This is a genomic window from Pusillimonas sp. SM2304, assembly GCF_031628915.1.
Classification (GTDB): Bacteria; Pseudomonadota; Gammaproteobacteria; order Burkholderiales; family Burkholderiaceae_B; genus Pusillimonas_C.
Genome location: NZ_JAVLUJ010000001.1, coordinates 1,550,407 through 1,607,193, shown reverse-complemented (window position 1 = coordinate 1,607,193; position 56,787 = coordinate 1,550,407). Strand labels below are relative to the sequence as shown.

Below are 56,787 nucleotides of genomic sequence, written 5' to 3'. Positions count from 1 at the left end.
GCAGATGGGTAATGCGCACCGCGGAGTCGGTCTTGTTGATGTGCTGGCCGCCCGCGCCACTGGCACGGAAGGTGTCGATGCGTAAATCCGACGAGTTGATCACAATGTCGCTTTGCTCGTCCGCCTCGGGCAGCACCGCCACCGTGCAGGCCGACGTATGAATGCGGCCCTGCGTTTCAGTCTCGGGCACACGCTGCACGCGGTGCGCACCCGACTCGAACTTCATCTGGCCATAGACCCCATCGCCATCCACGCGCGCAATCACTTCCTTGTAGCCGCCGATCTCGGACTCATTGGCCGACATCAGCTCGACGCGCCAGCCTTTGTTTTCGGCATAGCGGCTGTACATGCGCAGCAGATCACCGGCAAACAAGGCGCTTTCGTCGCCCCCCGTGCCTGCGCGGATTTCCAGGAAAACACTGCGACTGTCATCGGGGTCGCGCGGCAGCAGCAGCACCTGCAGCTCGGCTTCCAGCGCCTCTATCCTGCTTTTGCCCAGCTTCAGCTCTTCCTCGGCCATCGCCCGCATATCGGGATCAGACATCATTTCCTGCGCCGCTTCGATATCGCCTTCGGTCGCCAGAAAACTGTTGAAGACCGTCACCACAGGCTCGAGCTCGGCACGCTCGCGCGTTATTTTCCGGTACCGGTCCATATCGCCGGCAATTTCGGGTTCAGCCAACAGGGCATCGACTTCGATCAATCGGTGAGCCAATTGCTCCAACCGATCGCGCATGGAAGATTTCATAAGTAAAAAGGAGTTTAAGCAGTTGAAGAACGCGGGCGCGGCCTGGCGGGTACAGCCACAGCGTCGCTAACGGCGGCGTTCTGTCGTGGGAAGCAGGCGCGGCAGCAGCGCAAGCAATTGTTGGCGTTCTTCGCTTTCACTGCGGTTCAGCGCGGCCAAGGGGCCGTGCATATACTTTTGAGTCAGGCCGTGGGCCAGTTGCTCCAGCACCAGCTCGGGCGATTCGCCTCGGGCCAGCAGGCGGCGGGCGCGTTCCAGTTCGTTCTGGCGAACCTGTTCGGCCGCCTGTTGGAAGTCAATGATGGCGGGCACGATTTCGCGCGATTGCAGCCAATGCATGAAATGCTGCACCCGCGTTTCGATGATGGCCTCCGCCTGCACCACCGCCGCGCGGCGCGCGTCAGTGCCGCTTTGCACCATGCGGCCCAGATCGTCGACCGTGTACAGGTAGACGTCGGCCAGGCGCCCGACTTCGGTTTCGATATCGCGCGGCACGGCCAGATCGACCATGACCATGGGACGATGGCGCCGGGAGCGGGTAGCCCGTTCGACCATCCCTAGGCCAAGGATGGGCAAGGTGCTTGCCGTACAGGACACGATGACATCGAAATCGGACAACTTGTCGGGGATATCGGACAGCTTCATGGTTTTTGCCACGAAGCGGGACGCCAACAAATCGGCGCGTTCCAGCGTGCGGTTGGCCACCACCATGTGCTTGGGCTGCAGGGCCGCGAAGTGGGTGGCGCAAAGCTCGATCATTTCGCCCGCGCCAATGAACAGGACGCTGGCCTGCGACAAATCGCCAAATACGCGTTCGGCCAAACGCACCGCCGCGGCGGCCATCGATACCGAGTGCGCCCCAATGGCGGTTTGCGAGCGCACTTCCTTGGCAACCGAGAACGTGCGCTGGAACAGTTGATGCAGCAAGGTGCCCAGGGCGCCGGCCTGTTCGGCCGCGCGCACCGCGTCTTTCATCTGGCCCAGTATCTGCGGCTCGCCCAGCACCATGGAGTCCAGGCCGCTGGCTACCCGGAACGCGTGGCGAACCGCCGCATTCTGTTGATATTGATACAGGTGCGGCTGCAGGCTGCCTGCTTCAAGGCGGTTGAAATCGGCCAGCCAGGCCGGCATATGTTCTTGCACCTGCGGCTCGGCCGCACAGTAGATTTCCGTGCGATTACAGGTGGAAAGAATGGCGGCTTCTTTGACCAACGAGCCAAACGTGGCGCGCAGGCCATCGAGCGCAGGCTTGAGGACGTCAAGCGGAAACGACACGCGCTCGCGCACCGAAACCGGAGCGGAGACGTGATTGAGACCGAAAGTTAAGACATCGACAGACATGGCCGTTTAAAAAAGTCGCAAGTACTTGAAACAAGTTGGATTATAGTCGCCTTACGGGTTTTTACTGAAATATCCGTTTGCGATGGCGCAAGCTTTAGGTAAGATGGCCGGTTTCGCGTGGCGCAAAGCACACATTTTTATTTTCGTGTATTATTTCGCCTTTCGATGGCCTGGTAGCTCAGTCGGTAGAGCAGAGGATTGAAAATCCTTGTGTCGGTGGTTCGATTCCGCCCCAGGCCACCAGAATGCTCAAGCCCTTGATTCTTATGGAGTCAGGGGCTTTTTCTTTGCGTGACTGCCCGCGCACCCCGCGTTGCCCTTCAGCTCGCTCCTTGCTTTGCTGGTGAAGGACCGATTTGTTTGTCGCTCTTAAACAGAGCAGGATTAAATCCTATAACATCTTGAAGGAGTGCCGATCATGCGCACGACCCAACAATTCAGCATCACCTTGCCGAACGAAATGGCGGATGTAGTCAAGGCCAAGGTTGCCACCGGCGAGTAGCCACTGAAAGCGAAGTTATCCGAGACGGCCTGCGCACGCTTCTGGCCCGCGACCGCGCCGTGGAAACATGACTGCGTGAGCAAGTCGTTCCGGCCGCACAGGCGCTGAAGGCCGCGCCCGAAAATGCGCTGTCAGCAGATCAGGTGCGTGAACACTTGGCGAAGAAGCGCCGCAGCCGCACGGGTACGGACGGGGCGTGAGCTACACCGTTCAGTTTGCGCCACAAGCCTTGGCGCAACTCGATGCCATTGAGGACTACATCGTGCATGCGGGTTCGCCACGCACGGCGGCGCACTATGTCGATGCCATCGTCTCCTACTGCGAGAGTCTGGCGACATTTCCGCATCGTGGCATACAGCGCGACGATCTGCTGCTGTCATCCTGATTATTTGCAAGCAGCAGCGCATCTCAATGGTAGTCCGACTCGCGCTGATGACGCACGGCCAGTATTGTCACGATGTCGTCGGGCTCGATCTCGAAAAGCGCCACATATCCAGCGGCGCCAAACGAGATCACCAGCTCGCGCAGATAAGGGGCGTGGGCCGATGCCTTGCGGCATGTAAACGGGAACTGCTTCAATAAATCGATCGCCTGGACAATACGCGCCAAGGCCCGCTCAGCTAACTCCGTGCTGTGCGGGTCTTGCTCTAATGAGAATTCGTACAGCCTCACTAAGTCCGCCTCGGCTTCCTCCGTAAAACGAACGGTATAGCTCATGAGCGACTGGTACGCGCCTTGGCCGCATCCAGCTTGGCGTGCAATTTGCCCAATACCACATCGGCGTCGACATAGTGACCAGTCTGCCGGGCCCGGTCGCGCGAGGCCAAGCCACGCGCCAGGAAGGCTTCATTGGCTTTGCGTAGCTCAACCTGACTGCGTACGGCCTGTTCGATGAACTGCGACAGACTTTCTCCTTCACGCAAGACGCTTTCAGTGTCTTGGCGCAACTGCGGGTCAACCCTGAGCGGTGGAAATGTGGCGGTTTTCATACTACCCTCGGATACTTGCATAGCAATTGCGATACATTATAGGTCATTGCCAATCACATCGCCGAGCCGGCCACACCCAACCCGGCCAACCGTGGTACTCATCATGGTTGCACCTTATAGTGACGCGGATTAAATATAGAAATCCGTATTGAGAGGATCAATCCATGAAAACCACTCTCGACCTGAACGACACCTTACTCGCTGAAGCAAAAGTCGCCGCTGCGCGACAGCGCACGAACTTAACCCGTCTGATCGAGGAAGGGCAGCAGCTGCGCCTACAGAAGCAGCGGATGCCGGCCAAGCCCGTGCGCCTGCCTGTCTATCGTGGAAAGGGCGGCCTGATGCCTGGCCTTGATGGCCTAAGCAACAAAGCCTTGCTGGACGCTGCCGACCATGACGCCTGACGTCAATATTCTTGTCGCTGCTCCCCGCGGCACCCCAGCCGAAGTCTTCGGCGCTTTCCTCAAGCTGGGGCTAACGTCCTTCGGCGGCCCGATCGCGCACCTGGGCTATTTCCGCTCTGAATTCGTCGAGCGCCGCCGATGGCTGAGCGACCGCAGCTATTCGGATCTGGTGGCCTTATGCCAGTTCCTGCCTGGGCCGGCCAGCAGCCAGGTCGGCATGGCGCTGGGGCTAGGCCGCGCTGGCTGGCCGGGCCTGTTGGCCGCCTGGGCAGGCTTCACCCTGCCATCGGCAATCGCGTTGATTCTATTTGCCCTGGGAATCGCACAATATGAGGGCATGGCTGAATCCGGCTGGGTGCATGGGCTCAAAGTGGCGGCCGTGGCCATCGTGGCGCAAGCTGTGTGGGGGATGGCCAAGTCATTGTGCCCCGATCGCCCGCGCGCCGCGCTGGCCATCCTGGCGGCATTGCTGACTTTGGCCTTGCCATCGGCAACCGGGCAAATCGCCGCCATCATCGCTGCCGGGTTGATCGGCCGTTGGTGGCTGAAGCCTTCACAAGCGGCCTCAAGTCCGCCCGACAACTACTTCATATCACGCAAGCTGGGAATCTTGGCATTGCTGCTGTTCGCCACGCTGCTTATCGGGCTGCCACTGTGGGCGGCGGCCACGGGCTCATCCATGGCAGCGCTGCTGGAAGGGGTCTACCGCTCCGGCGCGCTCGTCTTTGGCGGCGGGCATGTTGTGCTGCCGCTGCTGCAAGCAACCGTGGTACCCAGCGGCGCAGTCAGCAATGCCGACTTTCTTGCGGGATACGGTGCTGCACAGGCCGTGCCAGGGCCGCTATTCACCTTTGCCGCTTATCTCGGCGCCATAGCCGAAGGGGCATTGAATGGCTGGACGGGCGGCCTGGCATTGCTGGGCATGATCTTTCTGCCCGGATTACTCGTGCTGATCGCTGCCTTGCCTTTCTGGGAAACCCTTCGCCACCGACCCGGCATCCAGACCGCAATGGCCGGTATCAATGCCGGCGTAGTGGGCATCCTCCTGTCAGCCCTTTATCATCCGGTGTGGACCAGCGCCATCCATAGCAAGGGTGATTTTGGATTGGCGCTGGCGGCATTCGGCCTATTGACCGCAGGACGCGCACCCCCGGCCATTGTTGTGGCGCTGGCCGGGTTGGCTGGATGGACCATGGCTGCCTGACGAAGTAACGCACCCGCGAAACAACCGCACCCGCAGCAGCTTGACCACAGTGACGGTGCTGGTCAGCCGCTTGCATCAAAGTCCACTGTGATTAGGTGCCGTCAGAACGGAGAAATCATGATCCATTACACAATGCTCGGAACGAACAACTTGGCGCGTTCCATTCGGTTTTACGACCCCTTGTTCCAGGAAATGGGAATGACCGTCCGCTGGCGCGATGAACAAATCACCTCATGGGGCTTGCCTGGCGACGCATCACAGCCTCTTTTCTTTGTCGGCTACCCGCGCGACAAGAAAGCGGCCTCTGTGGGCAACGGCTCGATGATTGCCTTTCGGGTAGAAGACCCGGCAAAGATCGACCGCCTGTATGCCCTCGCCCTGGAGCTCGGCGGAGCCGATGAAGGTCCAGCAGGCCCTCGGCCGGAGTATGGGGAAGCCCAGTATGCGGCGTACGTGCGCGACCCTGACGGGAACAAAATAGCGTTCGTCAATTATCGATTTTGATCATTCGGAACGCTCACCCTGATCGGCGCTCCACAAGATGGCCACGCCGACAAGCGAAGAAATAATGGAGCCGATGAAGATCGCCGCCTTGGCGGCGTCAAAATCGGCGGCGGCGGGGAATGCCTGGCCGGCAATGAACAGCGACATCGTGAAGCCTATGCCGGCAAGCGCCCCCGCGCCAGCGAGCTGGCGCCATGAATAGTCCGAGGGCTTCTTGGCCAGCCCCAGCCTGACCGCTACCCACGATGCGGCGAATAGTCCCAGCGGCTTGCCGACAACCAGTCCGGCGATGATGGCCAGGGCCAGCGAGCCATGCCCATCCATGATGCCCGGGGCAATCGCGACGCCCGCATTGGCCAACGCGAACAAAGGCAAGACGACGTAGCTGGAGCGGCTCCCAAGTATGCGCAATACACGGGCGGCGGGCGACTCCAATCGATCGTGCAGGGCGTCGAACGCCTTCAAGGCCGGCAAGGAAGGGCCGCTTTGCAAAACTTCCTCGCTGCGGCGGGCCTCCGCATTCAGGATGGCATCGGCCTGGGCGGTCAGCGCCACCATGTTCACGGGCGGCCGGGTGGGGATGAACAGGGCAAGCAGCACCCCAGCCAAGGTCGCGTGCAGTCCGCTTGCATGGACGCAGGCCCACAGCAAGATACCCACTGCGGCATAGGGGGCAACCCGGTAAATATGTGCGCGGTTCAGCAGGGCCAGGGCGCCGACAAGCAATACAGCAGCGCCCAGGTATTCCATGTGCAGCGTGTCCGAATAGAACAGCGCCACCACCACAATAGAACCAATGTCATCCACGATCGCGGCGGCGGTCAGGAAAACGCGCAGCGAAGTGGGAACCCGGTCTCCCATCATGACGATCAGCGCCACGGCGAATGCGGTATCCGTGGCCATGGGCACGCCCCAGCCATGTGACCATAGCTCGTTGGATACGATCAGCGCGTAGACCAGTGCGGGCACGACCATGCCGCCCAGCGCGGCGGCAACAGGCAAGGCGGCGGCACGCAGGTCGGCAAGGTGCCCTATCGTAAACTCGCGCTTGATCTCCAGCCCAACGACCAGAAAGAAAAATGTCAGAAGCCCGTCGTTGACCCAGTGCAGCAGCGACATGCTGAATGCCGCATCTCCGAACGAGACGCCCAGCGGGCTCTGCCAAAATTGCGTGAACATAGATTCGGCAGCGGAATTGACAAGCAGCACCGCAAGCACCGCCGCGAGCAGCAATAAAACACCCGCGGCAGGCGCCCAGCCGGCAAAATCTTCGGCGGCGCTGCGGAGGCGGTGCCCCGGCGTGCGCAGCATGGCGTCGGTGAATGAGCTCTCATCCCAGGGGCCGTCATAGCGTCGGCCGTTGACAAAGAAGGTCGGTGTAATCGCAACCCTGTTCGCACGAGCGCTGCGGACATCTTCGTCAAGATGGGTTTGGGCCCGGGCAGCGGCTGCGGCCGCGCGCTGTGGATCGTGACCGGGCACGCCGAGATCGAGTGCCACTTGAGCAAGGTCATCGTCGGTCAATGCGTGCGAGCGCGTCATCAAGGTGACGTGCGCATTCCAGAAGCGCTCGTCATCTTCGGCATGCTCGACCAATTGGGCGGCGCGCAGCGCGATATCGCTGCCAGGCAAAGGATAATGGCGGAAGACGTAACGCAAGCGGTCGCCGAACTCATGCCTGAGCTTGACGATATGGTCGTTTACCGCGCGGCAATACGGGCAAGCATAGCTGCCATATTCAAGCACGGTGATCTGGGCGTCCTGCGGGCCTAGAACGTGATCACGTTCATCGTCGACAGGCTGCTCGAGCTTGGCAGCCAAGGCTTGTTGAGACATCTACAGCCTCCCTAGGGGTTATGCAACGCTGCGGCGCCACAGTATGTGCGGTGCTTCGTCATATTAACCTTCACGCGCTTAGGCCAAGGCGGCAGTTCACCCGGCTTAAAGCTTGACGCCGATGGGGCAGTCGCCGCACAGCTTGTTGCCCGGCTCCAGTTTGTAGTAAAGACAACAGACCTTGCGCCTGCGCGGGCCCTCGTGGCCCGCCGGCATCATCCACCATGGCTCAAACAATGGATTGGGCTGGCCGCCTGGCCAGAAACGGGCGCCGAACAGCGCCCAGGCATCGCACTTGGGTGACATGCCGCGGCTATTCATCTCTGCCACAATCTGCTGGACGAACCAATCAAACTGAATGGCTGTATTGCCCCAGAGCAGGCTGGCGGAAGTCCGGCCATGGCGCGCCAATGCGGCGATGAAGGGGTCCAGGTGCTGCCAGACCAGCTCATCGAAACGGCTGAAAGGATCATCCGTCGCAAACACGGCGCCCGTGTCGGAGACCTGAATCGCCTGCGGATACGCTGTTTCGCCGGTGAAGACCACGCCGCATGCATCGAGCCTGGCGGGAAAGCGCCTGTCGATCACCAGGGCGGGGATCAGCACGGCCGCCAACAGGCGCGCGGCGTGCCAGCGCAGCCATAAGGCCACCAAGGACTGACGCGTCGCGTCGGGCAGACCGGAGGAGAAGCATTGCAGCCTGTCCGCAATGACATCCGGCAAGATGAGCTGCCCGCCCGGCATGGCGCGGCCGCTATCATTGCCGATTGCCAAGCTGCTGGCCAGGGGGCTCAATCGTCCAATGAAGGCGGACTGAAGCGGCGCCATGTGCTCGGGCGAGGGGGCGGAGCGGCGGCGGAACATGCAAAGGTGTCGAAGACAGGAACAGGAATCGTTTCATTATCGTTCAAGTTTCCAGGCCGAGGCAAACCCTTACGCGCCGGGCTGTCGCCAAAAGACGCTATATTACCGACAAAGAAACCTATGTCTCATGCACGGCGACACAGCCGTGGCGACGTCACCCCTGCGCCATCCAGCCCATGCCCATTGCTTCATCACGCCTGCCCACGGCCCGTTGGCCCGACATGACCCCGCCCGCAGCGCCACGCGAAGAGCTGGAGATCCGGCAGCTTGGGCGCACGCGCATTGATGCCTATGCCTGGATGAGGTTCATTCCGCCAGCCGGCTCGCGTACGCTGGATGTGTTGCCTGCGCGCTTGCGCGAGCATCTGGAAGCGGAGATGGCATACGCCCAGGGCATGCTGCATCCCCTGGCCGCTGATGCCGAATACTTCTACGAACGCATGACCACAAGGGCGTCCGGGTTCAGTGAGCCCTTGCCTGCCTCGTCCCAAGGCTGGCATTACGACTTCACACTGCCGGCCGGCCACGCGCACCGGATTTTTTTCCGCGTATCGCCTGATGGCGCCACGCAGGAACTGTTCGACGAGGCCGAGCGCGCCGGCGGCCATGCCTATTACCGCGCCACCGGCCATCAGCCCAGCCCCGACGGCCGCTACTTTGCCTGGGCAGAGGACGTGCGGGGGGATGATCGCCACCGTATTTGCATTCTCGATATGGACAGCGGCGTGATTCGTACGGTGGCGCAGGCCGACGCCTTTGGCTATGGCGGCTTTACGTTCTCTCCCTCGTCGCGTTACCTGTTCTGGATCTGGCGCGATGCATGCAGCCGACCGACCCGCCTGTACCGCTCGCCGGCCGAGGGGGGCGAGCCGGTGCTGGTCTATGAGGAGCACGACCCTGCCCTCTTCATGCAGGTTGCCCGCACGGCCGCCGATGGCTTCATTGCGCTGACGCTCGCCGGCCCCGACGTGAGCGAGGTTCACTTGATAGCAGCCGGAGCCGAGACCGCCCCGCCGCAGCGCGTGCGGCCGCGCCGGCGCGGCGTCCGCTATGAACTCAACGAGTGGAACAATGCGCTCCTGATGCTGACGGATGAAGACGGCGCCATGGATGGCAAGCTGCTGGAGATCGACCCTACGAACTTTGCCCTGCGGCGAGAGTGGGTGCCGCATCGCACCAACACCCCCATCATTGCCGTCCTGCCTTTTGCCGATGCGCTCGTACGGCTCGAGCGCGTGGAGGGCTTGCATCGCCTTGTGCTGCTGTATGGCGACGGCACGGAAACATCCATCGATTTCGATGAACCGGCGTACGCTATTGAGCTCGCGCCTGCCCAGTCGTACCACGCCCGGCAGGTGCGCATTGTGCACCAGACGCCGGCCAGCCCGCCACGCTGGATGGACGTCAGTTTCTCCGACGGACAGTGCCGTGTGGTGGCGCAGAAGCACCTGAACAGTTTTGACCCTGCGGATTATCGCGTCGAGCGCCTGCACGCGCAGGCAGACGATGGGGAAATCATTCCCATCACCGTGCTCTCCCCCGCCCATGCCCCCGCGGACACCCCATTGCCTTTGCTGCTGACGGGATACGGCGCTTATGGCATCTCCTGCGAGCCCAGCTTTTCCTTGCCTGCAACCGTGCTGACGGATGGCGGATTCCGCTATGCCATCGCGCATGTCCGCGGCGGATCGGAAAAAGGCCGAAACTGGTATCAGGAAGGGTGCCGAGAGAAAAAACGCAACTCGATGACGGATTTCATCGCTTGTGCGCGGCACCTGCTGGACATCGGCTATACGGCGCCGGGCAAGATCGTGGCCCATGGCGTTTCGGCCGGCGGGCTGCTGGTGTGCGGCGCCATGAACCTGGAACCGCACATGTGGGCCGGCGTGATCGCGCAAGTCCCTTTTGTCGATATGCTCAATACCATGAGCGATGCCGGCCACCCCCTGGTGCCCCTGTTGCGCCCGGATTGGGGCGATCCGCTTTCGGACCCCGGCGCTTACGATCATATTGCGGGCATCTCACCCTACGAAAATGTACAACAAGCCGCCTACCCCGCCATACTGTGCACGGCCGGCCTGAAAGATGACCGCGTGCCTTATTGGGAGCCGGCCAAGCTGCTGGCCAACATTCGCCACCATTCCACTGGCGGCAATCCGGCAGTGCTGCTTTTGAACCCGGACAGCGGGCACCAGGAAAGCGATGATCAGCACGCCGAGTTCACGCAAGCCGCGCTGTTCTGGGCCTTTGCCCGGCACTGCGTGGCGGCGGCAAGCTGATGGGCTCAGGCGTGCTGACCGGCCGCCATGGTCTGTTCCTTGCCTGTCAGCAAGAAGGACTGCATGGCGCAAAACGCGGAGATCATCAGCGCCGGGATAGCGGTCAAGGCGATCGCATTCACCAGATGCCCGTCGAACACGGCGCCTGACAGCGTTCCCGCCAGCAAAGGGCCGGCCGCGCCGAATACCGAGACGACAAAACTCCATATTGCGAAGCTGCGCGCTCTGAACGTAGCGGGGATGATGTCTTGCAGCATCGTAGGGACCAGTGCATTGGCCGTGCTCATCATGAACAGGGTGACGCCGACGACGATAAAGGCGCGGTCCAGCGTGTCTATGGTGGTCAGCAGCACCGCCACGAAGATCGCGATCAGTGCGCAGCCACCCATGACCAATGGACGCGCTGCCTGGCCCAGGCGCCGCGTCAGCATGCGATCCAGCAACCACGCAACGGGCAAGCATCCCACGGTGATCGTCAGGACGATAATCCCCATGGCATGGCCGATCTGGCCTGGAGGAGCCTCGAATCTGCGCTCCAGGGCCAGTGAAACCAACTGGTTGAACGCCTGTACGGCCAGCGCAAGACAGCCTGCCGTACCCGCGAAATAGCCGATGGCTTTCCTGCGCCGGCGCAAGAACAGCTTCAGCGAGCCGCCAGCCTGGAAGTCTGCCGCGCCCATGCGCCGGGGTGGATCCGCCGTCAGGGTAGCAAGCAGCAGCAATGGCAGCCCGGCGCAGGCAAGCAGCAGGAAGGCGCTGCGCCAGGGTTCGATGTCCATGGGGATCAGGTCGGGGGCGGTGGAAAGCAGCGGGCCCGCAAAGTAGAACCCGCTACTGGCGCCCACCGCCATCAAAGCGGCGAAACTGAGATTCGCCATCACACGATGCCGCTCGGGAGCAAGGTCGGGAATCATCGAATACACCAGCGGCACCATCGCGAACTCGGTGATGCCGGCGGCCGAGCGGCCGATGAAAAACAGCGGAAAATTGGGCGCCAGCGCGCTCAATACCATCATCGCGGTCGATGCCAGGATCAGGCATAACAGCACCCACCTGCGCGAGAACTGATCCGCGAAACGCGCGAGCGGCACGGCCAACGCGCTACCCACCAGAACGCCGGCAAGTCCCTGCAGCGCACCCAGGGTGGCGTCGCTGACGTCGAAGGTTTTCTGGATGGCGGAAAGCGATATGGCCTGGAGGCCCATATCGCTCATCTGCACGCCAGCGGTCATGCCCAGGAAAGCGACCGTGAAGACCCCTTGCGGGGTCCACTTCACGGATGCAGCGTCGCCCTCGCCCGCCTTATGCGATATCGTCATTGGCCAGGGCGGCGGCTACCATTGATACTGAAGCTGCAGGTCGACCGTCCTGCCGCCGCCGTAGTAGCAATAGAAGTCGCAAGAGGCCACGTAATTCTTGTTGGTGAGGTTGCGGGCGTTCAGTTGCAGCGCCCACTCGGGGTTGATCTGATAGCGCGCCATCATGTCCAGCAAGGTGTAGCTGGGAACCTTTTCGCCAGGGTAATAGCGCTCATCTTCCGTCGAGCCGTTGTAGCGCGCCCCGGCTGCCACGGTCAGCTTGCCGCTGTTGGGCAGCGTGAAGCGGTGGCTGACCCACAGGCTGGCCTGATGCTTGGGAATCAGCGGCGTGCGGACGGTCTGCTCTGGCGTGATCTTCTGGCGCGAATGGTTGTGGGTGTAAGAGACCTTCACCGCCGTATCGTCCGTTATGTTGAAATCGCCTTCGATTTCGACACCCTTGTTGGTACGCTTGCCGCTTTGCGACTGGATGTTGGATGCATCCGCGATCAGCGCGTTCTTTTCCTCGATATCAAAGTAGGCAATGGTCACCGTGCCGTCGAACCACGTGGGCTCCAGCTTGATGCCGACTTCCGCCTGCTTGGCTTCGTAGGGCTGATAGGTATTGCCATAGCCGTCCACGCCGGGTATCGGTTTGAACGACTCCGAATAGCTGGCATAGGGCGAAACGCCATAGTCGCTGATGTACATGGCCCCGACGTTCACGCTGTTATGGCTTGCTTTGTAGCCGGCATCGCCCCCGTTGATATTGCCTGAGCCTTTGGCTTTGTCGTGGCGTATGCCGGCATTGAAGTTCCAGCGCTCGCCCACGCGCAACTGGGTGGAGGCATACAGGCCCAACTGCCTGGTATCCAGTTCGTAGGGCGTAGCGTTCACGGCGAACGGCGTACCGTACACGGGCGCAAACATATCCAGGTTCGGCGCCAGGCCAAAGCCGTTGTTCTGGCCGGAGGTGTCTGACTTAAGGTAATCGAACCCGACCACGGGCCGCAGCTCGACATTGTCGCCCAGCTTGACCTTGCCGCTTATGCGGTTGTCGATGTAGTGGTTGCGGGTGCTGCCGTCGGTATAGGTGTAGCCGCGCAAGAGCTCACGGTTGCCGTCCGAGCCATAGGCAAACACGTTTTGCTGATCGACATCCAATTTGGAGAACTTGTAGTTCTGCTTGAAGGCCCAGTCATCGTTGAACTCGTGGCTGAACAGCCAGCCCGCACTGAGCTGCGTGCGCTTGAGCTGGTCAAAACCCGGCTCGCCGGGATTCATGCGCCGGTCGATCTTCCCATAAGGCGTACCGATGATGGTGCCATAGGCTGGCAGGAAACCGTTGGTCGGTGTGCCATCTTCGCGCTGGATGCTGGTCAGCAAGGTCAGCGATGTGCGCGGACTGAACTCGAAGGTCGCGCTGGGAGCCAGGTAATAGCTCTTCATATCCGTATCCCGCTGCATGCCGTCTTCGCGGCGCGCTTGCGCCACGATGCGGTAATAGGCGGTGCCTGCCTCGTTCGCGATTCCGTTGTAATCAAAACCCAGCCCCAGGCGGCCGCGGTGGCCGCCCTCTGCCTGCAGCAGCAAGGCCTCTTCCTTGTGCGGCCGTTTCGTCACCAGATTGACCACACCGCCGGCTTCGGAAGCGCCAAACTCCAAAGAACTGGGCCCCTTGAGCACTTCAACGGTTTCGACGCCAAACAGCTCGGGCTTCCAGACAAAGTAGCCGTTCGGGGTGGTGGGCGAGCCATCCAGGGACGTGGACGCGTCGAAACCGCGAATCTTGAACCACTCCACCTTGTTGTCCGCACCGAAGGGCTCGCTAAGGATCCCGGCCTGGTACTGCAGAGCCTGATCCAGCTTGCGGGCGCCCTGTTCGTCGATATCGCTGCGGTTCAGCACCGCGCTGGAGTTCGGCGCGTAGAAATCCAGGCTTTGCAAATCGCCTACCGTGCCGACGACGGTCACCGCGCCCAGGGTTTCGACAGACTCGGGGGATGCCGCATCGGACGCTTGCGCGTGGCTCGGTGTGGCCAGAACCATACTGCTGATCATCGCCAGAACCGCCCAAGCGATAGGTTGATATGTCATTGATCGCATGTTCTTTTTTCCGTATTGGCTTGAAGGGGTAAGCATGCTGACAAGCCCGGCTCAGGTACGCATGTCTCTCGCCTTCCCATTAGCATGAGGCTCACTTGTGGCTGTAAATGATAATTGAGAATTGTTATCAAATCTATTTTCTTTGGGCTTACAGGCTCAATACAAGGCATCGCACTAGCGGCTTTTTATGGAATTTTCCGGTTATTTTTGCCTATCTTCCGCACAAAATCGGTCATGACGCATCGAAAAACAAAGAGAGGATGACGAACCGTGTTGCCCGCAGGCAACACGGGGACTGGCCGATGCCTGCCCGGACCGGCGATGCCGTTTCAGGGTGCTCGCGGCTCATCGGCAAGAGACATACACTATCGTCAGCCCTATGCGTGTTCACCAGTTCTTCATTTCAATTTTTCACGCGCTATCAAGGAGATTCCGCATGCACCATCCATCCGCCAGCTTTCGCACCGTCAGGGGCGCACTGCTATCCATGACGCTATTGATGGCGGCCGGCATGGCGCATGCGGCCTATCCTGACCGGCCCATTACGCTGATCGTGCCGTTTCCGCCCGGCCAGGCGACCGACATCTTCGCCCGCGAAGTGGCCGACAGGTTGGCAAAAGAAATCAACCAGCCTGTCGTGGTCGAGAACAAAGCCGGCGCCGGAAGCAACATCGGCATGCAGTTCGTCAAGCGTGCCAAGCCGGACGGCTATACCCTGGTCGTGGGCGGCAGCGCAGCCGCCGTGAATCAGACTTTGTACAAAGCGCCGGGGTATTCGCTCTCCAGCGATTTCACTCCCATCAGCGGGATTTTTTCGGTGCCGCTTATTTTCCTGTCCAATCCCAAGTCGGGCATCACGTCCCTGCAGCAGTTGGTCGAGCAAAGCCGGGCCGAGCCCAACAGCCTCGCTTACGCCAGCGCGGGCATAGGCGGGACGCAGCATCTTTCGGCCGAGATGTTCAAGCACGCGGCCGGCATCGAGATGCGGCACATTCCATACAAAGGCAGCGGTCCGGCGCAGGCTGACTTCCTGGGCAACCATGTGCCGTTGATGGTGGATTCTGTGACGGCGGCGCTGCCTCACGTCAAGTCCGGCGACGCCAATGCGCTTGCCGTCACAACCAAGCGCCGCGTGGATCAGTTGCCCGATGTGCCGACTGTGGCCGAAGCAGGCTACCCCGGCTTTGAAGCAGTGGGTTGGGCCGCCTTGTTTGCACCCCAAGGCACACCGGCCGATATTGTGGATGTGCTGAACCAGAAAATCGTCGGCATTTTGAACGACGCAGAGGTCCAGAAGGTATTCCATAATCGGGGGGCGCAACCCATGCCGCTAAGCCTGCCGGACGCCAAAGCCTTCATCGATGCGGAAGTGGACAAGTGGGGCACTGTGGTCAAGCAGTCGGGCGCTTCGGTGGATTGATCGCCTGCCCGGCCTACCCGACCACGCCGTAATCGCCATGGCCTACCGCGTCCTTGCCGATCTCGTCCTCCTGATTCACGCCGCCTTCATTGCCTTTGCCGTGCTGGGCGGCCTGCTCGTCTTGTGGCGGCGATGGCTGCTTTATCTGCATCTGCCCGCGCTGCTATGGGGCGCCCTGGTCGTTGCCATGGGCTGGATATGTCCCTTGACGCCCCTGGAGAACCGCTTGCGCAGATCGGCGGGCGGCGCCGGCTACGAGGGCGGCTTCATTGAGCACTACCTTGCCGCCCTCATCTATCCGCAGGGCCTGACGCGCGAAATCCAGGTCATGCTGGCGCTGCTGCTCGTCATCATCAATGCGAGCATTTATGCCGTGGTGTACTGTCGGCGTCCCGGCCGCTAAGCGCTTTGCCGCAGCGGCGCTGCGGTCATCAACGCGGGGGCCGCACATGTTCCCGCCGGAATCCCTGCCCCAGGATGCGGGCAGGCAGCGAGCGAATGAATGCGGACCTGAACAGCAGCCGTGCAATACCAGGCAGTTCAACCGGCTGGTCGCTGGCCTGGCTGGCCAGCGCCGGTGCAATCACACGCCGCTGGATGAATACCTGCAGCCCCTGGATGATTCTGGTCGGCAGCAGACGCCGCCGTTGGACAGCAGCCAGCACCGACTCATCGGGTAAGCCGGAGGCCAGCAAGGCGGGGGCCAGTATATTGCCGGCCGCCACCGCGTCCTGTATGGCCAGGTTGATGCCCACGCCGCCTATGGGCGACATGGCATGCGCCGCATCGCCGATCAGCAACAGGCCGGGCCGATGCCACTGCTGCAAACGGTCCACCCGCACCTCCAGCAGCTTGACGTCGTCCCAGGAAGCAATATGGCCGACCCGGTCAGCCAGAAAGCGGACTTTACCCGCCACCCTGGCCCGGAAATCCTCGATCGGCTGCTGGCGCCACGGGCCGGCGGTCCCCTTGGCGATCACACTGGCAATCTGCCAATAGTCGTTGCGGTTAAGCATGACCAGGAAGTTGCCATAGCCTGGCACGCCGTAGGTACCGGCCGGATCGGAGGCCAGCCGTGGAAGCCGGAACCACAGCACGTCCATGGGAGCGCCCAGATTCTGCGGATACAGGCCGGCAGCTTTGCGAAGCAGGGAATGCCTGCCATCGCACGCCACGACCAGGCCGGCATTGAACCGCACCATGCCGTCCGGCGTTCGGGCCATGACGCCGGTGACGGCGCCGTCCGGACCGCGGACCAGCTCCGTCGCTTCGTGGCGCATGCACAACTGAAAGCGGTCATGGCGTTGCGCCTCGGTGGCGAGCAGATTAAGCAGATCCCATTGCGGGACCAGCGCCATATAGGGAAAGGGCCGCAAGCGGCGGAAGTCGCCCAAGGCATGCATGCCATCGGCAAACATGCCCTCCAGCTGCTCCACGCGGTGCTGCGGCAAAGCGTCGAATTGCTCTTTCAGCCCCAGTTCCGCCAGGATTTCCAACGTGGACGGATGCACCGTGTCGCCCCGGAAGTCCCGCAGAAAATCGCCGTGTTTTTCGAGTACGGCAGTAGCCACGCCGGCGCGCGCCAACAGCAAGCCCAACATCATGCCGGCGGGTCCGCCACCCACGATGCAGCAACGCACGCTTCTTTCTTGAAAGGCGTTTTCCATGTGCAAAGTGTGCAGGCGGCGCGCCTGGCCGTCAAGAGAAAGCGCCGCCCCCGCAGCCATGCTAAGGTATGCCCAACTTGAAAATGCTGCTCTGCCGCATACGCCGCATGAAGCGCGTATCGGCGGCCATGCAGCCCGCCTGGAAGGATGCCTGAAACGTGTCTGAGTCACTGAAGCAAAATCTGAATTTGCACCCCCTGCTCGCCGGCAGCGACGTGCACGGCCTCGTCTTCGACCTGGACGGCACGCTGATCGACAGCGCGCCGGACATCATTCACGGTATGCGCCTGACCTTTGCGCAGGCCGGCGTGGGCCTGCTGCCCGACGATTATTTTCCCGACGATCTGCACGGCACTAACGAAGGCATCATGCGGTCTATCGTGGCCGACATGGGATGGTCCACGCCCACCGACTTTACGCCGCTCAAGGCCCAGTACCTTGAGCATCAGGCCGCCCTGAACCATGGCCGCACCCAGCTTTATGCCGGTGTCCAGAACGTCTTGCAAGCCTGCCGCGACGCGCGGCTGCCCATGGGAATCTGCACCAACAAGGTCCATGCCAGCGCCCTGACGGCCACCCGCAAGGTCGGCATCGATACGATGTTCGATTTCATCAGCGGCGCCGACACCTGGCCGCAGGCCAAGCCGTCGCCCCTGCCCCTGCTGGAAACCATCCGCATGCTGGGGTTGAAGCCCGATCAATGCCTGTACTTCGGAGACACCTCGGTCGATGCGGCCTGCGCACGGGACGCGGGCGTGCGGTTTGTGCTGCATGAATCAGGATACGGAGACCTGCAGCTTCAAGGCCTGTCGCGGCACTTTGCCTTCAGCCGCTGGCATGAATTGCTGCTTGATCAAGCGCAAATAGCGTAAGCATGCGCCGCAACGGCGCATGCGCGGCCAACCTGCGGCGGATTCCACGCATCAGCCATATAGGCTTTCGTTGCACAGGCGTGCTTTCAGGAACTCGATCATCAGTTGCGCCGCTGCCGCCTGGTAACGCGTCGGCGGCGTCAGCAGAAAGATTGTCGCGCCAAACACGCTGATTCTGTAGTAGGGCAGGTGCCTGACCAAAGCGCCCGATTCCAGCTCGGGCTTGACCATGTATCGGGGCAGGAACCCAATACCGCCCCCTTCCATCACCGCCTGCTTCAAAAAGACGAAGTTGTCAGAACGCAGCACAGGCTGCAGTTCCACGCTCCGGCTGCCGCCGTCATAACGCCCGGTCACGCGCAAGGCCGCCCCGACCGCCGAGGCGCACACAATATCCAGGGAGCGCAAATCCTCCAGCACGTGAACCGCCGGTTTATCCTGCATATACCCGGGGCTGGAACAGACCACCCAATCCACATCGGCCAGCGCGGTCGCCTTGGAGTTGGCGGGTGGCGTGGACAGCACACGCAAGGCGATGTCGATGCCTTCTTCGACCAGATTCACGATCTGGTTGCTAAATACCACGTCGAAGGTCACTTCTGGATGCGCGCGCCTGAACTGGACCAGGATATCCGACAAGGCCAGATGCCCGAGCCCGGCCGCAACGCTCAGGCGCACATGCCCGGACACGGTGCCGGTGGCGTTGGAAACGATATCCCTGACGGCGGCGAACTCGTACAGCATATTGCGTCCGTGGGCATAAACGGCCGCCCCGATATCGGTCAGTTGCATGGCTTTGGTCGTGCGGCGCAGTAGCTGCACGCCTAGTTGATCTTCCAGTGTTTTAAGGCGGTAGCTCAGGTTAGCCCGGGACATTTTGCGCTTGCGCGCCGCCGCGCTCATACTGCCGGCATCGACGATGTCGATAAAAAAGTGAAGTGAATTCAGGTCCATGGCGGCGCGTGCCTTACTGTCAAATATTATTTGACAGTATATTAAATCGTCCAAAACACCGCATGCGCACGTATCATATCGACAGCACATTTCACCGTTCACCGACACGCAACCCAACACGCATAGGCAATCAATATGGCACTCGATAATGAAACGTTCTCGGTCCTGCGCTCGACCGTACAGAAGTTTATTGACCAGCGGCTCAAGCCTGCGGAAGACGTTCTTGAAGAAACCGACGACGTGCCGGCCGACATTGTCGAGGAAATGAAAGAGATCGGGCTATTCGGCATTTCCATTCCGGAAGAATACGGCGGCTCGGGCTTGTCCATGGCGCAAGAATGCGACGTGGTCTACGACTTGGGCCATACGTCATTCGCCTTCCGGTCCGTGTTCGGCACCAATGTGGGCATTGGCTCGCAGGGCATACTGATGGACGGCACCGAAGAGCAAAAGCAGGCCTGGCTGCCGCGCATCGCCTCGGGCGAAGTGATCATCTCCTTTGCGCTGACGGAGCCCGGCGCCGGTTCTGACGCCGCATCCTTGCAAACCAAGGCAACGCTCGAGGGCGACCATTACGTCATCAACGGGACCAAGCGCTTCATTACCAATGCTTCCCGCGCCAGCGCCTTCACCCTGATGGCGCGCACCGGCGGGCCGGGCGCCGGCGGCGTCTCTGCATTTATCCTCCCCGCCGACACGCCGGGCATAACGCTGGGCAAGCACGACAAGAAAATGGGGCAGCGCGGCACCAAGACCTGCGATGTCGTGCTGGACAATGTCAAGGTCAAGGCGGAAAACATCATCGGCGGCACGCCCGGCAAAGGCTTCAGCACCGCCATGAAAGTGCTGGACCGCGGCCGCCTTCATATTTCCGCATTGGCCTGCGGCATGGCCGACAGGCTGATCCGCGACGCGGTCGACTATGCCAAGCAACGCAAGCAATTCGGCCAGCCCATCGCCCAGTTCCAGCTTGTGCAGGCCATGCTGGCCGACAGCCAGACGGATCTGTACGCCGGCCTGTCCATGATGCGGGACTGTGCACGTGCCTATGATGCGAATCCGGCGGGACAAAGGAATCAGGAACTGAGCATGGCGGCATCCTGCGTCAAGCTGTTCTGCACCGAGATGGTCGGCCGCGTGGCGGACCGTGCGGTACAGATCCATGGCGGGTCCGGCTATATCAGCGAATACAAAGCCGAGCGCTTTTATCGGGATGTGCGCCTGTTGCGGCTTTACGAGGGCACCAGCCAGATTCAGCAGTTGATCATCGCCAAGCAGTTGCTGCAGCGCTAGGCATCCCCGGGCGCTGCCGCCTGCCGCGTCAGCCGCCAAGCATGTTGTAGGGTGTTAAGCGATACTCTCTTTATCCTATTCGTTCAAGGAGTGCCGCCATGGCCGCCACGCCAAACACCACCACGGGCATCGAAGCCCGCATGCCCACATTGTTCATCCCCCATGGCGCCGGCCCCTGTTTTTTCATGGACTGGAACCCCGCTGACGCCTGGGACCGCACCCGCGATTTTCTGGAAGGCGTGGCAGCGACGCTGCCCGAACGCCCCAAAGCAATCGTGCTCGTATCCGGCCATTGGTTGGGGTCCGCATTCAGCGTCACCAGCAATCCGCGCCCCAGCCTGATTTATGACTATAACGGCTTCCCCGCCCACACTTACGAGCTGCGCTACCCCGCTCCCGGCGAACCGCAACTGGCGTCGCGTATTGTGGAACTGCTGAATCAGAATCACATGCCCGCCACCGAAAACGCCAACCGCGGCCTGGACCACGGCGTCTTTATTCCGTTGAAACTGATGTTTCCGGATGCCGATATCCCCGTGGTGCAACTGTCGCTGCGTCAAGACATGGATCCGGCTGTCCATCTTCAAGCGGGAAAGGCGCTTGCTCCTTTGCGCGATGAAGGCGTTTTGATTATTGGCAGCGGCATGAGCTTCCACAACATGCGCGGCTACGGCGACCCCCAGTTCGGCCCCATCTCGGACCAGTTCGATCACTGGCTGGCCGATGCGGTCAGTGCGGCGCCGGCCCGACGCGAACAGGCCTTGACCGATTGGGCGCAGGCCCCCGGAGCCCGGTTGAGCCATCCGCCCCGCGCCGAAGAGCACTTGCTGCCCCTGATGGTTGCCGCCGGCGCGGCGGGTGCCGGCCGGGGCGAACGGATATTCAGCGACCGGGTGATGGAAGTCACGCTGTCAGCGTTCCGCTTTACTGACGGTTAGGCGTTTTCCCGCCCGGCATGCGCGCTATTCGATCTTGATGCCCGCTTCCTTCACGACCACCGCCCAGTTGGCAACCTGAGTGTGCATCCAGGTGTTGAATTCCGCGGTCGTCATGTCCATGGGCTCGGCACCCAAAGTCAGCAGCTTTTCCTGGACGTCGGGCATTTTGATGATCTTGGCCATTTCTGTATTGAGCTTCTCGACAATGGCCGCAGGCGTCCCGGCGGGCGCCAGCACGCCCTGCCAACTGCCCGTCACGAAGCCTGGGATCTTCTCGCTGACGGTGGGTACGTCGGGCAATTGCGGCAGCCGCTTCTCGCTGGTCACGGCCAGCAGCCGGATCTTGCCGCTTTTCACGTGGGGATAGGTGGCCACCATGCCATTGGTGGTGGCATCGACCTGCCCGCCGATCAGATCGGTCATGGCCTGGGCGCCGCCCTTATAGGGGATGTAGCCCCAATCGACACCGGTTTTCTGGGCAAACAGGACGCCGGCCATATGCGGGGCGCTGCCAATGCCTGCCGCGGCGGCAAAATTCACCTTGCCGGGGTTGGCCTTGGCATAGGCCACCAATTCGTCTTGCGTCTTGACGGGCAGCGCATTGCTGGTGACCAGCAGGTGCGGCGAAAAAGCCAGCATCGTCACCGGCGTCAGGTCTTTAAGCGGATCAAAAGGCATATTCGGATAGACGCTTGGGCTGATCGTCAGGTTGCCCAGGTCCACCAGCAGCAAGGTGTAGCCGTCGGCATCCGATCGCGCCACATAATCGGCGCCGATATTGCCATTGGCCCCCGCGCGATTCTCGACCACCACCGTTTGCCCGAACGCCTGCCCCAGCTTGTCGCCGACCAGCCGGCCCAGTACGTCGGATGTGCCCCCGGCCGGGAACGGAACGATCAGCTTGATGGGCTTGGCCGGATAGTTCGCGGCCGCGTCCGACTGCGCAGCGGCCGGAACGGCAAACGCGGCGGCGCAACATGCGGCAATGGCGATTTTTAAGGCTTTCTTCATATTGTCTCCTGTGCGGTCTTGAGCAGCCGCATTGCATTAAGGTTAAAAACAGGTTCTACAAAAAAGAACAAAAATAGGGCGGGGCGTACAAAAACCCTTACTGAGGACCCAGGGCGGCGATCAACGCCGCCAGTTGCTCATGCTGATCCGGCGTCAGGTCGCACAAGGGCGTGCGCACCGGGCCGGCGGTCTTGCCCACCACTGTGGCGCCGGCTTTGACGATGCTGACCGCATAGCCCTGCCCGCTGTTGCGCAGCGCCAGATAGGGAAAGAAAAAAGTCTTCAGAAGATGATCCATGGTGGCGTGATCGTCACGCACCGACGCGTTGTAGAACTCAAGCGCAGTGCGAGGAATAAAGTTGAACACGGCCGATGAATAAGTCGTGACGCTCATGGCTTTAAGGGCCGGCGCAAAGACTTCCGCTGTGGGCAAGCCGCCGATATAGGTCAGGCGGTCGCCCAGCCGCGAACGGATGGACATCATCAATTCAATATCGCCAAAGCCATCTTTGAAACCCACCAGATTGGGGCATTCGTCGGCGATCTGCTCCAGGGTCTCGGCCGTGAGCCGGCACAGGCTGCGGTTGTAGATGATCACCCCGATGGACACCGATTTGCAGATGGCCACCACATGGCGGCGCAAGCCTTCCTGGTCCGCCTCGGTCAAATAATGCGGCAAGATCAACAGGCCGTCAGCGCCCTGGCGCTGGGCTTCGACGGCATATTCGATCGCGGTGCGCGTGCCATAGCCGGTGCCCGCAATAATCGGCATGTCGCCGCGGCAGACCGCCACGGCAGCGCCCACGATATCGGCGTATTCGTCTTTGGCCAGCGAAAAGAATTCGCCGGTGCCGCCCGCAGCGAACAAGGCAGTGGCGTCGTAGCCCTTGAGCCATTCAAGACGCTTCTGATAAGAAGGTTTGTTGAAGTTCTGCTGCGCATCGAAATCGGTCAACGGAAACGACAGCAACCCCGCGCCAATGACTTTCTTCAACTCCTGTACATCGATCGACATATTTTCCCTATCTACACAAGAAGACAACCGGCGGATCGGCAAAAACCGATAAGGCGCTCCGGAACGATGCCGTCACACGCAGCCAGTTCTGATGAATAAATAAACCCTTACCCGAAAAGCATTCGCTTTCTGTTCAGGGAATATACCTTCTTGTCTGTTGTCGTACAAGCAAAAATTTAACGGAGAGGCGATTTTTCAGGGTTTGCGCTACATGGCGGTGCAATACCCGCCAGATCCGCGCCGGACAGCGGCCACAAACACGTCCTGCAAGCCGAAACAGGTCAGGAGGCCGCTACGCTGGCCGCCTTCAGGCGTTCGCGGCTGTTACCCAGATGCAGGCGCATGGCAGCCCGTGCGCCATCGGGATCTTGATTCACAATGGCTTGAAAAATGGCCTGATGCTCGCGATTCACATTCTGCAGATAGGCCGTGCGCGCGTGGGTGTCGGCTTTGTACATACCGATCCGGGCGCGCGGAATGGCCACCATGCCCAAATAATTGAATAACTCCGTGAAGTAGCGATTGTCGGTCGCCAGCGCAATTTCCTGGTGAAAGCGGAAGTCCAGATCCACCGCGTCTTCGTGGGCGGCTATCCCCCGCGTCAGGGCGTCCAGCGTATCCCGCAGGCGGGCAATATGCCCATCGGTGCGCCGTATGGCCGCCAGCGCCGCCGCTTCCGACTCCAGGCTGATGCGCAGCTCAAGCAGGCTGATCACCTCTTTGACCGTATCGAGCTCCTGGGCGTCGATCCGAAACGGAATCGCGGCCGAGGGCGCCAGCACGAACACCCCCACCCCTTGACGGGCAGAGACCAGCCCGGCGCTTTTCAAGCTGGAAACCGCCTCGCGCACCACCGTGCGGCTTACGCCATACGAAGCAACCATTTCATGCTCGCTGGGCAGCTTGTCGCCCGGCTTCAAATCGCCCCGGGCAATGCGGTCGGTCAAGTCCTTGGCCAGTTGCGCGGCCAGCGACTTGGGCCGCTCAAGAGAAAGCGAGGGGCGGGTAAGCGTTGCCATGGAGAATACGAATCCGCAATAAGGAAGACAGCATGATTATAGCTGTCTGCTTGTATGATGACACGCCAAGCAGCTCCCTGTTTACCCTGCCTGCACGCAAAAAAATGCAAATAACCGGCTTTGTCGCAACATTGAAACTTGCATATGTGAGCATTAGGGGTCATCCTATATAGGGATCGCATCAAGCAGCAATTGGATACAGCGATAAATATTGCTTACCTGGAGTCTGAAATGCCCGCATCAAATCAAGTCTTGTCACCTTACCGAAACTGGAAAGTCAAGCAGTACACCGTTCCCCTGGAAACACGCTTGGCGCAAGAGCGCGCGCATCAGCACCAGCCTCCCCTCATTTCGCTGCACGCCAAAGGCGACGCTGCAGCAGAAACGGCTGACGCGGCGAAATAGAAGGCGGCCGGCCCGCCGGCGTCCCCGCACAAGATCAACAGGAATACAGCATGAGCATGTCAGTCGAAGCAACAGTAGGCGCCTCGGTGGCGCTGGAGAACGCCAATGTCCAGCAACAAGTGCAGATGACGATGCTGCGCAAAACATTGGATATGCAGGCTCAGACCATAACGGGCCTGATCGAGTCGGCAGCGCCCAAGCTGGCCACGCATGGCATGATCGGCACGCAGATCCACACCACCGCCTGACCTTGCCGACACCCCTGGGGACTGTTCATCCAAGCGCCAGCAACCATGCCTTGAAGGCCTGGACCGGGGGAAACGCCAGCCGCTCGGGCGGCACGTAAAGGTAATACGCCGCACCGGTATTCAACGGCCGGTCTATAGCCAGTTGCAAGGCGCCGCTGCGCAACTCGTCCTGCACCAGAATGCTGGGGACCAGGCCAATGCCTATCCCCGACGCCACTGCCTGGATCAGATGGGAGGTCAGTTCAAACTGAGGTCCCAGGCGCATTGCACTTGGCGGCACATGATTGTCTCGAAACCATTGCTGCCAGACAGCGGGCCGGGCGGCCACCTGCAGCAGCAGATGCTGCGCCACATCGGCGGGACCATTGACCGGCAACGCGCCGGCCAGGGCTGGGCTGATTACCGGCACCACTTCTTCGTCCAGCAGATGATGGGCAATCAGGCCAGGCCGGTTGTCGTCGCCCACGCCGATGACGGCATCCATGCCCGCCCGCTCGAGATCGAACAGGCCAATGCGCGCATGCACGTGAATCAATGTGCCGGGGTGCTGGGCATAGAAGCTATTCAGCCGGGGCATCAACCATTTGGCCGCAAAAGTGGGCAAGGCAGCCAGGTGCAGGTTGCCCCCGCCCGAGCGCGAGGCAATGGCCTGCAGCGAAGCACTGCTGATCCGCTGCAGGGCGTTGCTGACCTCAGCCTGATAGACCGCGCCCGCTTCCGTCAGGACAATGCTGCGCTTTTCGCGGCGGAACAAGGCCACATCCAACAGGGATTCCAATGCCTTGACCTGCCGGCTGACCGCGCTTTGCGTCAATGAAAGCTCGATCGCGGCGCGTGTGAAGCTCAGGTGCCGCGCCGATGCCTCGAAGGCCACCAGCAAAGACATGGAAGGGGTAAGCCGGCGCGGATTCATTCTATTCCTTCATGCATGAAAGCATCAGCATAGGATTTTACACGTGAAGATTTCTTATGAACTCCTATATACATTCATTTTATGAATGATAGTGGTGAAGAAAAGTCGTTTGCCCGGCCCCGCTCTTCCTGAAAAAATACTCCGTTGAAATAAGGAGCGGGTGATGTCGACAACAAACCGGTGGGAGCCGCTGGAGCGGGAGCTTTTACAGACGCTCGGGTCCATGGTGCGCTTTGATGCCGGGCATCAAGCTGTGTATGCCTCGGACGCCTCCAACTATCGGCAAATACCCATAGGCGCCGTCATTCCGGAAACCCTTGATGATTTCGTGACGGGCATTGAAATCTGCCGGCGGCACAATGCGCCCGTGCTGATGCGCGGCGCCGGCACATCGATGAGCGGGCAAACCGTAAACCATGCCGTGCTGTTCGATCTGTCGCAGTCCTGTCACCGCATCCTGGAGCTGGACCCGAAGGCGGGCACCGCCATTGTCGAGCCCGGCGTGGTGTGCGACACCCTGCGCGATGCAGCAGAGCAGTATGGCCTGACCTTCGCGCCCGACCCGTCCACACACAGCCGCTGCACCCTGGGCGGGATGATTGCCAACAATTCCTGTGGGCCGCATTCGGTCATGGCAGGCAAGACGCTGGAAAACGTCGAAGCGCTCGAGATCATGACCTATGACGGCGAGCGCTTCTGGGTCGGGCCCACCACCGAAGCGGAACTGGCCTCTATCATTGCCGCCGGCGGGCGCAAGGGCGATATCTATCGCCGCTTGCGCGACTTGCGCGACCGCTATGCCGACCTGATCCGCAACCGCTTTCCCGACATCAAACGCCGCGTGTCGGGCTACAACCTGGATCAGTTGCTGCCCGAGAACGGCTTCAATGTGGCGCGCGCCTTGGTCGGTACGGAAGGCACCTGTGCCTTGACCTTGCACGCCAAGGTCCGCCTGGTGAAAAGCCCGGCCTGCCGCGTGGTGCTGGTGCTGGGCTTCCCCGATATCTATGTGGCGGCCGATGCCGTGCCCGAGTACCAGCGGTTTTCGCCCATCGCGATCGAAGGGCTGGACCGGGCCATTATCCGCGGCCTGCAGGCCCGCAAGCTGGCCCAGGCCGAAATCGACCTGCTGCCCGAAGGCGATGCCTGGGTCATGGTCGAGTTCGGCGCCGACAGCATCGAAGCCGCCACGGCGCAGGCAGAGCGGGCGGCCGCTTATTTCGCGCAGCGGCCTGCCGACCCCCGCCCGTCGGCCTGGATCGTGCCCGATGCCGCAACCCAGAAACGCATCTGGTCGATCCGTGAAAACGGCGCTTCCGCCACACAGCTTTCCATCGATCCCGCCATACCCGACCCCAAGGTCGGATGGGAGGACGCCGCCGTCGATCCTCACCGCCTGGGCGATTACCTGCGCGCCTTCCAGGCCCTGGTGGACCGCTACGACTATCGAACCTCGCTGTTCGGGCATTTCGGCGACGGCTGTGTGCACGCGCGCGTCACCTTCGATGTGCGCAGCACGGAAGGCGTAGCCAAGTTCCGGGCTTTCATGCGCGAAGCGGCGCAACTGGTCGTGGACTACGGCGGCTCGCTGACCGGCGAGCACGGCGACGGCCAGGCCCGTGCCGAGTTCCTGCCCATTATGTTCGGCGAAGAACTGATGGAGGCCCTGCGCGAATTCAAGCGCATCTGGGACCCGCTGAACCGGATGAATCCGCACAAAGTGGTCGATGCCTACCGCATCGACGAAAACCTGCGCATGGGGCCGCGCTACAAGGTCGTGAACATCCATACCCGCATGAACTTCCGCAGTCCCGAAGGCGATGGCTTCCAGCGCGCCGTGGAGCATTGTGTCGGCATGGGGCGCTGCCGCAGCGGCAAAGGCAGCACCATGTGCCCCAGCTACCGGGCCACCAAAGACGAGCGGTTTTCCACGCGCGGCCGATCACGGCTGCTGTGGGAGATGCTGCAGGGCGAGCTTGTCACCGAGGGCTGGAACAGCCCGCATGTGAAGGCGGCGATGGATACCTGCCTGGCCTGCAAAGGCTGCCGCAGCGACTGCCCCACGCACACCGACATGGCATCCTACAAGGCCGAGTTCCTGTCGCACTATTACGAGCGGCACCGGCGTCCACGGCAGGCGTTGACCATGGGCCGGATCGGCGACTGGGCGCCGCTGGCCGGAAAGATTCCGCGGCTTGTCAACCTGATCACGCAGACACCGGGCATCTCGGCGCTGGCCAAGCGCATAGGCGGCGTTGCCGTCCAGCGCGACCTGCCCCGCTTCGCCGCAAAGACCTTCCGGGAGCGGTTCCGCAAACAGGCGCGCCGCAACACGGATGGACCCAAAGTCATTCTGTGGCTGGATACCTTCTGCGAGCACTTCCATCCCGAGGTGGCCGCCGCCGCGGTCGAGGTGCTGGACCTGGCGGGCTTCCAGGCCGTGCTGCCGGCCGCGCCCCTGTGCTGCGGCCGCCCGCTATACGACTACGGCTATGTCGACCAAGCCAGGGAAAAGCTGCGCAAAATCCTGGACATCGTCGGCGCGCAGATGGCGCAAGCGCAGGATAGTCCCATCGCCGTCGTAGGCCTGGAGCCGGGCTGCATGTCCGTGTTCAAGGACGAACTGCTCAAGTTGTTTCCCGATGATCCGCGTGCGCGGCAACTGGCCGGCCACACGCATATGCTGGGCGATTTCCTGCACGAACAGGGCTATCGGCCGCCCCCGCTTGATATCAAGGTGCTGGTGCACGCGCACTGCCATCAGAAATCCTTGTTCGGCACCCAGGGCGACGCGGCACTGCTGGAAGCCATGGGCGCGCAGGCCACGCACCTGGACAGCGGCTGTTGCGGCATGGCGGGCTCTTTCGGCTTCAATCCCGAACACCTGGGCATATCCAAAGCGGCCGGCGAGCTCGTGCTGCTGCCCGCCGTGCGGCAGGCGGCCGGCGACACCATTATCTTGACCAATGGCTTCAGTTGCCGCGAGCAGATCCGCCAGGAAACCGGCCGCGAGGTCATGCACCTGACCGAACTGCTGTTGCTGGCGCACCGCCGCCAGGTAGCTCCCATCCAGGCTTCATCCCTCCTTCATCCACACCCACCTTCAAGGAATCCCACATGACCGGCAAGCTTCGCGGCGTTTTCGCTCCCGTCCTGACGCCCTTCGACGACAACCTCGAGCCTGATGCGGCCCGATTTATTGCACACTGCCGCTGGCTGGTCGACAACCAGGCCGGACTCGCGATTTTCGGCACCAACTCGGAAGCCGCCTCGCTGTCGATTGCCGAGCGCCTGACGCTCACCGACGCCCTGCTGGAAGCCGGCATTCCGGCGTCCAGCCTCATGCCGGGCACCGGCTCCTCGTCCATCACCGATGCGGTCACGCTCACGCGCCATGCCGTGCAAAACGGCGCCCAGGGCGTACTGGTGCTGCCGCCGTTCTTCTACAAAGGCGTGTCCGACGATGGACTGTTCGCCTACTACTCGGAAATCATCGAACGCGTGGGCGACGACAGGCTGGCCATTTACCTGTATCACATTCCGCAGATGTCGTACGCGCCCATTACGATGAGTCTGATCGAACGCTTGCTGGCGCGCTACCCGGCAAGCATCGCCGGCGCCAAGGACTCCTCGGGCGACTGGAACAATTCCAAGGCCATGATTGACACCTTCAGCGCACAGGGCTTCGATGTATTTCCCGCCAGCGAGTCGTTTCTGTCCAGGGCTTTGCCTATCGGCGGCGCTGGCTGCATCAGCGCCACGGTCAATGTCAATCCGGCCGGCATCCATGCCTTGTACCAAGGCTGGAACGGCCCCGACGGCGCCAGCCTGCAGGCCAGCGCCGATGAGATCCGCACTATATTCCAGGCCGTGCCCATGATCCCGGCCATGAAGCACGCCATTGCCTGGCAATCGGCCACGCCCGGCTGGGACGTGGTCAGGCCCCCGCTGGTCAAGCTCGCCGCCGATACGGCCGCCTCGCTGGAAAGCCAACTGCAGGCAGCCGGGTTCACCATGCGGGCGTATCCGCAGTAACAGCAGGCGGCGGGCGGCGATACCCGCCGCGGACTCACCGGACGGAACGGCCCAAGTAGCGCAACACGCCTTTCCCGGCGGCATGGCCGCTGGCAAAGCAGGCCGTCAGCAAGTACCCGCCGGTGGGCGCCTCCCAATCCAGCATCTCGCCCGCGCAGAACACGCCAGGCATGCCGTGCAGCATCTGGCTCTGATCTAGGCTGTCGAAACCGACGCCCCCCGCCGTGCTGATGGCTTCATCCAGCGGACGCATCCCCCGCAAGCGTACAGGCAGGCATTTGATCGCCGCGGCCAGCGCTTCGGGCTGCTCGAATATCGACTTGGGCAGGCATTCTCGCAGCAAGCCAAGCTTGGCGCCTTTCAGGCCCAAGCGGCTGCCCAGGTGGCTGGACCAGGATCGCGAGCCCCGGGGGTGCGCCACTTCGCGCTGTACGTGTTCCCGTTCGCGCGCCGGCAGCAAATCAATGTGCACCACGGCCTCGCCCCGTGCCAACAGCGTATCACGCAAGGCCGACGACCAGGCATAGACCAGACCGCCTTCCAGGCCGTCCGCCGTCACCATGCATTCCCCGCGCCGCATCGCCTGTCCCGGCGGAGCCATGGCAATGGACTTCAATGCTTCCCCGGCAAAACGCCCGGAAAAATAATCGCTCCAATGCGCCAGGAAGCCGCAATTGGCGGGCAGCAGGGGCAAAACGTGGGCGCCTTTTTCCACCAGCACGGCCTGCCACGCCCCATCGGACCCAAGCCGCGCCCAGCTTGCGCCGCCCAGCGCCAGCACCACCGCGTCCGCAGGGCGCGTCACCCGGCCTTGGGGCGTGTCCAGCACCAGGGCGCCCTTGTCGGACCAGCCCTGCCAGCGATGGCGCGCATGCAGCGTCACGCCGCTGGCGCGCAGGCGCTGCAACCATTTGCGCAGCAACGGGGCGGCCTTCATTTCCTTGGGAAACACCCGCCCTGAAGAGCCCACGAAAGTTTCCACGCCCAGCGCGTCCGCCCACGCGCGCAGCGCCTGGGCATCGAAGTCTTCCAGCCAGGCCGACACCTGCGCTTCGCGCGGGCCGAAACGCGCGCGAAATGCCGCGGCCGGTTCGCTGTGGGTCAGGTTCAAGCCGCCACGCCCGGCCAGCAGAAACTTGCGGCCGACCGAGGGCATTGCATCGTAGATATCCACGCGAACACCGGCATTCGCAAGGGTTTCCGCAGCCATCAGGCCGGCAGGCCCGCCGCCCACTACGGCAACAGAAAAGTCAGGGGAATGCGCAGACATTTTTGATATCAGGGTTCCAGAAAGATACAAGAGCGTAACAAAAACCCGCGCCCAGGCCCTAAATTATTTCAATGCGCTGCAAAGCCCCAATCGGCGCTTGCCCGCGCCCATCGGGTCGATTACGCTCACTACCATGTACAACATCAGGAGCAGGACCATGAGATTAAGCCGTCATATCGCTCATTTTGCGCTGGCCGGATTAATGGCCCTGGCCGTCGCCGGCAATGCCGCGGCCGCCGACCGAAAAACCACCAATACCTTGCTGGGCGCGGGCCTTGGCGCCGCAGCCGGCGCCGTGCTGTCGGAAGGCGACATGATGCTGACACTGGGCGGCGCCGCCGCCGGCGGCCTGCTGGGCAACGTACTGACCGAAGACCGCAAGCATCATCGCTGGAAAGGCCACGACCGCTCGTATCGGTCCGATCGGCGCTATGTGGATCACCGCAACTATCGCGGCAAACCGCATTATAAAAAACATCACCACAAGAGACATCACAAGCACCACCGCTAAGCGCTATGCGGCGTCAAAGGCAAGGGCCTGCCTTCAAGCAGGCCCTTGTTGCGGCCGGCCTTGCCTTAGTGCGCGAAATACAGATCGTGCAGGCGCGCCATATCGGTCTCGGCCGCCTTCTGCGACAGCACGACCTTGCCGGTTTGCAGCAGATAGACGTGATCGGCGACACCCACCGCCCTGTGCGTGCTTTGCTCGACCAGAACGATGGTCCGCCCTTCCCCCTTCAGCCGCGCCAGCGTTTCGAACAGCTCATTCACAATCACGGGCGCCAGGCCCAGCGACGGCTCGTCGATGATCAGCACACGCGGGTCGGCCATCAGCCCGCGTCCCATGGCCAGCATTTGCGCCTCGCCGCCCGACAACGTGCCGGCCGGCCGATGGCGGCGCTCGTACAAGCGCGGGAACATCTCGTAGGCCCGGTCGCATTGTTTGCGCGCGCCGGCGCGATGCTGTTTGGTAAAGGCGCCCAGCATCAGGTTCTCTTCTACGGTCATTTCCTTGAAGACCATGCGGCCCTCGGGGATCATCACCACACCCAGGCTGGGCATCTTCCAGGTGGGCACACCGCTCAAGGGGCGGCCGTCCAGCTGGACGACGCCCTGCGACAGCGGAATCAGCCCCATGATGGCGCGCAGCAGCGTGGTTTTCCCTGCTCCATTGGGTCCGATGATGGTGGTGAGTTCGCCCTGCCGGATCGACAGCGAAACGTCCCACAAGATATTGATGGCTCCGTATCCGGCGCGTACGCCCTGAAGTTCTATCATGCGGTGCCTCCGGTATAGCTTCTGACGACCTCCGGGTCGCGAAAGACCTCGGCGGCGGTGCCCAGCGCAATCAGTTTGCCGAAATCCAGGGCGGCCACCCGGTCGCACAACTGGCTGATGATGTCGATATCGTGCTCAATGATCAAGATGCCGACCGAAAACCGTTTGTGCAGGTCCGCCAGCATATGCATGAAACGCCTTTTGGCGCTGGTTTCCAGCCCCGCCAGCACCTCGTCCAGCAACAGCAGCCTGGGGTCGGTGCATAGCGCCTTGGCGATCTCCAGCGCCTTGAGCTCGGTCAGCGCCAGTTCGGCCGCGGCATTGCGCCCGGCCCTGCCCGCCAGGCCCGTAAAGTCCAGGACTTCAGCGATGCGTTCATCGTCGACGCGGCCCGTGCCGAAGCGCTGCGCGACAACCAGGTTCTCGCGTACCGTCAGCTCGTGCAGCGGCTGCGGTATCTGGAACGTCCTGCCTATGCCCATGCGGGCGCGCCGGTGCAAAGGCGCATTCAGCAGATTGTCCGACTCGAAACGGATGCGGCCGCCCGTCGGCCTGACCAGCCCGGATACCGCATTGAACAAGGTGGTCTTGCCCGCGCCGTTGGGCCCCACCAAGCCCAGCACTTCATCCCGGCCGGCGGTCAGCGTCACGGCGTCGACCGCGGTCAAGCCGCCGAAGCGCACGGTCAAAGCGTCGAGTTCAAGCATGTTTCCTCCGGTAGCCCTTTAGCGCCAGGGGCAGCAGGCCGCGAGGACTGAAGATGATCATGGCCACCAACAAGCCGCCCAGGATCAACTGATGCCCGGACGGAATCAGATTCTTGAAGATCAACTGATCGACCAGATAGACGGTGAGCGCCCCCAGCAAGGGACCCAACAGGGTGCGATAGCCGCCAAAGATGGCCGCAATAATAGGCAAGGTCACCCAGACGCCATTGAAGGCGTAGTCAGGCTCAAGAAAACTGATGTAGTGCACATTGAACGCCCCCACCATGCCGGTCATGAAGGCGGAAACAAACAGCATCAGCGCCTTGAGCAGCGTGCTGTTCACGCCGACGACGCGGGTGGCGTCTTCACTGTCGTGCATGGCGCGCAGGGCCAGGCCATAGTGGCTGGCGCGTATGGCCCGATAGCACAGCACAAAGATCAGCAGCAGCGTCAGAATGATCAGATAGCTGCCTGTCTTGCCGCCAAGGTCCAGGCCCAGCACGACAGGAAAATGGGGAATACGCGACAAGCCGCCCGATCCGCCCGTCACGGACGACCACTCCGTTGCCACAATCTTGAAGATGTGGGCATAGGCCAGGATGGCCAGGGCGAAATAAGGCCCTCGCAATCGCAGCACCGGCAGCATTACCACCGACGCCACCACCGCCCCCAGCCCACCCAACACGAGCCCGGCCATGACGGGCACGCCCGCATGGATGGTCAGCAACGCCGATACATACGCGCCCACACCGAAGAAGGCCGAATGGCCAAAGCTGACCATTCCGCCCAAATTGCCCAGCAGCGCCCACGCCAGCGCAATGCCTCCGATCACCAGCGCCGCAATGATCAGACTCATCACATAGTTATTCTGGCCCAGCAGCAAGGGCACGCCCAGATAAGCGGCCGCGACCGCGATCAGTGCGAATTTGCCTGTTTTCATCCTCGCCTCCCCGCCGCGCCGAACAAACCGTTGGGCAGCACGAACAACACCAGCAGAAACAGAATCATGCCCACCAGCTCCTGCAGCGCCGAGCTGGCCAGCGTAATCGTCAAGGCTTCCGTCACGCCCAGCAACAGCGCGCCCACCAGCACGCCCGGAATCGACCCAATGCCTGCCAGCACCGTGATAATGAACGCCTTGATCGTCAGCACATGGCCCAAGGGCGGCTGTATCACGCCATAGCTGAAGATGGCCACGCCGGCGAACGACGCCAGAATCCCGGCAATCACAAACGACACCAGTTCGGTGCGGCGCGGATTGATGCCCATCAGGCGCGCCGCATCGCGATTACCCGCGACGGCGCGCACCGCCCGCCCGTACCAACTGCGCGACAGCCACCACCACAGCACCCCCATCAGCAGGACGCTGACCGCAAAGAACAAGGGTTCGCTGCGCATGCTGTACAAAGGCCCCAGCACCACGGCGTCCTGCAACCAGGCGGACGAGGTCGAACGGATGTCGGCCGACCAGATCAGCAGGATGGCGTTGGTCAGGATCACGCCTATGCCATAGGTCAGGATCAAGGAGTTGAGTTCGCGATCGGTCTTGATGAGGTCGATCAGAAAATACATGATGACGGCCGAAACACACACAATCACCAGCGCAACGGGAATGGCAAACACAGGGTTCAGGCCCAGCGAGGCCTCGACCGTGTACGCGATGTACGCGGCCAGCAGCACCAGCTCGCCGTGCGCCAGGTTGATGACCTTCATGGTCCCGAACACCAGCGCGAGGCCCAGCGCAATCAGGGCGTAGGAACCGCCCTGAAGGACGCCCGAATAGAGCGCCTGAAGAATAAGCTCTGTCATGGGGCCGCTTGCTTACCAGGGGGTGCCGGGAAACTGCATGCCGGCGGTCGCCGCATCCTTGGGCCAGACAATTTCAATCTTGTCCCCCTGGTGCTGCCCCATGCGATGCACAAAGTTCAGGTTGTCGCCCTCGGTGAACTGGACACGGCCGATCAGGGTATTGCGGTCGGTCTTGGCCAACTCCTGGGCGATGCCGCCGTTCTTGATGGTGCCATTATCGGCAGCCCGCGCGATGGCTTCGAACAGAATCATGGACTGCACATAGCCGAACTGGCCCAGGTAATCAGGGTCCTTTTTGTGCAAGGCCTTGTAGGTGTCGTAGAACAGCTTGCCCTCTTCCGTGTTGAACGTGGCGGGATAAGGCAGCAAGGCCGTGCCATATACCTTGGGCATCAGGTCCGGAAAATCAGCGGCCATCTTGGGCGTGGCCAGCGACCACACCCCCACCAAGGCCTTGACGTCGGGCTTGATCACCTTGGCCGCGCGCAAAATGCCCACATAGTCGTTTTCGTAGCCCACCATCAAAATGACTTCCGACTTGTCGCGCAGGCGCACTTTGTTGACGATGGGCTTGAAGTCCGAAATGCCCGGGTCGAATGGGTGCATGCCAACCTTGAATCCCTTTGCGTCCAGGTCCTTCTGCACATCTTCGGCCAGATGGGCGGTGGCTTCCTTGGTGGAATAAATGATCGAGGCGGATTTCACCTTCATATCGTCCAGCACGCCGACCATGGCTTTCTGGTAGCCGGCGGTATTGTTGATGCGATAAAAGGTGTTGTACCCGCGCTGGACCAGTCCGTTATCGACCCCGCCAGAGGTAATGTAGGGCAGGCCCAGCTTGTTGGCCGCGTCGGAGGCCGGCCCGATATTATTGGAGCCATAGCCGCCCGTAAAGGCCACCACGCCCTGCGATGCCAGTTTCTCGATCGCGGCAATGGCCTTGGCCGGCGAAGACTCGTCGTCCTCGGTCAGCACCTTGATGGTGTGCTTGCCATGGGTCTTGTTGAACACCTCGACCGCCACGGCAATGCCTTCGTGCATGCCGGTGCCGACTCTGGCCAACGCGCCGGTCAACGGCTCCTGCTCCCCGACCAGGAATTCTTCAGCCTGCGCAACGGTAAGCGGCACCGACAGGGCCAGCGCCATCAATCCAATGGCTGCATGATTCATTTTCATTGTCTCGCTCCTTATGAGTATTTATCTGGACTCCGGGTGGAGTTTTCTTCAACGTCTTTCTTCAACGCCTTAATGCAACTGCTGCGCCAGCTGCTTGAGCCGGCCTTTCAGAATCTTGCCCGTCGCAGCCGCCGGCATCGCCGGCATCGCAACGATGCGGCTGGGCCTTTTATAGGGTGACAGGCGTGGCCCGAGCCAGGTTTGCAGCTCGGCCAGATCCACATCGCCCATGGCGGGATCCAGCTCGACAAAAGCCACGACCTCTTCGTTCCCGTCCGCCGTCTGCCGGCCCACCACCGCCGACTGCACGACGGCGGGATGCGCGTTCAGCGCCGCCTCGACCTCGATCGGATACACGTTGAAGCCGGAACGGATGATCAGTTCCTTGCTGCGGCCCACCAGGAACAGCGCCCCATCGGCCTCGCGCCGTACCAGGTCGCCCGTGCGCAGCCAACCCGCCTCGTCGATGGCGCCGGCTGTGAGCGCCGGTTCGCGGTAGTAGCCCTTCATGACATTGGGACCCCGCGCCCACAGCTCGCCGGGCTCGCCCTCGGGCACATCGCGGCCATCGCTGCCGACGATGCGGATTTCCACGCCCGGAATGACCTGGCCCACCGAGGTATCGCTGCGTGGCGCATCGATGCGCGTCTGGCTGATGGTGGGCGAGCTTTCGGTCAGGCCATAGCCGTTATGCAGCACACGCCCGAACAAACGCTCTACCTGCGCTTTCAAGGTCGCGTCCAGCGGCGACCCGCCCGCGTAGATGAAACGCAGGCTGGAGCCGGCGGGATTCCAGTCGCCGTAGTCGTACTCAAGCAGCCGCGCGTACATCGCCGGCACCCCCTGGAAGATCGTGAGCCGCTCCCGCCGCAGGGTGTCGATCAAATCAGCCGGCGCATAGCGCGCCGCCAAGTACAGCGACGCGCCCGCGTACAGCGTACCGAATGCGACCGAGGCCAGCCCGAAAACATGCGTGATCGGCAACACACCGTAGGCCCGGTCCTCAGGCACCAGGCCGCGCACCTGACTCGAGCTTGCCGCAACGAACAGCAGATTGCGGTGGGTGAGCATCACGCCCTTGGGCTGCCCCGTCGTGCCGGTGGTGTAGATCAGCGCGGCGACCTGATCCCGGCCATCGGCATAGACCGGTTCGGGCTGACAGGCTTCGTCCAGCGGACCCATCGCTACCTGGCCTACGCCGGGCAATTCCAGAGGCATGGCGCCCTGATGCAGGGCATGCGCCCCTGCTTCGGGGGAAACGCCTACGGTGTACATCACGCGCCGGGGCTGGCTATGCTGGCGTATGGCCTGGATTTCGGCGGCGGAAAGACGGGCGTTCACATTCACCGCCCACGCATCCAGCCGGGCCGCCGCCAGAATCAGCACCATCAGGGCGATGCTGTTTTCCGCCACCATCATGACCCGGTCGCCCGGGCGCACACCGCTGGCACGCAACACATCGGCGGCCGCGTCCATGGCTTGCGCCAACTGGCCATAGCTGAACACCGCGCCCGCCTGCGACAGCGCCACCGCCTGCGGCGAGCGCGCCGCCCAGAAGCGTACGATATCGCTCAGGCGCTGGGGTTGCTGCGCAGAGAGGCGATCGGCGTGCGCCATCGTCAAGCCCGGGCCGCGCGGATCATATTGCGCGCGATCACCAATTGCTGGATCTGCGTGGTGCCTTCATAGATGCGGAACAGGCGCACATCGCGGTAAAAGCGCTCGATCGAATAATCGGACACATAGCCCGCGCCGCCGTGTATCTGCACCGCCCGGTCGGCCACTCGCCCGCACATTTCGGTGGCAAACAACTTGCAGCACGACGCTTCGGTGGATACGTCTTCACCCGCATCCCGGCGGCGCGCCGCGTCGACCACCATCGAGCGCGCCGCGTAGATCTCGGCCTTGCTGTCCGCCAGCATGGCCTGGATCAGCTGGAAGTCGGCAATAGGCTGCCCGAACTGTTTCCGCTCCATGGCATACCGCAGGGCATCGTCCAGCATGCGCTCGGCCACGCCTGTGCTGACCGCCGCAATGTGCAGCCGGCCCTTGTCCAGCACCTTCATGGCCGTCTTGAAGCCCACCCCCTCGCGGCCGCCGATCAGATTGGCGGCCGGCACCCGGCAATCGTCGAACACGACATCGCAGGTATGCGCGCCGCGCTGGCCCATTTTCTTGTCTATCTTGCCCAGCGACAGGCCCGGCGAACCCTTTTCGACCACGAAGGCGGAAATGGCGCTGCCGCCTTTTGCATTGGGGTCCGTGCGCGCCATGACGGTAAAGATATCGGCTTCGGGCGCGTTGGTGATGAAGCGCTTGGTGCCGTTCAGGATGTAGTCATCGCCGTCGCGGACGGCGGTGGCGCGCAGGGAGGCCGCATCCGACCCCGCCCCCGGCTCGGTCAACGCAAACGACCCTATGATTTCTCCGGCCGCCAGCCGGGGCAGGTATTTCTGTTTTTGCGCTTCGGTGCCGTCAATGACGATGCCCTGCGAGCCAATGCCATTATTGGTGCCGATCAAAGACCGGAACGCCGGCGACGTCTTGGATATCTCGAAGGCGAAAAGCACTTCTTCTTCCATGGTGAGGTTCAAGCCGCCGTACTGCTCGGGAATCGACAAGCCGAACAAACCCAGCTCACGCATTGCGCCGATGATGCGCTCGGGAATGCGATCGGTTTCCGCCACCTCGTCCTCGATGGGAATCAATTGCTCTCGCACAAAGCGTGCCACGCTGTCCAGCAGCATATTCAGTGTTTCCTGGTCTCGTATCATTGCCCTTCCTTATGATCGGCTTGCCCCCAGGTTCGCCCCAGGCTTTTTTCCACGCTCCTGACCAGCTCGACCAGGCGCGGACCCAAGTCATTTTCCAGCTTGTCGTGGGCCAGCAAGTACGCCGGCCCGCCGCAGTTGAACGCCATCTTTCTTTCGCCCTGCACACCCAGCAGCGGCACCCCCACCGCGCGAATCTCGGGCTGCCATTCACCCAGGGCAATGCAAAAGCCATGCTCTCCGTAGTACCGGAACGCCGACTCCAGGTCTTTTTTGATGCGCGGCCAGTTCTCCGGATCGGCCATCCGTATTTCATCCAGCACCTGGTCGCGCTCCGCGTCCGGCATGCCGCAAATCAACGCCTTGCCCATGGAAGTCGTGGCAATGGGAATGCGCGAACCCACGTCCAGGCGCAGAGTCACCCTGGCACTGCTCCGGCAGGTTTCGACATAGATCATGCTCAGGTGGTCGCGCACGCCAATCGCGACGGACACGCGGGAATAGTCAGCCAGCTCCTGCATCTGGACATGCGCCAGCTTGCGTATGTCCAGATTGGCCAGCGTTGCGTAGCCCAGGCTCAGCACACTGGGCGCTAGCATGTACTTGCCCATCTCCTGGGAGTAGTCCAGGTAGCCGAGTTTTTTCAGGGTATAGGTCAAGCGCGACACTGTCGGCTTGGGAAAGCCGGTTTCACGCGCCAGATCGGCGTTGGTCAGATACGACCTGCCCGGCTGAAAACAGCGCAGCAATTCCAGCCCCCGCGCAAGCGCGTTGACGAACTGGCGATCTGTCTTGTCTTCTTCTATGTCCGCTATACGGGAATCGTGCCCCATACCACTCTCCTCCGATGCCAACCGGCCGCCCTGCGCAGCAGGGACAGCGATGGTGGCAGCAATTCTGTCACGGAGGATGAGAGCGGGTCAAAAATTTCGAAACGACGATTCGCTGTGCGAAATTACGGCCTGTATCGTCTTGCCCGGCGCCGCGCAGGCAAGACGATGGCCAGGGGATCAGAACCGATAGGTCGCCGTCGCAATAATGCTGCGTTGCGCGCCCCACCAGCAATCGCCGCGGCCCAGGCATGTGCTGACGTAGGTCTTGTTGAACAGATTGGTGGCATTCAGGGCATAGCGCCACGAATCTGTTTCGTAGGCCAGCATGGCATCGACCAAGGTGACGCTGGGTGTTTCCGGCGCCGGGCCGTCGCTGAAGGAACCCAGCCAGCGCACCCCCGCGCCGGCAGAGAAACCGCTGGTCTGGCCGATGGCGAAACGGTACTTGCCCCACACCGAGGCCTGGTGTTTGGGCATGCCTTCCAGGGCGTCATCCAGATCGATGTAGTTGTAGCTGGCCATCAGGTCCAATTGCCGGCCTATGACGGTTTTGAGCTCCAGTTCAAGCCCTTTGTTCTTGGTCTTTCCGGCCTGGATGCTGTTGTTGGGGTTGGTCGGGTCCGGCACCAGGCGGTTGCTCTCGCGCAGCGAATACACCGACGCGTTGAACAGGGTGTCGCCATCTTCCGATTCGTACTTCAGGCCGGCTTCAACCTGCTCGCCGCGCATCGGCACAAAGCGGTCGTTGTCGGCATTCAAACCGCTGACGGGCGTAAACGATTCGCTGTAGCTCAGATAAGGCGACCAGCCATTGTCGGCGGCATACATCAGTCCCAAGCGCTTGCTGACCGCGGTGCTGGTCTGGTCGCGGTCGCCCTCGACGCTGCTGACCGACCGGTCGTGGCGCAGGCCCGCCACCACAATCCAGTTCTGGCCGAACTTCATCTGATCCTGCAGATAAAAACCCGTGTCGCGCTGGCGGGACGTCGGGTCGTCGCTCATGGCCGGCGGGGTGAAGTTGCCATACACCGGGTTGTAGGCGTCGATCAACGGCACGGAGCCGCCCAGATAGACAGGCGCATCAAAACCCGACTGCTTCTCTTCGCGGGCGTAGGCAAGGTCGAAGCCCAGCAGCATCTGGTGGCTGACCGCGCCGGTATCGAACTTGCCGGCCAAATGCTGATCCGCCGTCAGCATATTGACCTTGGTCAGCGTGGCGTCGGCATACCGGCCGAACAGGCGCTTGTTGACCGGATCGCCGGCCCAGCCGCCCGGCAGGGTGAAGGAATCGCCGTACAAAGACCGGTAGTCGACTTCGTTCTTGGCCCAGCGGAAATTCTGGCGCACCGCCCAGTTGTCATTGAACTCGTGCTCGAACAGCCAGCCCAGCGACTGGCGCTTTGAGTCGTAGCGATCCCAGTCAGGTTCGCCGATGAAGCGATGCACGCTCAGCGGGCCATTGGGGTTGTCGATGGCGACGCCCTCCCAGGGGAAGAACTGCGAAGTCGATCCCGACTTGTCATCCTGCCACAAGGCCTGCAGCGTCAACGAGGTCCGGGCGCTGGGGCGCCATGTCAGGGACGGCGCCACCATCATGCGGTCATCGGGCACGTGATCCACCTGCGTATCGGCCTTGCGGCCCACCGCTACCAGCCTATACAGCCAGGTGCCATCCTCGGTCAACGGCCCGGTGAAATCAGCCTGCAACTGCTTGCGGTTATGCGTGCCATACGAAATGCCGACCTCGTTCTGTGCTTCGGCCAGCGGGCGCTTGCTGACCATGTTCACCACGCCTGCGGTGCTCCCCTGGCCATACAGCATGGAAGCCGGGCCGCGCAGCACTTCGATGCGTTCCAGCATATAGGGCTCGACGCGTGTCGTGCTGGTGTACCAGTTGTAGTTCTGGCGCAAGCCATCCAGGTAAGTGCTGGGTTCCGAACCCCGGATGCGGTATGAGTCGGTGCGCGAGTCCAGCCCATAGGCATCGGACCGCACGCCCGCCGCGTAATTCAGCGCGTCCTGCAGGTTCTGGGCGCCCTGATCAATCATTTCATCGCGCGTGACCACCGTCACCGACTGCGGTGTCTCGATCAACGGTGTGTCGCTTTTGCTGGCCGTGGCCGCCCGCTTGGCAATATAGCCCGTGACCGGCGATGTCGCCGTTTGGGCTTCAGGCTGAGCGGTCACGGTAATGGTTTCCAGGGTTTGCGTTCGGCCCGTTGCCGGTGTGGCGCCCTGCGCCCAGACGGGTTGCGTGGACGCGGCCAGCAGCGAAAACGCGCTGGCGACGGCCAGGGCGCACGCCCTGGGCCGCATAAAAACGACTGTCTGCATTGTTATCTTCCTTTTACGCGGCCGCAAACCGCCGTGCCTTTACCCTTGTATTGGCACTTGTTGTCATGTCATGAGGCTTTTTTGAAGCCAGATCGATTATGATAATTGTTCTTATTACGATATAAAAGGAAATTTTTTGGCAGCGATGCGTCAGCGCAACGCTGCCAGGCGGCCGCTTACTTCACGTCATCCAGTTTCTGCTTCAAGGCATCCAGCGGCAATGCGCCGTTCACCCGGCTGCCATCGGCAAAAATAATCGCCGGTGTGCCCTGCACCATCAACTCCCGACCCAGGGCCAGCACCGTGTCGACCGGCGTGTCACACTTGGCTTCGGGAGGCACCTTGCCTTCAAGCATCCAGGCGCGCCACGTCGCCGCTTGGTCTTTCGCGCACCAGATATCGCGTGCCTTGATCTCGGAGTCCGGCGACAGGATCGGGAACAGGAAGGTGTACACCGTGATGTTGTCCACTTCCTTCAAGGATTGGTGCAAGCGCTTGCAGTACCCGCAGTTGGGGTCTTCGAACACCGCAATCTGCCGTGAGCCGTCGCCGTTCACCTGCTTCACGGCCAGTTCCAGCGGCAACGACGAAAACGACACCTTGGACAGGGCTTCAAGCCGCTCCGCCGTCAGGTCCCGGCGCGCTTTGGCGTCGATCAGCGAGCCCTGCAAGACATAATCGACATTCGCATCGGTATACAGCAGGTCCATGCCCACCTGGATCTCAAACAGCCCAGGGAACGGCGTGCGCTTGACCACCCTTACCTCGACCCCGGGAAACCGCCCTTCGAAGGACTTGCGCACCGCTTCTGGCGAGCCGAGGTCGCGCGTGGACAATACCTTGGCGGGACGAGCGCCTTCATTCCCTTCGGTGGACAGCACGTTTGCGTCGCGGGCATGTTCATTGCCCTGGGTGGAGAGCACCTGGGCGGCCTCTGTGTTGCTGCCTTGTGTGGACAGTGTCCGGCTTTGCGCCAGCGCGGGTTCACCCATCCATGACGCGCCGGCCACTGCGGCCGCTGTCAGTAATCCGATCAATCCGAAATGCATATAACCGCCTTATGGCCAATTCGGGCTGCGTGGCCCGGATTGGTAAAAATAATAGAAGCACTATAAACCATCGGGTCGAGGGGCAGGGGCTTCGGGCGGCATTGTCCGGTTCTTATAGGAGTGCGTATGCTATTTGGCTGCATTGTCTGGTTCTTAAGGGAATGCGTATGCTGTTGGGCCGCATTGCCTGGTTCTTGAGGCAGTGCGGTGGCTTCAGGCGGGCCGGACTCACATCGCTGCGATCCCGGCTGCGCCGGGATGTCCCACGTCTTGGGTTCCAGCCGGGGCGTGCGCGAACTCGCCGGATGGACAATCCCCCGGATTGTCCAAAACACCCGGCTCAAACATGCGCGCACTTGCACCCCCGGCCGAAACCCAAGACGCGGCGCGCTCAACGTTCGCCCGGCCCGCCTGAAGCCACCGCACTGCAAGGGCAGAGATCATGGTCGATGGCCGTTTTTGGCTGGGATTGGGATTGCTACTGGGATTGGGGCTGGAAACTGAAGCTGGGCGGCCGCAGAAAGCGGAAACCGGGACTTGCAAAGGAATTCGGCAACAGGCGCCTGTTGAGACGGGGGCCCGAATAGACCCAGATACGCAAAACACCCATGATCCGCCACCATTGGACAAAGAAACGCTTGTCTACCCGCGTTCACCTGCTCTAAAGACGCCGTGCCTGGCGCTGGATAGAGCGAGGATTGAGCACGCCGCCGGTCTGGGCCCTGCCGAGGAGGCAAGGCCGCGACTGATCGAGCAACAAGGGTGTTGGCAGCCCGGGGGGCTGCCAACGTTGCGAGTTTCGCGGCCGCCTCGGCAGGGCCCAGACCGGCGGGCAATCCCGGCAACGCCGGGATCGTGCGATTCTCTCGCGGCATCCAGCGCCAGGCACGACGTCTCTTAAGAACATGTGCATTCCAGAACCAAGCACATTCTGGCCCAGAGATACGCATATCCTACCCAGGGCCCAACCCAAAAGCAGCTACCTCCCCGCCGCCCCCCCAATCAGCAACCGCTTCAAAAACGGCACCCTGTCCACCACCTGCATCCCCACATTCCGCCCCCACGCCACGGGCGCAGCCTGGGCGGCAAACAAACGATGCAGGCCATCCGTAGCCATCCGCATCGCCAGAATCGGCTCGGCCCGCGCCCGCCGGTAACGATGCAGCACGCGTACATCCCCCGCGGCCCGGAAGGCCTCTTTATCGCGCAGCACATCCAGCAAGGCCTCTACATCGCCCAGGCCCAGGTTCAGGCCCTGGCCCGCCAAGGGATGCACCCGGTGGGCGGCATCGCTGACCAGCGCCACGCCGGGCGCGACCATGCCGCTGCCTTCCAGGAACAAAGGAAAGCCGAACAAAGGGCTGCGCACCTGCAGGCGCCCCAGCCGGCCGCCCGTCGCCGCCATCAAGCGGGTTTCCAACTGATGACGGCATTGCGCTTCCGGCATGGCCAGCAGCGCTTTGGCCATCTCGTCGGGCATGGACCACACCATCGATACCTGATGCCCATCCGCCGTATCCGGCATAGGCAGCAAGGCCAGCACCGTATCGCCCGTAAACCATTGCAGCGCCGCATTCTGATGCGGCAGCTCGGCCGTCAGATGCACCACCAGGCCCTGATCGCCATAGGGCCGCGACGTGTGGCTGATGCCCGCCGCCTGGCGCACCGCCGATTGCGCGCCGTCGGCGCCCACCAGCAAATCCGGCGTCAAGCTGCGCCCGGTATCGGTCACCACCGTGCGCGACGCCAGCCGCTGGAACTTCTCGGGATGCCAGACGATGCCGAACACCTGCGCTGCCTGTTGCAAGACGCGCTCCAACTCGCTGGACTCGACAATCCAGGCCAGCGCCGTCTGCGCGGCCTGCCAGGCATGCAGGTGCACCATGCCGCTGGCATCGCCATACACTTCCATGGTTTCAACCGGCGTCACGCGTGCCGCATCCATCATGCCCCACACACCCAACTGATCCAGGAAAGCCTGGCTGGACGCCGAAATCGCGTATACACGGGGGCAGTACACGTCGCCCGCCGGGGCTTTAGGCGCGCTGCGGGGGCCAAGCAGCGCAGGGCTGAAGCCGGCCTTGGCCAGGCCCAATGCCATCGCGAGGCCCGCAATGCCGGTGCCGCAAACCAGTACAGATTCCTTGCTCATCGCGCTGAAGGCACACCGGCCTGTTTGGGCCACAACACCCAGACGTCGCCGGGCTGCTTCATGCGGCCCGCCCGAGCGCCGGCTTCGTCGCCAAAGCCCCAGTAATAGTCAGTGCGTGCCGCGCCCTTGATCGCCGCGCCGGTATCCTGGGCAAACACCAAGCGCCGCAACGGGGTGCTTGACGCGGGCTGCTGGGTTGCCAGGTACATCGGCGTGCCCAGCGGCACAAACGTCGTGTCCACCGCCACGGCGCGCTGCCCGATCAGCGGAATGCCATAAGCGCCCTTGGGGCCGAGTTCCGGATCAACGACCGCTTCTTCATTGAAAAACACCATGGCCGGATTGGCGTTCAACATTTCCTGCACGCGCGAAGGATTCTTTTTTGCCCAGGCCTTGATGTTCTGCATGGACGCCTGCGCCAGCGGCAGCTCGCCCTGTTTCGCCAGCCATTGCCCGATCGACATATAGGGGCGGCCATTATGATCGGCGTAGGCCAGCCGGATGGTGTCGCCGCCCGCCAGTTGCGCGCGGCCCGAACCCTGTATTTGCAGGAAGAAGGCCTCGACCGGATCGTTGACCCAGACGATGGCATGCGGCTGGCGGTCGGCGGAAGCCGCGATCTCGGCGCGCGTGTCGTAGGGCACAATGCGCTTGCCCACCAGCTTGCCGCGCACCCGTTTGCCCGCCAGCTCGGGGTAGACCGAGCCCAGGTCTATGGTCAGCAAGTCATCGGGCGCCGCATACAGCGGCCATTGGTAATCACCCTGGCGGGTGCGCGAGGCATGCACCAGCGGTTCGTAGTAACCCGTGACGGTATTGCGGGCGGGCTTGCCGGCCGCATCCAGCAGGCGCCAGGGCTGCAAGTGCGCTTGCAGGAACTGGCGCACGCTGTCGGGCGATGCCGTATCGGCGTCCAGACCCGACTGCGCGGCCGCCGCGCACACAGGCTGCCAGACGCGCGGGGTCGCCCGCGCCTGCTGGGCCAGCGAACCCGACACCGGCCGCATCAGGCCTTTGCAATTATTCAGGAAGGCTTTCCAGACATGGTCCAGCCCATCGTTCTGCCAGCCCGGCAACGACGCCCAGGATGCCTGCAGGAACTTGCCGGCCAATGCCCGCGGGGCCGTATCGGGCAAGGCGCTCAGCGCGGGAACCCGCAACGGCTGCTCGGCAATATTGGCCGGCGTGGCGCCGGGCCCGCCGGCGGTCTCATCGGGCGACAGGGGTACGCTGCTGCATGCCGCCAGCAAGACAGGCAAAGCGGCCGAAAACAGAATTCTTTTCATAGACTCGCAAGGTCGGGAGGGTTAGTGCAAGGTACGCGGCATGGCCAGGACGAACTCCTGGATGGGAACGTCGAACGGAACGCCATTTTCCCCCACGCAATGATAGGCGCCCCGCATGGACCCCACAGGCGTGGGCAGCGGACAGCCACTGGTGTATTCAAAGGTTTCGCCGGGATTCAGCAGGGGCTGCTGCCCGACCACGCCCAGCCCGCGCACTTCCTGGACGTGCTGGTGCCCGTCGGTAATGATCCAGTGGCGGCTGATGACCTGGGCGGCATGCTGGCCATTGTTGGTGATGCGCACGGTATAGGCGAAGACGAACTGCTGATCATTGGGGTCGGATTGGTCCGGCAGATACTGGGGCGTCACCGTCACCGCAATGTCGTATGGTTTCATGTTCGGGGTTCCAGATTAAATGAAGTGGAATAACCTGCAATAATGGCACATCCGCAGCTTTGTCATTCGTACCTTAACCGATTTACGCACATGCCTTTTACCCGACCTACCCGTATTGCCCCCAGCCTGCTGGCCGCCGACTTTGCCAAGTTGGGCGACGAAGTCAGGAATGTGGTGGCGGCCGGTGCCGACTGGATCCATTTCGATGTCATGGACAACCACTACGTACCCAATCTGACCATAGGCCCGATGGTTTGCGAAGCGCTGCGCCCCCACACCGACGCCCCGATCGACGTGCACCTGATGGTCGAACCGGTTGACGCCATTATCCCGCAATTTGCCCAGGCGGGAGCCAATATCATAACCTTCCACCCCGAGGCCTCGCGCCATCCCGATCGCACCTTATCGCTGATCAAGGAACACGGCTGCAAGGCGGGGCTGGTGTTCAATCCGGCCACCTCGCTCGACTGGATGGACTATGTCATGGATAAGCTCGACGTCGTGCTGCTGATGTCGGTGAACCCGGGCTTTGGCGGGCAGCGCTTCATTCCAGGCACCCTGGCCAAGCTGACCCAGGCGCGCCGCAAGATCGACAGTTGGCAGAATGCGGGGGGCCAGCCCATTGCGCTGGAGATCGACGGCGGCGTCAAGGTGGACAACATCGCAGCGATACGCGCGGCCGGCGCCGACACATTCGTGGCCGGCTCGGCCATCTTCAGCCAGCCCGACTATAAAACGGTGATCGACGCTTTGCGCGCCGAGATCGTCAAGGGGGAATCGCTCTCGGCCTGACAAGCCCGCGCAGTCAGTGGCTGGCGGCGCCCGCCTGGTCCGGATATTCAGACAAGCTCGTTCCGGCCAGCAGCGAGCGCCGCTCTATGAACAAGGAATTCCCCGCAATCTTCTTGGCCTCTGACTTGGCCAGGGCGGCGAACTCGGCAATCTGGTAACTGGAGTACGGCAAAGCGGTATTGACTTTCACCACGCCCAGCGAAATGCTGATCAGCGGATGAAAGACTTCAACGCCCTGCCGGTTTTCCGTCACATAGCCGCCCGCCTCGACATGCTCGGGCCGGTAAAAAGGCGCGGTTTCACCGGAAAAACGATCCAGCACAAGCTGGCAGCGCCTGCTCCAGTCCTGGCTTTTGAACACCACGATAAAGTCGTCGCCGCCAATATGCCCCACAAAGTCGACATCGACGTCGGCGCACTCACGCAATAGCTTGGCCGTGATCTGTATGATCTCGTCGCCCTTGCGATAGCTGTACAGGTCGTTGAAGGGCTTGAAGTTATCCAGGTCGACGTAGCACACGGCAAATGGGGACTCGCTTTCCAGCAGCGCCTCGATGTGCTCATTGATAGGCACGTTGCCCGGCAGCTGCGTCAGGGGGTTCGCATAGCGGGCGGCGTGAATCTGCATCTGCGTAATTTCGCGGATCAGGTCGAAGCCCGTGCCCACCCCCAGATAGCGCCCCTGCTCGGTGATGATGAACCCATCGGACAGGTGATGCGGAGTGGCTTCGGCAATCAGGTGCCCCAGGTTCTGCAGGCTGGTCTGGTGATCGACGATGAGCGGCTGGTTTTCAATGAACTGCGCGCAGGGCTTGTTGCCGTAAAGCTCGCGGTGATAGGGCCGGGCCAGGCGCTCGAGCAGGCGCAGGCGATGAATCAGGCCGATGGGCGCGCCATTGCGCAAGACCGCCAGGACCTGCAAATCGTCCTGGGCCTGAAAGATATTGTAGACATCGGTGGTGGGCGCGGTGTCGGCCACGGCGGGCACGATGCGTAATATCTTGCGCGCCGTGGCAACGGACTTGTAGGCATCGTTCATCAGAGGTCTTCTTCCGTGTGGCGCTTTGCCCATCAACTCAAGGATATGTTCCGGCATCTTCAAGGCGGGCGGTAGCGCGGGCCGGTGCAGGAAATAGCCCTGGCCGTACGGTATGCCCAGGCTGCGCACCCAATCCAGCTCCTCTTCGGTCTCGATGCCTTCGGCGATCAGCTTGGTTCTGGACTGCTGGGCAATCTCGCAGATGGAGCGGACGAACTGGCGCTTGACGGGGTCCTTGCCGATGCTTTTGATGAAATACCGGTCGATCTTGACGTAATCGGGACGCAGCTCCGACCATAAGCGCAGGCTGGAAAACCCTTCGCCCAGGTCATCAAGAGCGATCTGCAGTCCCGACTGCCGGTGATCCGCCACGGCCTGCTTCAACAAGGCGTAGCTGGATGTGGTGTCGGTTTCGGTCAACTCCAGCACGATGCTGTCGTATTTGATTCCCTCTTTGACCAGCCCCGCCAACGGCGAGGCGCCTTGCACCGACATGACCATGGCTTCGGGACTGACGTTCAGGAATAATTTTCCGGCCAGGCCCAGTTGCACAAAGCGGTCGATGTGCACTTGCAGGCACAGGCATTCGAGCTCGACTGTCTTGCCATACAAGCGCGCCAGCTTGAACAGAGCCGTCGGCTCATGCAAAGACGAATCGGCGGGGCCGCGTATCAGGCCTTCGTATCCCAGGATATCGCCCGACCGTACATCGACGATAGGCTGATAAAGCGGCGTAAGCGCCTTGCTTTGCAAAATGTCGCGGAAATCAGCATCCATGCCGGCCGATACGACTTCAGCTTGGCGCCTCGCAAGCGAAGCGGCACCCGGAATCAATGCGTCCATCATTGGGAAATTCATCCAGTTCTCGCCTTATATGAAACAAATTGCAAGGCATATCTCATAATTTAACAGCGCCATATTACAGGCAGGTTGCGCCAAGTAGCTATATCATGAGCGTGCAAACAACACCAAAACAACCTCATTACCAACGTGGCCGCGCCGCCACCGCAATATTAACGATAGAAAGATTCATGTTACTGAACGCCGTGCTTTTTGACCTGGATGGCACCTTGCTGGACACCATTCCCGACCTGGCCAACGCCGCCAACGCCATGCGCGAAGAGCTGGGGATGGCCGCCCTGCCGCAACAAACCATCGCCACCTACGTCGGCAAAGGCACAGAAAACCTGGTCATGCGCACCTTGGCGGACAATCCGGCGGGGTCGGCGCCCAGCCCGGACAGCATCAGGCACGGCCTTGGTCTGTTCAACCGCCACTACCACGCCTGCAACGGCGACAAGGCCACCTTGTACCCCCAAGTCCTTGAAGGCCTGCAAGCCTTCAGGAAGGCGGGGTTCAAGATGGCCATCGTCACCAACAAGCCCACTGAATTCACCCTGCCCCTGCTCGAGCGCAGCGGCATTGCGGGCTTCTTCGACGGCGTCGTGTGCGGCGACACCTGCGAAAAGAAAAAACCGCACCCCATGCCCATGCTGCACGCCTGCGCACTGCTGGGCGTCGCACCGGCACAGGCCTTGGCCATAGGCGATTCGGTCAACGACGCACAAGCCGCACGCGCCGCCAACATACCGGTTCTGGCTGTGCCTTATGGCTACAACGAAGGCATGGACGTGCACAATCTGGAAGTCGATGATATAGTTACGTCCATTGCCGAAGCGGCCCAGTGGGCCGCCCGCCACGAAACCGAATACCAGAAACCATGACCGCTACCCCTTATTACACCGCAAAGCCGCGCGCCTACTGGCGCTGGTGGCGTTTGTGTTCTGGGTAGCGGTAATCCACTCCCGGCGCCTTAGACCCTTGTCTTCCAGCGCCGTCAGCATTACCAGAAAAGCAGCCCGGAACCCAGAAATGGCCGGGCTTTTTTGATTCCTGTCCCGGCCTGTATGTCAACATCACACAGAGACCTCTATGACAGAAATCGAATTCAACGCACTGGCGGCGCAAGGCTACAACCGCATTCCCCTGATTGCGGAAACCTACGCCGATCTGGATACCCCGCTGGCCATTTACCTTAAGCTCGCGCATAGCGGCCCGGAAGGCGGCCGCAACAGTTGCCTGCTGGAGTCCGTGGTGGGGGGCGAACGGTTCGGGCGATATTCTTTCATCGGCCTGCCCGCCAAGACCGTCATCCGGTCCAACGGTTCGGTCACCGAGGTCGTGCACCTGGGCCAGGTCCTGGAAAGCCACGAAGGCGACCCCTTGAGCTTCATCGAGGCCTACCAGCAGCGTTTCAAGGTAGCGATCCGGCCCGGCATGCCCCGTTTTGCAGGCGGGCTGGCCGGCTACTTCGGCTACGACACAGTGCGCCATATCGAGCCTCGCCTGGGGCCAGCCGTCAAGCCTTTCCCCGCCGGTCAGGAAGAAGGCACCCCCGACATCATGTTGTTGCAGGTCGACGAACTGGTCATCGTCGATAACCTGGCCGGACGCACCTACCTGGTGGTGTACGCCGACCCCAACCAGGCCGAGGCCTACGCGCTGGCCAAGCGCCGGCTCAAGGAATTGCGCGAAAAGCTGCGCACCCCCGTCGTCATTCCCTACGCCTATGCCAGCATGCAAACCGCGGCGCGGCGCGATTTCGACAAGAAAGACTATATCGACGCGGTGCTCAAGGCCAAGGAATACATTGCCGCGGGCGACCTGATGCAGGTGCAGGTCGGACAGGTCATTGCCAAGCCCTTCCGCGACTCGCCGCTGTCCCTGTACCGCTCGCTGCGCTCGCTCAACCCCTCGCCCTATATGTACTACTGGAACTTCGACAACTTCCAGGTCGTGGGCGCATCGCCCGAAATCCTGGTCCGCCAGGAGATCGTGACCGAGGCCGAGCGCCAGAAGAACATGATCACCATCCGTCCGCTTGCCGGCACCCGCAAGCGCGGCGCCACGCCCGAGGAAGACCTGAAGCTGGCCGAAGAGCTCACCGCCGATCCCAAGGAACGGGCCGAGCATGTCATGTTGATCGATCTGGCACGCAACGACGTAGGCCGCGTCGCCAAGACCGGCACCGTAGCGGTGACCGATACCATGACGATCGAGCGCTATTCACACGTCATGCATCTGGTGTCCAACGTGACCGGCGAGCTGAATGACGGCATGAGCAATATGGACGTCCTGCGCGCCTCATTCCCGGCCGGCACGCTCACCGGCGCGCCCAAAGTGCGCGCCATGGAAATCATCGACGAGCTGGAACCCGTGCGGCGCGGCATCTACGGCGGCGCCGCGGGCTACCTGAGCTACGGCGGCGAAATGGACGTGGCCATCGCCATACGCACCGGCATCGTCAAGGACGGCATGCTGTATGTGCAAGCGGCAGCGGGCATCGTCGCCGACTCGGACCCCGAAAAAGAATGGCAGGAAACGGAAGCTAAGGCACGCGCCGTATTGCGCGCCGCCGAGCAGGTCCAGTTCGGCCTTGACGAACCCATTTAATACGCAACACACAGCTCCCGGAGAAGCACATGTTATTGATGCTAGATAATTACGATTCGTTTACCTATAACCTGGTGCAGTATTTCGGCGAACTCGGCGAAGAAGTATGCGTATTGCGCAACGACCAGACCACCGTGGCCGACATAGCCGCCATGAACCCGGCGCGCATCTGCGTATCGCCCGGCCCCTGCTCGCCCGCCGAGGCCGGCATATCGATCGAACTGATCCAGCACTTTGCGGGCAAGCTGCCCATCCTGGGCGTGTGCCTGGGCCACCAGGCCATCGGCGCGGCCTTCGGCGGCGACATTGTGCGCGCCAGGGAAATCATGCACGGCAAGGTATCCAGCATTACCCATACCGGCACCGATGTCTTCACCGGCCTGCCGTCGCCCTATGCCGTCACCCGTTATCATTCACTGGCCATCAAGCGCGACACGCTGCCCGGCTGCCTGGAGATCACCGCCCAGACGGACGACGGCGAAATCATGGGGGTGCGCCACAAGACCATGCCCATTTACGGCGTACAGTTCCATCCTGAATCCATACTCAGCGAACACGGCCATGCTTTACTGAAGAACTTTCTGACGATCTGACCCTCATATAAAAATAAGGAACTCACATGACCATCACTCCCACTGAAGCCTTGTCGCGCTGTATCGAGCACCGTGAAATATTCCATGACGAAATGCTGCACCTGATGCGCTTGCTGATGCGCGGCGAACTCTCGCCGACCATCGCCAGCGCGCTCATCATGGGCCTGCGTGTCAAGAAAGAGACCGTGGGCGAGATCACCGCCGCCGCCCAGGTCATGCGTGAATTCGCGCTGCCCGTCAACACACCCAACACGCAGGACCTGCTCGACATGTGCGGCACCGGCGGCGATGGCTCCAACACCTTCAACATCTCGACAGCGGCCATGTTCGTGGCGGCCTCCCAGGGCGTAAAAATTGCCAAGCACGGCGGCCGCAGCGCCTCGTCCTCGTCGGGCAGCGCCGACGTGCTGGAAGAACTGGGCGCCAATGTCATGCTCAGCCCTGAACAAGTGGCCGAGAGCCTGGCCGCCACCGGCATCGGTTTTATGTTCGCCCCCGCCCACCATGCCGCCATGAAAAACGTGGCCGCCCTGCGCAAAGAACTCTCGGTGCGCACGATCTTCAACATCCTGGGTCCCCTGACCAATCCGGCCAATGCCGCCAACCAGCTCATGGGCGTCTTCCACCCCGACCTGGTCGGCATTCAAGTGCGCGTGCTGGAGCGCCTGGGCTCCAACCACGTGCTGATCGTCCACGGCAAAGACGGCATGGACGAAGCCTCCCTGGGCGCGGCCACGCTGGTCGGCGAACTGAAAGACGGCAAAGTGCGCGAATACGAAATCCACCCGGAAGACTTTGGCATGACGATGGTGTCTAATCGCTCTATCAAGGTCAATAATCGCGCCGAATCGGCCGCGATGCTGCTCAGCGCACTCGATAACGCCGAGGGCGCCGCTCGTGATATCGTTGGCTTTAACGCAGGCTTGGCGATCTATGCCGGCAACCGGGCCGACTCCATCGAGCAGGGGCTGAAAATGGCCTTCGAAGCCTTGGCCAGCGGCGCCGCCCGCGCCAAGCTTGATGAATTCTGCACCTATACACGGACGCTGAACGCATGAACGATATTCTTGCCAACATCCTGGAAACCAAAAAGGCCGAAGTCGCCACCGCGCGCCAGATGCGCAGCGAATCGGACGTCCTGCGCGAGGCCAAGAGCCGCAAGGATCTGCGCGGCTTTGCCCGGGCCATCGAAGAAAAAATCGCCCAGGGCAAGCCCGGCGTCATTGCCGAAGTCAAAAAGGCATCGCCGTCCAAGGGCGTCATCCGCGAAAACTTCAGCGCCGTCGACATCGCCAGCTCGTATGCCGCGCATGGCGCCGCCTGCTTGTCCGTCCTGACCGACGTCAAGTTTTTCCAGGGCTCCTACGACTACCTGCGCCAGGCCCGCGCCGCCTGCACCCTGCCCGTCTTGCGCAAGGACTTCATGATCGATCCTTACCAGATCGTGCATGCCCGGGCGCTGGGCGCCGACTGCATCCTGCTGATTGTCGCGGCGCTCAGCCCGCAGCAACTGCGCGAGTTCGAAAATGTGGCCAACGAACTGGGCATGGATGTCCTGGTCGAGGTCCATGACCGCGCCGAGCTCGACCTTGCCCTGGAGCTCAACACCAGCCTGATCGGCATCAACAACCGCAATCTGCGCAGCTTCGAGACCTCGCTGCAGACCACGCTCGACCTGTTGCCGGCCATCCCGGAGGGCAAGCGCGTGGTAACCGAAAGCGGCATCCTGACACCCGACGATGTGGCCCTCATGCGCGAGCATGACGTCCAGGCCTTCCTGGTCGGTGAAGCCTTCATGAGAGCCCCCGACCCCGGCGTGGCGTTGCAAAAGCTGTTCTTCGCCTCCTGAGGCGCGTCATGTTCGCCGCCGCCGAAGCCGACCCGCAACTGTCCAAGGAAGAAGCCGGTCCCCTTGAGGACCGGCTGCGCACAGCGCTGCTCAAAGCGCAGTATGCAAGGCTCAAGCAAGAACAGCGCGCCCTGCTGATCGTGATCGCGGGCATCGACGGTGCCGGCAAAGGCGCTTCTGTGTGCCTGTTGAACGAATGGATGGACGCCCGCCATATCCGCACCCTGGCCTTTGGCGAACCATCGGCCGCCGAACAGGGCCACCCATGGCTGTGGCGGTATTGGCGCAGCCTGCCGGCCAAAGGCAGGACCGGCATCGTATTCGGTTCCTGGTACCGGCCCCTGCTGAAAGAAGCCGCCAGGAAGAAGCCCCGCCAGAAGAAAATACTGGCGTTCACGCAAGCCATACGCGACTTCGAAAATACCCTGGCCCAGAACGGCGTCCAGGTCATCAAGCTTTGGTACCACCTGTCGCAAACGGCGCAACGGGAACGGACTGAAAAGCTGCTGTCCGACCCCGACACGGCGTGGCAGGTCCGGCCGGAAGACATCAAGGCGCAGAAAAAATTTGCCCGGCTGCGCGATGCCGGCGCGCTGGCCATCTCGCTGACGCACGAGGCCCATGCCCCCTGGACCATTATCCCGGCGGCCGACAAGCAAATGCGCGACATCAGCACCGGCCAGGCCGTGCTGGCCGCCTTGCGCAAGCGGCGCATCGAACCCTTGCCGCATGCCGCGCAAGCCAGCACCCCGGTCCATGCACCGGCCCCCGTCCCGACGTTGAACGACCTGGACTATGCCATCAAGCTGGGCGACGATGAATACGACAAGCGGCTGCCTGAATGGCAGGGCCGCCTGGCCCGGCTGGCGCGGCACCCCGCATTCGGCAAGACCCCGGTCATTCTTGTCTTCGAAGGCCAGGATGCGGCAGGCAAAGGCGGCACCATACGGCGCGTGACCCGGGCCCTGGATGCCCGCCAGTTTCGGGCCATCCCCATCTCGGCGCCCAGCCGGGAAGAACTCGCCCATCCTTATCTGTGGCGCTTCTGGCGCGACCTGCCTGAGCCGGGCAATCTCGCCATTTTTGACCGCTCCTGGTACGGACGGGTGCTGGTCGAACGCGTCGAGCAATATGCCTCCGAAGCCGAATGGCGCCGCGCGTATGACGAAATCAACCAGTTCGAATCCCAGTTGCTGGACAGCGGCGCGGTGATCCTGAAGTTCTGGCTGGCTGTCAGCAAGGACGAACAGCTGGCCCGCTTTCGCGAACGCGAAGCCTCGCCATTCAAATCATTCAAGATCACGCCGGACGACTGGCGCAACCGCAAGCAATGGGACGCCTATGTGCAGGCGGCCAACGACATGTTCCGCCACACCAGTACGCAAGCCTGCCCCTGGCACGTACTCTCGGCCAACGATAAACGCCACGCCCGCATTGCCGTACTCGAATGCCTTGTCGAGGCGCTGGAAGCAGCACAGGACCGCAACAGCCCATGACCCTTCAACCAGAACCTTGTCCTTTGTGCCGGGACGCCGGCGGCACGGTGCTCTGCCGCAACGAAAACTTGCGCATCATTGCGGTGGACGACGACAATCATCCCGGCCTGACCCGCGTCATCTGGCAGGAACACACCGCCGAAATGACGCAATTGCCGCCGCTGGCCCGCAACGCGCTCATGGAAGCCGTCTGGCGGGTCGAACTCGCGCAGCGCCAGATCCTGCAACCCGACAAAGTCAATCTGGCCCAGTTTGGCAACATGGTGCCCCACCTGCACTGGCATGTGATCCCGCGCTGGGCCGACGACAGCCATTTCCCCGATGCTATTTGGGCCGCCGCGCCCGCCCGCTCAGCGGAACAGGCCGCCGCCTGGGCCCAGCGCAAAGCGCGGATTCGCGCCGCCTTGCCGCAATACTGGGAGGCATTGCAGAAATGTTGCAATGCAACCACATAGGGGTTACCCCGAATGCATAAATACGCTTATAATTTGCGCACTGCATTTTTCACGCGTCGACATTTTCATACAGCACACGCTGTCGCTAGCAGTTGACTGACCTCTCAGCACCCATGTCGAACGCCATCGCTCCCTGACCCCCGAGCCTTTCGCCGCGTATCCAAGACAAACGCTGCACTTTAGG

51 protein-coding genes, 1 tRNA gene and 1 pseudogene (1 of these 53 only partly in view) are annotated in these 56,787 nt (G+C 61.9%); 24 read left to right on the top strand and 29 right to left on the bottom strand.

Annotated features, from left to right (window positions below):
- Positions 1-748, bottom strand: partial view of a peptide chain release factor 1 gene (gene prfA, locus RE432_RS07445; protein ID WP_310932666.1) — the 5' portion only. It extends 332 nt beyond the left edge of the window; 748 of the gene's 1,080 nt are visible here — the first part of the coding sequence; the start codon lies at positions 746-748; its stop codon lies beyond the left edge, outside the window.
- Between the two features lie 66 nt (positions 749-814).
- On the bottom strand, positions 815-2,089 hold the full coding sequence (gene hemA / locus RE432_RS07440) for a glutamyl-tRNA reductase (RefSeq protein ID WP_310932665.1): 1,275 nt from the start codon (positions 2,087-2,089) through the stop codon (positions 815-817).
- Positions 2,090-2,256: 167 nt separating this feature from the next.
- Here hemA and RE432_RS07435 point away from each other — a divergent pair.
- From RE432_RS07435 to RE432_RS07425, 3 genes and pseudogenes are all read left to right on the top strand, one after another.
- Positions 2,257-2,332, top strand: a tRNA-Phe gene (locus tag RE432_RS07435).
- 175 nt (positions 2,333-2,507) lie between these two features.
- Positions 2,508-2,791 (top strand): annotated as a pseudogene (locus RE432_RS07430) (type II toxin-antitoxin system ParD family antitoxin).
- On the top strand, positions 2,788-2,976 hold the full coding sequence (locus tag RE432_RS07425; protein WP_310932664.1) for a type II toxin-antitoxin system RelE/ParE family toxin: 189 nt from the start codon (positions 2,788-2,790) through the stop codon (positions 2,974-2,976). Before RE432_RS07430 ends, RE432_RS07425 begins: the two are co-directional and overlap by 4 nt.
- A gap of 23 nt (positions 2,977-2,999) precedes the next feature.
- Here the strand turns inward: RE432_RS07425 and RE432_RS07420 are convergent, their stop codons facing one another.
- On the bottom strand, positions 3,000-3,308 hold the full coding sequence (locus tag RE432_RS07420; protein WP_310932663.1) for a type II toxin-antitoxin system RelE/ParE family toxin: 309 nt from the start codon (positions 3,306-3,308) through the stop codon (positions 3,000-3,002).
- Positions 3,305-3,580: a YlcI/YnfO family protein gene (locus tag RE432_RS07415; RefSeq protein ID WP_310932661.1), complete on the bottom strand. Its 276-nt coding sequence runs from the start codon at positions 3,578-3,580 to the stop codon at positions 3,305-3,307. The genes RE432_RS07420 and RE432_RS07415 overlap by 4 nt, the downstream gene beginning before the upstream one ends.
- Positions 3,581-3,744: 164 nt before the next feature.
- On the opposite strand from RE432_RS07415, the gene RE432_RS07410 reads away from it, so the two are divergent.
- The 3 genes from RE432_RS07410 (at position 3,745) to RE432_RS07400 (ending at position 5,692) form a co-directional block, all read left to right on the top strand.
- On the top strand, positions 3,745-3,984 hold the full coding sequence (locus tag RE432_RS07410; protein ID WP_310932660.1) for a DUF2191 domain-containing protein: 240 nt from the start codon (positions 3,745-3,747) through the stop codon (positions 3,982-3,984).
- Positions 3,974-5,188 carry a chromate efflux transporter gene (chrA, locus tag RE432_RS07405; protein ID WP_310932658.1) on the top strand — a complete coding sequence of 405 codons (1,215 nt, stop codon included), beginning with the start codon at positions 3,974-3,976 and terminating at the stop codon, positions 5,186-5,188. Before RE432_RS07410 ends, chrA begins: the two co-directional genes overlap by 11 nt.
- Before the next feature lie 117 nt (positions 5,189-5,305).
- On the top strand, positions 5,306-5,692 hold the full coding sequence (locus RE432_RS07400; protein ID WP_310932657.1) for a VOC family protein: 387 nt from the start codon (positions 5,306-5,308) through the stop codon (positions 5,690-5,692).
- On the opposite strand, the gene nhaA is transcribed toward RE432_RS07400, so the two are convergent.
- Positions 5,693-7,528, bottom strand: coding sequence for a Na+/H+ antiporter NhaA (gene nhaA, locus RE432_RS07395; protein WP_310932656.1), 1,836 nt, complete (start codon positions 7,526-7,528; stop codon positions 5,693-5,695).
- A 105-nt stretch (positions 7,529-7,633) separates the two neighbouring features.
- On the bottom strand, positions 7,634-8,392 hold the full coding sequence (gene fhuF, locus RE432_RS07390) for a siderophore-iron reductase FhuF (protein WP_310932654.1): 759 nt from the start codon (positions 8,390-8,392) through the stop codon (positions 7,634-7,636).
- A gap of 176 nt (positions 8,393-8,568) precedes the next feature.
- On the opposite strand from fhuF, the gene RE432_RS07385 reads away from it, so the two are divergent.
- Entirely contained in the window at positions 8,569-10,671 is a 2,103-nt protein-coding gene (locus RE432_RS07385) for a prolyl oligopeptidase family serine peptidase (protein WP_310932653.1), read from the top strand.
- Between the two features lie 5 nt (positions 10,672-10,676).
- On the opposite strand, the gene RE432_RS07380 is transcribed toward RE432_RS07385, so the two are convergent.
- Together RE432_RS07380 and RE432_RS07375 are read right to left on the bottom strand one after the other, a co-directional pair.
- On the bottom strand, positions 10,677-11,990 hold the full coding sequence (locus RE432_RS07380; RefSeq protein WP_310932651.1) for an MFS transporter: 1,314 nt from the start codon (positions 11,988-11,990) through the stop codon (positions 10,677-10,679).
- A gap of 15 nt (positions 11,991-12,005) precedes the next feature.
- Positions 12,006-14,075, bottom strand: a complete 2,070-nt coding sequence (locus RE432_RS07375; protein WP_310932649.1) for a TonB-dependent siderophore receptor — start codon at positions 14,073-14,075, stop codon at positions 12,006-12,008.
- Positions 14,076-14,562: 487 nt separating this feature from the next.
- On the opposite strand from RE432_RS07375, the gene RE432_RS07370 reads away from it, so the two are divergent.
- Together RE432_RS07370 and RE432_RS07365 are read left to right on the top strand one after the other, a co-directional pair.
- Positions 14,563-15,495: a tripartite tricarboxylate transporter substrate binding protein gene (locus tag RE432_RS07370; protein WP_310933055.1), complete on the top strand. Its 933-nt coding sequence runs from the start codon at positions 14,563-14,565 to the stop codon at positions 15,493-15,495.
- A 37-nt stretch (positions 15,496-15,532) separates the two neighbouring features.
- Entirely contained in the window at positions 15,533-15,898 is a 366-nt protein-coding gene (locus RE432_RS07365) for a DUF2784 domain-containing protein (protein WP_310932648.1), read from the top strand.
- Between the two features lie 28 nt (positions 15,899-15,926).
- Here the strand turns inward: RE432_RS07365 and RE432_RS07360 are convergent, their stop codons facing one another.
- Positions 15,927-17,222: an FAD-dependent oxidoreductase gene (locus RE432_RS07360; protein WP_310932647.1), complete on the bottom strand. Its 1,296-nt coding sequence runs from the start codon at positions 17,220-17,222 to the stop codon at positions 15,927-15,929.
- A 98-nt stretch (positions 17,223-17,320) separates the two neighbouring features.
- On the opposite strand from RE432_RS07360, the gene RE432_RS07355 reads away from it, so the two are divergent.
- A complete protein-coding gene (locus RE432_RS07355; protein WP_310932645.1) occupies positions 17,321-18,034 on the top strand; it encodes an HAD-IA family hydrolase in 714 nt (237 codons plus the stop codon).
- 51 nt (positions 18,035-18,085) lie between these two features.
- On the opposite strand, the gene RE432_RS07350 is transcribed toward RE432_RS07355, so the two are convergent.
- Positions 18,086-18,988, bottom strand: coding sequence for a LysR substrate-binding domain-containing protein (locus RE432_RS07350; RefSeq protein WP_310932643.1), 903 nt, complete (start codon positions 18,986-18,988; stop codon positions 18,086-18,088).
- 135 nt (positions 18,989-19,123) lie between these two features.
- Between RE432_RS07350 and RE432_RS07345 the strand changes: the two genes are divergently transcribed.
- Entirely contained in the window at positions 19,124-20,281 is a 1,158-nt protein-coding gene (locus tag RE432_RS07345) for an acyl-CoA dehydrogenase family protein (RefSeq protein ID WP_310932642.1), read from the top strand.
- A gap of 98 nt (positions 20,282-20,379) precedes the next feature.
- The gene (locus RE432_RS07340; protein WP_310932641.1) at positions 20,380-21,219 is read left to right on the top strand and encodes a class III extradiol ring-cleavage dioxygenase; all 840 of its coding nucleotides are present in this window, start codon (positions 20,380-20,382) and stop codon (positions 21,217-21,219) included.
- Between the two features lie 24 nt (positions 21,220-21,243).
- Here RE432_RS07340 and RE432_RS07335 read toward each other — a convergent pair whose 3' ends face one another.
- The 3 genes from RE432_RS07335 to RE432_RS07325 all read right to left on the bottom strand — a co-directional run bounded on the left by RE432_RS07335 (position 21,244) and on the right by RE432_RS07325 (position 24,264).
- Complete coding sequence (locus RE432_RS07335; RefSeq protein ID WP_310932640.1) at positions 21,244-22,230, bottom strand: tripartite tricarboxylate transporter substrate binding protein; 987 nt, start codon at positions 22,228-22,230, stop codon at positions 21,244-21,246.
- Positions 22,231-22,327: 97 nt separating this feature from the next.
- Positions 22,328-23,245 (bottom strand): 5-dehydro-4-deoxyglucarate dehydratase, encoded by a 918-nt coding sequence (kdgD, locus tag RE432_RS07330; RefSeq protein WP_310932639.1) that lies wholly within the window; start codon positions 23,243-23,245, stop codon positions 22,328-22,330.
- A 281-nt stretch (positions 23,246-23,526) separates the two neighbouring features.
- The gene (locus RE432_RS07325; RefSeq protein WP_310932638.1) at positions 23,527-24,264 is read right to left on the bottom strand and encodes a FadR/GntR family transcriptional regulator; all 738 of its coding nucleotides are present in this window, start codon (positions 24,262-24,264) and stop codon (positions 23,527-23,529) included.
- 455 nt (positions 24,265-24,719) lie between these two features.
- On the opposite strand from RE432_RS07325, the gene RE432_RS07320 reads away from it, so the two are divergent.
- Positions 24,720-24,917 carry a YjfB family protein gene (locus RE432_RS07320; RefSeq protein WP_310932637.1) on the top strand — a complete coding sequence of 66 codons (198 nt, stop codon included), beginning with the start codon at positions 24,720-24,722 and terminating at the stop codon, positions 24,915-24,917.
- A gap of 25 nt (positions 24,918-24,942) precedes the next feature.
- Here RE432_RS07320 and RE432_RS07315 read toward each other — a convergent pair whose 3' ends face one another.
- The gene (locus RE432_RS07315) at positions 24,943-25,830 is read right to left on the bottom strand and encodes a LysR substrate-binding domain-containing protein (RefSeq protein ID WP_310932636.1); all 888 of its coding nucleotides are present in this window, start codon (positions 25,828-25,830) and stop codon (positions 24,943-24,945) included.
- A 163-nt stretch (positions 25,831-25,993) separates the two neighbouring features.
- Here RE432_RS07315 and RE432_RS07310 point away from each other — a divergent pair, with 163 nt between their 5' ends.
- Positions 25,994-28,951, top strand: a complete 2,958-nt coding sequence (locus RE432_RS07310) for an FAD-linked oxidase C-terminal domain-containing protein (protein WP_409079822.1) — start codon at positions 25,994-25,996, stop codon at positions 28,949-28,951.
- The gene (locus RE432_RS07305) at positions 28,948-29,865 is read left to right on the top strand and encodes a dihydrodipicolinate synthase family protein (RefSeq protein WP_310932635.1); all 918 of its coding nucleotides are present in this window, start codon (positions 28,948-28,950) and stop codon (positions 29,863-29,865) included. The genes RE432_RS07310 and RE432_RS07305 overlap by 4 nt, the downstream gene beginning before the upstream one ends.
- Before the next feature lie 34 nt (positions 29,866-29,899).
- Here RE432_RS07305 and RE432_RS07300 read toward each other — a convergent pair whose 3' ends face one another.
- Positions 29,900-31,135 (bottom strand): TIGR03862 family flavoprotein, encoded by a 1,236-nt coding sequence (locus tag RE432_RS07300; RefSeq protein ID WP_310932634.1) that lies wholly within the window; start codon positions 31,133-31,135, stop codon positions 29,900-29,902.
- A 157-nt stretch (positions 31,136-31,292) separates the two neighbouring features.
- Between RE432_RS07300 and RE432_RS07295 the strand changes: the two genes are divergently transcribed.
- On the top strand, positions 31,293-31,646 hold the full coding sequence (locus RE432_RS07295; protein WP_310932633.1) for a hypothetical protein: 354 nt from the start codon (positions 31,293-31,295) through the stop codon (positions 31,644-31,646).
- A 65-nt stretch (positions 31,647-31,711) separates the two neighbouring features.
- On the opposite strand, the gene RE432_RS07290 is transcribed toward RE432_RS07295, so the two are convergent.
- From RE432_RS07290 to apaG, 13 genes are all read right to left on the bottom strand, one after another.
- Positions 31,712-32,413: an ABC transporter ATP-binding protein gene (locus RE432_RS07290; protein WP_310932632.1), complete on the bottom strand. Its 702-nt coding sequence runs from the start codon at positions 32,411-32,413 to the stop codon at positions 31,712-31,714.
- Positions 32,410-33,120: an ATP-binding cassette domain-containing protein gene (locus RE432_RS07285; RefSeq protein ID WP_310932631.1), complete on the bottom strand. Its 711-nt coding sequence runs from the start codon at positions 33,118-33,120 to the stop codon at positions 32,410-32,412. Before RE432_RS07285 ends, RE432_RS07290 begins: the two co-directional genes overlap by 4 nt.
- Positions 33,113-34,060 carry a branched-chain amino acid ABC transporter permease gene (locus RE432_RS07280; RefSeq protein WP_310932630.1) on the bottom strand — a complete coding sequence of 316 codons (948 nt, stop codon included), beginning with the start codon at positions 34,058-34,060 and terminating at the stop codon, positions 33,113-33,115. The genes RE432_RS07285 and RE432_RS07280 overlap by 8 nt, the downstream gene beginning before the upstream one ends.
- Positions 34,057-34,929: a branched-chain amino acid ABC transporter permease gene (locus tag RE432_RS07275; RefSeq protein WP_310932629.1), complete on the bottom strand. Its 873-nt coding sequence runs from the start codon at positions 34,927-34,929 to the stop codon at positions 34,057-34,059. Before RE432_RS07275 ends, RE432_RS07280 begins: the two co-directional genes overlap by 4 nt.
- A 12-nt stretch (positions 34,930-34,941) precedes the next feature.
- A complete protein-coding gene (locus RE432_RS07270) occupies positions 34,942-36,099 on the bottom strand; it encodes an ABC transporter substrate-binding protein (protein WP_310933052.1) in 1,158 nt (385 codons plus the stop codon).
- 75 nt (positions 36,100-36,174) lie between these two features.
- Positions 36,175-37,722 carry a class I adenylate-forming enzyme family protein gene (locus tag RE432_RS07265; RefSeq protein WP_310932627.1) on the bottom strand — a complete coding sequence of 516 codons (1,548 nt, stop codon included), beginning with the start codon at positions 37,720-37,722 and terminating at the stop codon, positions 36,175-36,177.
- Between the two features lie 2 nt (positions 37,723-37,724).
- Positions 37,725-38,879 carry an acyl-CoA dehydrogenase family protein gene (locus RE432_RS07260; RefSeq protein WP_310932626.1) on the bottom strand — a complete coding sequence of 385 codons (1,155 nt, stop codon included), beginning with the start codon at positions 38,877-38,879 and terminating at the stop codon, positions 37,725-37,727.
- Positions 38,876-39,709: an IclR family transcriptional regulator gene (locus tag RE432_RS07255; RefSeq protein ID WP_310932625.1), complete on the bottom strand. Its 834-nt coding sequence runs from the start codon at positions 39,707-39,709 to the stop codon at positions 38,876-38,878. The genes RE432_RS07260 and RE432_RS07255 overlap by 4 nt, the downstream gene beginning before the upstream one ends.
- Positions 39,710-39,886: 177 nt before the next feature.
- Complete coding sequence (locus RE432_RS07250; RefSeq protein WP_310932624.1) at positions 39,887-42,043, bottom strand: TonB-dependent siderophore receptor; 2,157 nt, start codon at positions 42,041-42,043, stop codon at positions 39,887-39,889.
- A gap of 176 nt (positions 42,044-42,219) precedes the next feature.
- Positions 42,220-43,092, bottom strand: coding sequence for a DsbC family protein (locus RE432_RS07245; protein WP_310932623.1), 873 nt, complete (start codon positions 43,090-43,092; stop codon positions 42,220-42,222).
- Positions 43,093-44,071: 979 nt separating this feature from the next.
- A complete protein-coding gene (locus RE432_RS07240) occupies positions 44,072-45,244 on the bottom strand; it encodes an FAD-dependent monooxygenase (protein WP_310932622.1) in 1,173 nt (390 codons plus the stop codon).
- The gene (locus tag RE432_RS07235) at positions 45,241-46,530 is read right to left on the bottom strand and encodes a murein transglycosylase A (protein WP_310932621.1); all 1,290 of its coding nucleotides are present in this window, start codon (positions 46,528-46,530) and stop codon (positions 45,241-45,243) included. The genes RE432_RS07240 and RE432_RS07235 overlap by 4 nt, the downstream gene beginning before the upstream one ends.
- Positions 46,531-46,551: 21 nt before the next feature.
- Positions 46,552-46,926, bottom strand: a complete 375-nt coding sequence (gene apaG, locus RE432_RS07230) for a Co2+/Mg2+ efflux protein ApaG (protein WP_310932620.1) — start codon at positions 46,924-46,926, stop codon at positions 46,552-46,554.
- A 90-nt stretch (positions 46,927-47,016) separates the two neighbouring features.
- Here apaG and rpe point away from each other — a divergent pair, with 90 nt between their 5' ends.
- On the top strand, positions 47,017-47,718 hold the full coding sequence (rpe, locus tag RE432_RS07225) for a ribulose-phosphate 3-epimerase (RefSeq protein WP_310932619.1): 702 nt from the start codon (positions 47,017-47,019) through the stop codon (positions 47,716-47,718).
- Positions 47,719-47,731: 13 nt separating this feature from the next.
- On the opposite strand, the gene RE432_RS07220 is transcribed toward rpe, so the two are convergent.
- Positions 47,732-49,615 (bottom strand): GGDEF domain-containing protein, encoded by a 1,884-nt coding sequence (locus RE432_RS07220; protein WP_310932618.1) that lies wholly within the window; start codon positions 49,613-49,615, stop codon positions 47,732-47,734.
- A gap of 173 nt (positions 49,616-49,788) precedes the next feature.
- Between RE432_RS07220 and RE432_RS07215 the strand changes: the two genes are divergently transcribed.
- From RE432_RS07215 to RE432_RS07185, 7 genes are all read left to right on the top strand, one after another.
- Positions 49,789-50,481: a phosphoglycolate phosphatase gene (locus RE432_RS07215; RefSeq protein ID WP_310932617.1), complete on the top strand. Its 693-nt coding sequence runs from the start codon at positions 49,789-49,791 to the stop codon at positions 50,479-50,481.
- A gap of 208 nt (positions 50,482-50,689) precedes the next feature.
- Positions 50,690-52,210 (top strand): anthranilate synthase component I, encoded by a 1,521-nt coding sequence (gene trpE, locus RE432_RS07210; protein ID WP_310932616.1) that lies wholly within the window; start codon positions 50,690-50,692, stop codon positions 52,208-52,210.
- Positions 52,211-52,239: 29 nt separating this feature from the next.
- Positions 52,240-52,803 carry an aminodeoxychorismate/anthranilate synthase component II gene (locus RE432_RS07205; protein WP_310932615.1) on the top strand — a complete coding sequence of 188 codons (564 nt, stop codon included), beginning with the start codon at positions 52,240-52,242 and terminating at the stop codon, positions 52,801-52,803.
- Positions 52,804-52,829: 26 nt separating this feature from the next.
- The gene (trpD, locus tag RE432_RS07200) at positions 52,830-53,861 is read left to right on the top strand and encodes an anthranilate phosphoribosyltransferase (RefSeq protein WP_310932614.1); all 1,032 of its coding nucleotides are present in this window, start codon (positions 52,830-52,832) and stop codon (positions 53,859-53,861) included.
- A complete protein-coding gene (gene trpC / locus RE432_RS07195) occupies positions 53,858-54,652 on the top strand; it encodes an indole-3-glycerol phosphate synthase TrpC (RefSeq protein ID WP_310932613.1) in 795 nt (264 codons plus the stop codon). Before trpD ends, trpC begins: the two co-directional genes overlap by 4 nt.
- A gap of 8 nt (positions 54,653-54,660) precedes the next feature.
- Entirely contained in the window at positions 54,661-56,148 is a 1,488-nt protein-coding gene (gene pap / locus RE432_RS07190; protein ID WP_310932612.1) for a polyphosphate:AMP phosphotransferase, read from the top strand.
- On the top strand, positions 56,145-56,603 hold the full coding sequence (locus tag RE432_RS07185; protein WP_310932610.1) for an HIT family protein: 459 nt from the start codon (positions 56,145-56,147) through the stop codon (positions 56,601-56,603). Before pap ends, RE432_RS07185 begins: the two co-directional genes overlap by 4 nt.
- The last annotated feature ends 184 nt before the right edge of the window (positions 56,604-56,787 follow it).

Bases quoted from the DNA above. Each gene is read 5' to 3' on its own strand.
- hemA (WP_310932665.1), bottom strand. From the start codon at position 2,089: ATGTCTGTCGATGTCTTAACTTTCGGTCTCAATCACGTCTCCGCTCCG.
- RE432_RS07420 (WP_310932663.1), bottom strand. From the start codon at position 3,308: ATGAGCTATACCGTTCGTTTTACGGAGGAAGCCGAGGCGGACTTAGTG.
- RE432_RS07415 (WP_310932661.1), bottom strand. From the start codon at position 3,580: ATGAAAACCGCCACATTTCCACCGCTCAGGGTTGACCCGCAGTTGCGC.
- RE432_RS07410 (WP_310932660.1), top strand. From the start codon at position 3,745: ATGAAAACCACTCTCGACCTGAACGACACCTTACTCGCTGAAGCAAAA.
- chrA (WP_310932658.1), top strand. From the start codon at position 3,974: ATGACGCCTGACGTCAATATTCTTGTCGCTGCTCCCCGCGGCACCCCA.
- RE432_RS07400 (WP_310932657.1), top strand. From the start codon at position 5,306: ATGATCCATTACACAATGCTCGGAACGAACAACTTGGCGCGTTCCATT.
- nhaA (WP_310932656.1), bottom strand. From the start codon at position 7,528: ATGTCTCAACAAGCCTTGGCTGCCAAGCTCGAGCAGCCTGTCGACGAT.
- fhuF (WP_310932654.1), bottom strand. From the start codon at position 8,392: ATGTTCCGCCGCCGCTCCGCCCCCTCGCCCGAGCACATGGCGCCGCTT.
- RE432_RS07385 (WP_310932653.1), top strand. From the start codon at position 8,569: ATGCCCATTGCTTCATCACGCCTGCCCACGGCCCGTTGGCCCGACATG.
- RE432_RS07380 (WP_310932651.1), bottom strand. From the start codon at position 11,990: ATGACGATATCGCATAAGGCGGGCGAGGGCGACGCTGCATCCGTGAAG.
- RE432_RS07375 (WP_310932649.1), bottom strand. From the start codon at position 14,075: ATGCGATCAATGACATATCAACCTATCGCTTGGGCGGTTCTGGCGATG.
- RE432_RS07370 (WP_310933055.1), top strand. From the start codon at position 14,563: ATGACGCTATTGATGGCGGCCGGCATGGCGCATGCGGCCTATCCTGAC.
- RE432_RS07365 (WP_310932648.1), top strand. From the start codon at position 15,533: ATGGCCTACCGCGTCCTTGCCGATCTCGTCCTCCTGATTCACGCCGCC.
- RE432_RS07360 (WP_310932647.1), bottom strand. From the start codon at position 17,222: ATGGCTGCGGGGGCGGCGCTTTCTCTTGACGGCCAGGCGCGCCGCCTG.
- RE432_RS07350 (WP_310932643.1), bottom strand. From the start codon at position 18,988: ATGGACCTGAATTCACTTCACTTTTTTATCGACATCGTCGATGCCGGC.
- RE432_RS07345 (WP_310932642.1), top strand. From the start codon at position 19,124: ATGGCACTCGATAATGAAACGTTCTCGGTCCTGCGCTCGACCGTACAG.
- RE432_RS07340 (WP_310932641.1), top strand. From the start codon at position 20,380: ATGGCCGCCACGCCAAACACCACCACGGGCATCGAAGCCCGCATGCCC.
- RE432_RS07335 (WP_310932640.1), bottom strand. From the start codon at position 22,230: ATGAAGAAAGCCTTAAAAATCGCCATTGCCGCATGTTGCGCCGCCGCG.
- kdgD (WP_310932639.1), bottom strand. From the start codon at position 23,245: ATGTCGATCGATGTACAGGAGTTGAAGAAAGTCATTGGCGCGGGGTTG.
- RE432_RS07325 (WP_310932638.1), bottom strand. From the start codon at position 24,264: ATGGCAACGCTTACCCGCCCCTCGCTTTCTCTTGAGCGGCCCAAGTCG.
- RE432_RS07320 (WP_310932637.1), top strand. From the start codon at position 24,720: ATGAGCATGTCAGTCGAAGCAACAGTAGGCGCCTCGGTGGCGCTGGAG.
- RE432_RS07315 (WP_310932636.1), bottom strand. From the start codon at position 25,830: ATGAATCCGCGCCGGCTTACCCCTTCCATGTCTTTGCTGGTGGCCTTC.
- RE432_RS07310 (WP_409079822.1), top strand. From the start codon at position 25,994: ATGTCGACAACAAACCGGTGGGAGCCGCTGGAGCGGGAGCTTTTACAG.
- RE432_RS07305 (WP_310932635.1), top strand. From the start codon at position 28,948: ATGACCGGCAAGCTTCGCGGCGTTTTCGCTCCCGTCCTGACGCCCTTC.
- RE432_RS07300 (WP_310932634.1), bottom strand. From the start codon at position 31,135: ATGTCTGCGCATTCCCCTGACTTTTCTGTTGCCGTAGTGGGCGGCGGG.
- RE432_RS07295 (WP_310932633.1), top strand. From the start codon at position 31,293: ATGAGATTAAGCCGTCATATCGCTCATTTTGCGCTGGCCGGATTAATG.
- RE432_RS07290 (WP_310932632.1), bottom strand. From the start codon at position 32,413: ATGATAGAACTTCAGGGCGTACGCGCCGGATACGGAGCCATCAATATC.
- RE432_RS07285 (WP_310932631.1), bottom strand. From the start codon at position 33,120: ATGCTTGAACTCGACGCTTTGACCGTGCGCTTCGGCGGCTTGACCGCG.
- RE432_RS07280 (WP_310932630.1), bottom strand. From the start codon at position 34,060: ATGAAAACAGGCAAATTCGCACTGATCGCGGTCGCGGCCGCTTATCTG.
- RE432_RS07275 (WP_310932629.1), bottom strand. From the start codon at position 34,929: ATGACAGAGCTTATTCTTCAGGCGCTCTATTCGGGCGTCCTTCAGGGC.
- RE432_RS07270 (WP_310933052.1), bottom strand. From the start codon at position 36,099: ATGAATCATGCAGCCATTGGATTGATGGCGCTGGCCCTGTCGGTGCCG.
- RE432_RS07265 (WP_310932627.1), bottom strand. From the start codon at position 37,722: ATGGCGCACGCCGATCGCCTCTCTGCGCAGCAACCCCAGCGCCTGAGC.
- RE432_RS07260 (WP_310932626.1), bottom strand. From the start codon at position 38,879: ATGATACGAGACCAGGAAACACTGAATATGCTGCTGGACAGCGTGGCA.
- RE432_RS07255 (WP_310932625.1), bottom strand. From the start codon at position 39,709: ATGGGGCACGATTCCCGTATAGCGGACATAGAAGAAGACAAGACAGAT.
- RE432_RS07250 (WP_310932624.1), bottom strand. From the start codon at position 42,043: ATGCAGACAGTCGTTTTTATGCGGCCCAGGGCGTGCGCCCTGGCCGTC.
- RE432_RS07245 (WP_310932623.1), bottom strand. From the start codon at position 43,092: ATGCATTTCGGATTGATCGGATTACTGACAGCGGCCGCAGTGGCCGGC.
- RE432_RS07240 (WP_310932622.1), bottom strand. From the start codon at position 45,244: ATGAGCAAGGAATCTGTACTGGTTTGCGGCACCGGCATTGCGGGCCTC.
- RE432_RS07235 (WP_310932621.1), bottom strand. From the start codon at position 46,530: ATGAAAAGAATTCTGTTTTCGGCCGCTTTGCCTGTCTTGCTGGCGGCA.
- apaG (WP_310932620.1), bottom strand. From the start codon at position 46,926: ATGAAACCATACGACATTGCGGTGACGGTGACGCCCCAGTATCTGCCG.
- rpe (WP_310932619.1), top strand. From the start codon at position 47,017: ATGCCTTTTACCCGACCTACCCGTATTGCCCCCAGCCTGCTGGCCGCC.
- RE432_RS07220 (WP_310932618.1), bottom strand. From the start codon at position 49,615: ATGAATTTCCCAATGATGGACGCATTGATTCCGGGTGCCGCTTCGCTT.
- RE432_RS07215 (WP_310932617.1), top strand. From the start codon at position 49,789: ATGTTACTGAACGCCGTGCTTTTTGACCTGGATGGCACCTTGCTGGAC.
- trpE (WP_310932616.1), top strand. From the start codon at position 50,690: ATGACAGAAATCGAATTCAACGCACTGGCGGCGCAAGGCTACAACCGC.
- RE432_RS07205 (WP_310932615.1), top strand. From the start codon at position 52,240: ATGTTATTGATGCTAGATAATTACGATTCGTTTACCTATAACCTGGTG.
- trpD (WP_310932614.1), top strand. From the start codon at position 52,830: ATGACCATCACTCCCACTGAAGCCTTGTCGCGCTGTATCGAGCACCGT.
- trpC (WP_310932613.1), top strand. From the start codon at position 53,858: ATGAACGATATTCTTGCCAACATCCTGGAAACCAAAAAGGCCGAAGTC.
- pap (WP_310932612.1), top strand. From the start codon at position 54,661: ATGTTCGCCGCCGCCGAAGCCGACCCGCAACTGTCCAAGGAAGAAGCC.
- RE432_RS07185 (WP_310932610.1), top strand. From the start codon at position 56,145: ATGACCCTTCAACCAGAACCTTGTCCTTTGTGCCGGGACGCCGGCGGC.